The 56,155-nt window shown below is 60.1% G+C and carries 57 protein-coding genes and 1 tRNA gene (1 of these 58 only partly in view); 38 read left to right on the forward strand and 20 right to left on the reverse strand.

The annotated features are described in order from the left end of the window. On the forward strand, positions 1–355 hold the 3' portion of the coding sequence (gene ald / locus ACZ0AJ_RS19840; RefSeq protein WP_499456128.1) for an alanine dehydrogenase. 761 nt of this gene lie to the left of the window's left edge; only the last 355 of its 1,116 coding nucleotides appear in the window; its start codon lies off the left edge, out of view; the stop codon is at positions 353–355. On the opposite strand, the gene ACZ0AJ_RS19845 is transcribed toward ald, so the two are convergent. After that, a complete protein-coding gene (locus ACZ0AJ_RS19845; RefSeq protein WP_499456130.1) occupies positions 352–1,161 on the reverse strand; it encodes a 5'-methylthioadenosine/adenosylhomocysteine nucleosidase in 810 nt (269 codons plus the stop codon). The genes ald and ACZ0AJ_RS19845 overlap by 4 nt on opposite strands. Before the next feature lie 1,068 nt (positions 1,162–2,229). On the opposite strand from ACZ0AJ_RS19845, the gene ACZ0AJ_RS19850 reads away from it, so the two are divergent. From ACZ0AJ_RS19850 to ACZ0AJ_RS19955, 22 genes are all read left to right on the forward strand, one after another. After that, a complete protein-coding gene (locus tag ACZ0AJ_RS19850; protein ID WP_499456131.1) occupies positions 2,230–3,057 on the forward strand; it encodes an alpha/beta fold hydrolase in 828 nt (275 codons plus the stop codon). Positions 3,058–3,123: 66 nt separating this feature from the next. Further along, positions 3,124–3,894, forward strand: coding sequence for a sulfite exporter TauE/SafE family protein (locus tag ACZ0AJ_RS19855; protein ID WP_499456133.1), 771 nt, complete (start codon positions 3,124–3,126; stop codon positions 3,892–3,894). 202 nt (positions 3,895–4,096) lie between these two features. Then, positions 4,097–6,028 (forward strand): tRNA uridine-5-carboxymethylaminomethyl(34) synthesis enzyme MnmG, encoded by a 1,932-nt coding sequence (gene mnmG, locus ACZ0AJ_RS19860; RefSeq protein ID WP_499456135.1) that lies wholly within the window; start codon positions 4,097–4,099, stop codon positions 6,026–6,028. Further along, on the forward strand, positions 6,025–6,675 hold the full coding sequence (gene rsmG / locus ACZ0AJ_RS19865) for a 16S rRNA (guanine(527)-N(7))-methyltransferase RsmG (protein WP_499456136.1): 651 nt from the start codon (positions 6,025–6,027) through the stop codon (positions 6,673–6,675). The genes mnmG and rsmG overlap by 4 nt, the downstream gene beginning before the upstream one ends. Before the next feature lie 165 nt (positions 6,676–6,840). Beyond that, positions 6,841–7,611: a ParA family protein gene (locus ACZ0AJ_RS19870; protein ID WP_499456138.1), complete on the forward strand. Its 771-nt coding sequence runs from the start codon at positions 6,841–6,843 to the stop codon at positions 7,609–7,611. Positions 7,612–7,634: 23 nt separating this feature from the next. After that, entirely contained in the window at positions 7,635–8,513 is an 879-nt protein-coding gene (locus ACZ0AJ_RS19875) for a ParB/RepB/Spo0J family partition protein (protein WP_499456139.1), read from the forward strand. 262 nt (positions 8,514–8,775) lie between these two features. Then, positions 8,776–9,111, forward strand: a complete 336-nt coding sequence (locus tag ACZ0AJ_RS19880; RefSeq protein ID WP_183554861.1) for an ATP synthase subunit I — start codon at positions 8,776–8,778, stop codon at positions 9,109–9,111. 1 nt (position 9,112) lies between these two features. Beyond that, positions 9,113–9,949: a F0F1 ATP synthase subunit A gene (gene atpB, locus ACZ0AJ_RS19885; protein WP_499456140.1), complete on the forward strand. Its 837-nt coding sequence runs from the start codon at positions 9,113–9,115 to the stop codon at positions 9,947–9,949. Between the two features lie 87 nt (positions 9,950–10,036). Then, positions 10,037–10,282: a F0F1 ATP synthase subunit C gene (atpE, locus tag ACZ0AJ_RS19890; RefSeq protein WP_183554857.1), complete on the forward strand. Its 246-nt coding sequence runs from the start codon at positions 10,037–10,039 to the stop codon at positions 10,280–10,282. A 76-nt stretch (positions 10,283–10,358) separates the two neighbouring features. Continuing rightward, positions 10,359–10,829, forward strand: coding sequence for a F0F1 ATP synthase subunit B (locus ACZ0AJ_RS19895; RefSeq protein ID WP_183554855.1), 471 nt, complete (start codon positions 10,359–10,361; stop codon positions 10,827–10,829). A gap of 2 nt (positions 10,830–10,831) precedes the next feature. Next, positions 10,832–11,365 carry a F0F1 ATP synthase subunit delta gene (locus tag ACZ0AJ_RS19900; protein WP_183554853.1) on the forward strand — a complete coding sequence of 178 codons (534 nt, stop codon included), beginning with the start codon at positions 10,832–10,834 and terminating at the stop codon, positions 11,363–11,365. Between the two features lie 68 nt (positions 11,366–11,433). Next, on the forward strand, positions 11,434–12,975 hold the full coding sequence (gene atpA, locus ACZ0AJ_RS19905) for a F0F1 ATP synthase subunit alpha (RefSeq protein ID WP_183554851.1): 1,542 nt from the start codon (positions 11,434–11,436) through the stop codon (positions 12,973–12,975). Positions 12,976–13,031: 56 nt separating this feature from the next. Further along, a complete protein-coding gene (atpG, locus tag ACZ0AJ_RS19910; RefSeq protein WP_183554849.1) occupies positions 13,032–13,907 on the forward strand; it encodes a F0F1 ATP synthase subunit gamma in 876 nt (291 codons plus the stop codon). A 103-nt stretch (positions 13,908–14,010) separates the two neighbouring features. Beyond that, positions 14,011–15,417: a F0F1 ATP synthase subunit beta gene (gene atpD / locus ACZ0AJ_RS19915; RefSeq protein WP_183554847.1), complete on the forward strand. Its 1,407-nt coding sequence runs from the start codon at positions 14,011–14,013 to the stop codon at positions 15,415–15,417. A 27-nt stretch (positions 15,418–15,444) separates the two neighbouring features. Continuing rightward, positions 15,445–15,867, forward strand: coding sequence for a F0F1 ATP synthase subunit epsilon (locus ACZ0AJ_RS19920; protein ID WP_183554845.1), 423 nt, complete (start codon positions 15,445–15,447; stop codon positions 15,865–15,867). A gap of 200 nt (positions 15,868–16,067) precedes the next feature. Then, on the forward strand, positions 16,068–17,165 hold the full coding sequence (locus ACZ0AJ_RS19925; protein ID WP_499456141.1) for a DNA cytosine methyltransferase: 1,098 nt from the start codon (positions 16,068–16,070) through the stop codon (positions 17,163–17,165). A 12-nt stretch (positions 17,166–17,177) separates the two neighbouring features. Next, entirely contained in the window at positions 17,178–20,150 is a 2,973-nt protein-coding gene (locus tag ACZ0AJ_RS19930; protein WP_499456143.1) for an ATP-binding protein, read from the forward strand. Then, positions 20,143–21,957 (forward strand): response regulator receiver domain, encoded by a 1,815-nt coding sequence (locus ACZ0AJ_RS19935; protein WP_499456144.1) that lies wholly within the window; start codon positions 20,143–20,145, stop codon positions 21,955–21,957. Before ACZ0AJ_RS19930 ends, ACZ0AJ_RS19935 begins: the two co-directional genes overlap by 8 nt. 300 nt (positions 21,958–22,257) lie before the next feature. Next, a complete protein-coding gene (locus tag ACZ0AJ_RS19940; protein ID WP_183554845.1) occupies positions 22,258–22,680 on the forward strand; it encodes a F0F1 ATP synthase subunit epsilon in 423 nt (140 codons plus the stop codon). 275 nt (positions 22,681–22,955) lie between these two features. Beyond that, positions 22,956–23,384: a CoA-binding protein gene (locus tag ACZ0AJ_RS19945; protein ID WP_499456146.1), complete on the forward strand. Its 429-nt coding sequence runs from the start codon at positions 22,956–22,958 to the stop codon at positions 23,382–23,384. Between the two features lie 67 nt (positions 23,385–23,451). Then, complete coding sequence (locus ACZ0AJ_RS19950) at positions 23,452–24,045, forward strand: glutathione peroxidase (protein ID WP_499456147.1); 594 nt, start codon at positions 23,452–23,454, stop codon at positions 24,043–24,045. 105 nt (positions 24,046–24,150) lie between these two features. Continuing rightward, positions 24,151–24,762 carry an OmpW/AlkL family protein gene (locus ACZ0AJ_RS19955; protein WP_499456149.1) on the forward strand — a complete coding sequence of 204 codons (612 nt, stop codon included), beginning with the start codon at positions 24,151–24,153 and terminating at the stop codon, positions 24,760–24,762. Here the strand turns inward: ACZ0AJ_RS19955 and ACZ0AJ_RS19960 are convergent. From ACZ0AJ_RS19960 to argB, 5 genes are all read right to left on the reverse strand, one after another. Then, on the reverse strand, positions 24,750–26,576 hold the full coding sequence (locus tag ACZ0AJ_RS19960; RefSeq protein ID WP_499456151.1) for a chorismate-binding protein: 1,827 nt from the start codon (positions 26,574–26,576) through the stop codon (positions 24,750–24,752). The genes ACZ0AJ_RS19955 and ACZ0AJ_RS19960 overlap by 13 nt on opposite strands. Positions 26,577–26,585: 9 nt before the next feature. Beyond that, positions 26,586–27,164 (reverse strand): nucleoid occlusion factor SlmA, encoded by a 579-nt coding sequence (slmA, locus tag ACZ0AJ_RS19965; protein ID WP_499456152.1) that lies wholly within the window; start codon positions 27,162–27,164, stop codon positions 26,586–26,588. Between the two features lie 25 nt (positions 27,165–27,189). Then, positions 27,190–27,918: a pyrimidine 5'-nucleotidase gene (locus tag ACZ0AJ_RS19970; RefSeq protein WP_499456154.1), complete on the reverse strand. Its 729-nt coding sequence runs from the start codon at positions 27,916–27,918 to the stop codon at positions 27,190–27,192. Positions 27,919–27,957: 39 nt separating this feature from the next. After that, positions 27,958–28,032: transfer RNA gene (locus ACZ0AJ_RS19975), tRNA-Thr, on the reverse strand. Between the two features lie 42 nt (positions 28,033–28,074). Further along, on the reverse strand, positions 28,075–29,004 hold the full coding sequence (argB, locus tag ACZ0AJ_RS19980) for an acetylglutamate kinase (protein WP_183554827.1): 930 nt from the start codon (positions 29,002–29,004) through the stop codon (positions 28,075–28,077). Positions 29,005–29,216: 212 nt separating this feature from the next. On the opposite strand from argB, the gene ACZ0AJ_RS19985 reads away from it, so the two are divergent. Then, a complete protein-coding gene (locus tag ACZ0AJ_RS19985; protein WP_499456820.1) occupies positions 29,217–29,366 on the forward strand; it encodes a cysteine-rich CWC family protein in 150 nt (49 codons plus the stop codon). 4 nt (positions 29,367–29,370) lie between these two features. On the opposite strand, the gene ACZ0AJ_RS19990 is transcribed toward ACZ0AJ_RS19985, so the two are convergent. Both ACZ0AJ_RS19990 and ACZ0AJ_RS19995 read right to left on the reverse strand, forming a co-directional pair. Further along, positions 29,371–30,474: an extracellular catalytic domain type 1 short-chain-length polyhydroxyalkanoate depolymerase gene (locus ACZ0AJ_RS19990; RefSeq protein ID WP_499456155.1), complete on the reverse strand. Its 1,104-nt coding sequence runs from the start codon at positions 30,472–30,474 to the stop codon at positions 29,371–29,373. A 144-nt stretch (positions 30,475–30,618) separates the two neighbouring features. Next, positions 30,619–31,098: a hypothetical protein gene (locus tag ACZ0AJ_RS19995; RefSeq protein WP_499456156.1), complete on the reverse strand. Its 480-nt coding sequence runs from the start codon at positions 31,096–31,098 to the stop codon at positions 30,619–30,621. Between the two features lie 111 nt (positions 31,099–31,209). Here ACZ0AJ_RS19995 and ACZ0AJ_RS20000 point away from each other — a divergent pair, with 111 nt between their 5' ends. Further along, on the forward strand, positions 31,210–31,404 hold the full coding sequence (locus ACZ0AJ_RS20000) for a DUF1289 domain-containing protein (RefSeq protein WP_183554821.1): 195 nt from the start codon (positions 31,210–31,212) through the stop codon (positions 31,402–31,404). Between the two features lie 88 nt (positions 31,405–31,492). Beyond that, on the forward strand, positions 31,493–32,446 hold the full coding sequence (locus ACZ0AJ_RS20005; protein WP_183554819.1) for an NAD(P)H-dependent flavin oxidoreductase: 954 nt from the start codon (positions 31,493–31,495) through the stop codon (positions 32,444–32,446). Between the two features lie 213 nt (positions 32,447–32,659). On the opposite strand, the gene ACZ0AJ_RS20010 is transcribed toward ACZ0AJ_RS20005, so the two are convergent. Further along, positions 32,660–33,256 (reverse strand): hypoxanthine-guanine phosphoribosyltransferase, encoded by a 597-nt coding sequence (locus ACZ0AJ_RS20010; protein ID WP_499456159.1) that lies wholly within the window; start codon positions 33,254–33,256, stop codon positions 32,660–32,662. A 144-nt stretch (positions 33,257–33,400) separates the two neighbouring features. Here ACZ0AJ_RS20010 and ACZ0AJ_RS20015 point away from each other — a divergent pair, with 144 nt between their 5' ends. From ACZ0AJ_RS20015 to ACZ0AJ_RS20055, 9 genes are all read left to right on the forward strand, one after another. After that, positions 33,401–35,254, forward strand: coding sequence for an aminopeptidase P family protein (locus tag ACZ0AJ_RS20015; RefSeq protein WP_499456160.1), 1,854 nt, complete (start codon positions 33,401–33,403; stop codon positions 35,252–35,254). 1 nt (position 35,255) lies between these two features. Further along, a complete protein-coding gene (locus ACZ0AJ_RS20020) occupies positions 35,256–35,522 on the forward strand; it encodes a hypothetical protein (RefSeq protein ID WP_183554813.1) in 267 nt (88 codons plus the stop codon). Positions 35,523–35,554: 32 nt separating this feature from the next. After that, positions 35,555–36,295, forward strand: a complete 741-nt coding sequence (locus tag ACZ0AJ_RS20025) for an MgtC/SapB family protein (RefSeq protein WP_499456161.1) — start codon at positions 35,555–35,557, stop codon at positions 36,293–36,295. Between the two features lie 45 nt (positions 36,296–36,340). Next, a complete protein-coding gene (locus ACZ0AJ_RS20030) occupies positions 36,341–36,919 on the forward strand; it encodes a DUF924 family protein (RefSeq protein ID WP_183554809.1) in 579 nt (192 codons plus the stop codon). 10 nt (positions 36,920–36,929) lie between these two features. Further along, complete coding sequence (locus ACZ0AJ_RS20035) at positions 36,930–37,775, forward strand: Rossmann-like and DUF2520 domain-containing protein (protein WP_499456162.1); 846 nt, start codon at positions 36,930–36,932, stop codon at positions 37,773–37,775. Between the two features lie 42 nt (positions 37,776–37,817). Then, positions 37,818–38,195 (forward strand): MAPEG family protein, encoded by a 378-nt coding sequence (locus ACZ0AJ_RS20040; RefSeq protein WP_499456163.1) that lies wholly within the window; start codon positions 37,818–37,820, stop codon positions 38,193–38,195. Between the two features lie 122 nt (positions 38,196–38,317). Further along, positions 38,318–38,680 (forward strand): hypothetical protein, encoded by a 363-nt coding sequence (locus ACZ0AJ_RS20045; protein ID WP_183554805.1) that lies wholly within the window; start codon positions 38,318–38,320, stop codon positions 38,678–38,680. A 53-nt stretch (positions 38,681–38,733) separates the two neighbouring features. Beyond that, the gene (locus ACZ0AJ_RS20050) at positions 38,734–39,330 is read left to right on the forward strand and encodes an alpha-ketoglutarate-dependent dioxygenase AlkB family protein (RefSeq protein WP_499456164.1); all 597 of its coding nucleotides are present in this window, start codon (positions 38,734–38,736) and stop codon (positions 39,328–39,330) included. A 178-nt stretch (positions 39,331–39,508) separates the two neighbouring features. After that, positions 39,509–40,081, forward strand: a complete 573-nt coding sequence (locus ACZ0AJ_RS20055; RefSeq protein ID WP_499456165.1) for a porin family protein — start codon at positions 39,509–39,511, stop codon at positions 40,079–40,081. A 130-nt stretch (positions 40,082–40,211) separates the two neighbouring features. Here the strand turns inward: ACZ0AJ_RS20055 and ettA are convergent, their stop codons facing one another. After that, positions 40,212–41,879: an energy-dependent translational throttle protein EttA gene (gene ettA / locus ACZ0AJ_RS20060; RefSeq protein ID WP_499456166.1), complete on the reverse strand. Its 1,668-nt coding sequence runs from the start codon at positions 41,877–41,879 to the stop codon at positions 40,212–40,214. Between the two features lie 105 nt (positions 41,880–41,984). After that, positions 41,985–42,866 carry an EamA family transporter RarD gene (rarD, locus tag ACZ0AJ_RS20065; protein ID WP_499456167.1) on the reverse strand — a complete coding sequence of 294 codons (882 nt, stop codon included), beginning with the start codon at positions 42,864–42,866 and terminating at the stop codon, positions 41,985–41,987. A 167-nt stretch (positions 42,867–43,033) separates the two neighbouring features. On the opposite strand from rarD, the gene ACZ0AJ_RS20070 reads away from it, so the two are divergent. From ACZ0AJ_RS20070 to ACZ0AJ_RS20080, 3 genes are all read left to right on the forward strand, one after another. Further along, positions 43,034–44,911 (forward strand): potassium transporter Kup, encoded by a 1,878-nt coding sequence (locus tag ACZ0AJ_RS20070; RefSeq protein WP_499456169.1) that lies wholly within the window; start codon positions 43,034–43,036, stop codon positions 44,909–44,911. Between the two features lie 137 nt (positions 44,912–45,048). Further along, entirely contained in the window at positions 45,049–45,480 is a 432-nt protein-coding gene (locus tag ACZ0AJ_RS20075) for an FKBP-type peptidyl-prolyl cis-trans isomerase (RefSeq protein WP_332531799.1), read from the forward strand. Between the two features lie 181 nt (positions 45,481–45,661). Continuing rightward, positions 45,662–45,865, forward strand: coding sequence for a hypothetical protein (locus tag ACZ0AJ_RS20080; protein ID WP_499456171.1), 204 nt, complete (start codon positions 45,662–45,664; stop codon positions 45,863–45,865). Positions 45,866–45,880: 15 nt separating this feature from the next. On the opposite strand, the gene ACZ0AJ_RS20085 is transcribed toward ACZ0AJ_RS20080, so the two are convergent. The 9 genes from ACZ0AJ_RS20085 to ACZ0AJ_RS20125 form a co-directional block, all read right to left on the reverse strand. After that, positions 45,881–46,348 (reverse strand): GNAT family N-acetyltransferase, encoded by a 468-nt coding sequence (locus ACZ0AJ_RS20085; protein WP_499456172.1) that lies wholly within the window; start codon positions 46,346–46,348, stop codon positions 45,881–45,883. A gap of 40 nt (positions 46,349–46,388) precedes the next feature. After that, positions 46,389–47,435 (reverse strand): histone deacetylase family protein, encoded by a 1,047-nt coding sequence (locus ACZ0AJ_RS20090; protein ID WP_499456173.1) that lies wholly within the window; start codon positions 47,433–47,435, stop codon positions 46,389–46,391. A 52-nt stretch (positions 47,436–47,487) separates the two neighbouring features. Then, entirely contained in the window at positions 47,488–49,083 is a 1,596-nt protein-coding gene (gshA, locus tag ACZ0AJ_RS20095) for a glutamate--cysteine ligase (RefSeq protein ID WP_499456174.1), read from the reverse strand. A gap of 78 nt (positions 49,084–49,161) precedes the next feature. Further along, positions 49,162–51,219 carry a DUF885 domain-containing protein gene (locus ACZ0AJ_RS20100; protein ID WP_499456176.1) on the reverse strand — a complete coding sequence of 686 codons (2,058 nt, stop codon included), beginning with the start codon at positions 51,217–51,219 and terminating at the stop codon, positions 49,162–49,164. Between the two features lie 31 nt (positions 51,220–51,250). Beyond that, positions 51,251–52,072 (reverse strand): peptide chain release factor N(5)-glutamine methyltransferase, encoded by an 822-nt coding sequence (gene prmC / locus ACZ0AJ_RS20105; protein WP_499456177.1) that lies wholly within the window; start codon positions 52,070–52,072, stop codon positions 51,251–51,253. Further along, the gene (locus tag ACZ0AJ_RS20110; RefSeq protein ID WP_499456179.1) at positions 52,069–52,551 is read right to left on the reverse strand and encodes a disulfide bond formation protein B; all 483 of its coding nucleotides are present in this window, start codon (positions 52,549–52,551) and stop codon (positions 52,069–52,071) included. Before ACZ0AJ_RS20110 ends, prmC begins: the two co-directional genes overlap by 4 nt. 269 nt (positions 52,552–52,820) lie before the next feature. Further along, entirely contained in the window at positions 52,821–53,897 is a 1,077-nt protein-coding gene (gene prfA, locus ACZ0AJ_RS20115) for a peptide chain release factor 1 (RefSeq protein WP_499456180.1), read from the reverse strand. A gap of 109 nt (positions 53,898–54,006) precedes the next feature. Next, positions 54,007–55,281: a glutamyl-tRNA reductase gene (hemA, locus tag ACZ0AJ_RS20120; protein WP_183554775.1), complete on the reverse strand. Its 1,275-nt coding sequence runs from the start codon at positions 55,279–55,281 to the stop codon at positions 54,007–54,009. A 70-nt stretch (positions 55,282–55,351) separates the two neighbouring features. Further along, entirely contained in the window at positions 55,352–56,041 is a 690-nt protein-coding gene (locus ACZ0AJ_RS20125) for a response regulator transcription factor (protein ID WP_499456182.1), read from the reverse strand. Between the last annotated feature and the right edge of the window lie 114 nt (positions 56,042–56,155).

Below are 56,155 nucleotides of genomic sequence, written 5' to 3' on the forward strand. Positions count from 1 at the left end.
GGTCTCACGCATGAAGAAGGGCGCAGTCATCGTCGATGTGGCGATCGACCAGGGCGGCTGCTTTGAAACGTCCCACGTCACCACCCATGCCGATCCGACCTTCGTCGTCGACGGTGTCGTGCACTACTGCGTTGCGAACATGCCTGGTGCAGTCGCCCGCACATCCACTTTTGCGCTGAACAACGCCACGATCGGGCACGTGCTGGCGCTGGCCGGCAAGGGCTGGCGGCGCGCGCTGGGAGATGATCCCCATCTGCGTCATGGCCTGAATGTTTGTCAGGGCAAGGTCACTTTCGAAGCCGTGGCACACGCACTGGGCTACGACTACATGCCGGCCGAGTCGCTGCTGGACTAGAGCGGCGCTGCCGCCAGATCCCGGCACAGGCGCCGGGTGATGTGGAATGCGTACTGCGCGGCGACTGTCTTCACGAAGCCCATGAAGTCGTGCGCCGCGTGTTCGTTGGCGTTGTCCGAAATCGCGCGGATGACGGCAAACGGCACATTCAGTTCGTGACACACCTGCGCCACTGCAGCGCCTTCCATCTCTACCGCCACCAGGCCCGGCAGCGCTGCATTCATCGCGTCGATCTTCGCAGCTTCATGCACGAACTGGTCGCCGCTGGCAATCAGGCCGCGGTGCACGCGCGGCTGCGTCAAGCCGAATTGTTCACGGTCAGCCTGAGCGATCGCATGCGTCAGGTCTTCGTCCAGGAATGCATGCGCAGCACTGGACACCCGCAGCGACAGCCGGGCGTCCGGCTGAAAATGCGTTTGTCCCGTCAATGGCACCTCGAAACGGGGAAACAGGGGACTGGCATCCATGTCGTGCTGAACGAGCGATTCAGCCACTACGATGTCGCCAACCCGGATCGACGCGTCCCCTGCGCCAGCCACGCCCGTGAACAGGATGTGGGTAACTCCGAACTTCTCCACAAGCGTTGTCGCTGTCATGGCAGCAGCAACCTTCCCAATTCGCGACAGGACGCAGACAGCATCGATTTCCCACAGCTGTCCGAGAAAGTACTCACGCTTGCCGTGGATGAGCGTGGAGGGCCCTTGCAAGGCTTCCACGAGCCCTGCCTGTTCTTCGTGCAACGCGCTGATGATGCCTAAACGCATTTCTTTTACTGGGCCGTTGTGCATAAGCGCCGGATTGTACACAGCATTGTCAGCCGTTGGAGACAAATTTGCTGGCTGTTTTTTCGTTCTGGAAAACGCTTTTTTTTGGCTGCGCTGTTGTTTGCTTATTTAATTAAGAAATCTGTATACAAAATAGTAGTAGTAAGTAAACGCACGATTTTCTGTGGATAAGGTTCGTTTACTCAACAGAATCAGCGCGTTAAGTCCTGTTTTTTACGCGGGACAACACATGCGCGAGTTACGCATGGATCGTGGACAAGAATTTGGCCGTTGCCAAAAGCCTGGGTTTTGCACATCCGATGCTGTGGATATGCAGGCGCTTGTCCACAGGACGTTAGCGCCTGGGAGCTGGTTGTCAGTGATCGATGCTGGTTGGCAATGTCGAATTGCTGCTGGTTTTTGTGCCTACGTTCTTTTTTTTGAAAAACGCTTTTAGAACAACGCTTGGTCGTGCTGCTGGTTGAAAGTATCCAGCGCGCGAGTTATCCAGTTTGTTTACTTAAAAGCTTGTATACAAAATAGTAGTAATAGTAAACGCGGCCGATTGTGTGGATAAGCCTGGATTTTTCCACAACTTCAACGGCTTAGGCGGTTTCAAAGCTGCTGGAGAACCCTGGTGCTGACGGTGCAGCGAAGGTGAACAGATTTGCCGACAGTTGAGAAAAACGCGCTTTTGCACATTCCATCCTGTGGATATGCAGTGGGTTCTCCACAGACCTGAAAGCCTGCTTGCAATGGCCGCGTTGTTGCGATCTGCCACGAACAGAATTTTTTTTTGAAACAGGCATCTCAGGTTTACAACCAATAACTGTATACAACATTGATAGTAATAAGTAAGGGTGGCCACCTTCTGTGGACAACCCGGTTAACGAGAACAAAATCATCGACTTACCGCGCGCATAAGCCAGTGCACTAGTACCTCCGCTTCCTGCTGGCAAATCTGGACAAGATTTTTGCTTGTGTACAAAAGCGGAGTTCTGCACAAACCGTACTTGTGGATATCCATTTGCTTATCCACAGGTGGGGTCTGGACAGGCGTTTACGTTCTGGTAAGCTGTGTTTCATCGAGTCAGCGCCAAGGGGAGCCGCATGGAATTCGAGTTGCATTACGCCATGGTCAATGGCTTAAACATGCACTACGTGACAGCCGGCGAAGGCCCGCCGGTGATCCTGCTCCATGGTTTTCCTGACACGCACCAAATCTGGCGCCGTCAGATTCCGGATCTCGCTGCGGCGGGTCTGCGTGTGATTGCACCTGACCTGCGTGGCTACGGTAAGACCGATATGCCGCAAGACGTCGGCGCGTATGCCGTGTCTTTTTTGGCCGATGATGTATTGCGACTGATGGATGCACTGGGTATCGACAAGGCTGTCGTGGTCGGCCATGACTGGGGCGCGTTGATCGGCTGGCACCTGGCCATGCATGCGCCGGAACGCATCGTGCGCTATGCCGCCCTCTCGGTCGGCCATCCGAAAGCAATTTCCTCTTCAAGCCTCGGCCAGAAACTGCGGTTCTGGTACATGCTTGTTTTCAAAACGCCTGTCGTTGCGGAGGCATTGCTGAAAGCAGGGGACTGGGCGGCGCTCAGAAAAATGAGCCGCAGTCGTGAACAGCAAGAAATCTGGATTGCGGCGCTTGCACCCGAAGGTCGCCTGACGGCAGCACTGAATTATTATCGCGCCAATTTCAAGCCATCATCCGCGCGGGCCTGGCTGCCCGTCAATGTGCCGGTGATGGGCGTCTGGAGTGAACATGATCCAGCATTGGGCGAGCAACAGATGCTCGATTCACGCAAGCAATGTCGTGCAGGTTTTCGCTATGAACGCATCGATGGTATTGGCCACTGGATGCAGCTCTCGGGTGCGGATCGCCTGAATGCATTGTTGCTCGACTTCATAAAGTCGCCGACCGCTTGACGACCAGGTAAGTACGTACGGCATGCCGTAGAATTGCGGCTTCAGCACTCCTCCCGAATCCTTTCCATGATTGATGTTGTTTGGCTCGGCGGCGCCGCGTTCGCCGCCGGCCTGGTCGATGCCGTTGTCGGCGGCGGCGGACTGGTCCAGCTTCCCGCGATGTTCTCCTTGTTGCCGAAAGAAGCGCCGGCAACCATCCTCGGTACCAACAAGCTTGCAGCAATCTTCGGCACCAGTTCGGCTGCTGTGGATTACGCGCGCCGCGTGCGGGTGGCGTGGAGTACGGCCGCGCCGGCAGCTGCCGCCGCATTTCTGTTGTCGTTCGCTGGTGCCTGGACGGTAACCCGCGTGCCAGCCGATTTCGTCCGCGCCTTGTTGCCCGTCATCCTTGTTGCGGTCGCGGTCTATACCTTCATGAAGAAAGACCTTGGGTCCGTGCACGCACCGGTGCACAGCGGTCTGGCCGAGCGGTATTGGGCCATCGGGATTGGCGCGGCGATCGGATTCTACGATGGGTTCTTTGGTCCCGGCACCGGGAGTTTTTTGATCTTCCTGTTCGTGCGCTTTTTCGGCTTTGATTTTCTGAGTGCTTCGGCCGCGGCGAAGATCGTCAACGTGGCATGCAATTTTTCGGCACTGATGTGGTTTGGTTACAGCGGGCATATTCTGTGGCAACTCGGACTGATGATGGCGGGCTGCCAAATCGTTGGTTCGCTGACGGGCACGCGACTCGCAATGAAGTATGGCAGCGGGTTCGTACGCAAGGTCTTTCTGTTTGTCGTCAGCGCCTTGATTGTCAAGACTGCCTACGATTCCTTCACAAAGTTGGGTTGGTAGTCGCCATTGTTCCACGTGAAACATCGCGAAGCCGGGTCAGCCCGGCTTTTTCAATCGCAACGTTCCACGTGAAACAATCGTGATATCCAACTTGTCCAACGTTCCACGTGAAACAAAATTCGTCGTTTTCTGGCGGTCGGAGAATCAGTCAGCACAAAAGAATCTATAATCGCGCATTAGTCTCCTCGCCTCACATCCCATCATGCTATTTCCAACTGAATTCGACGTCATCGTCGTCGGCGGCGGCCATGCCGGCACCGAAGCTGCACTCGCGTCTGCACGCACAGGTCAAAAGACCCTTTTGCTGACGCACAATATTGAAACGCTGGGCGCCATGTCATGCAATCCGTCGATCGGCGGCATTGGCAAAGGACACCTGGTCAAGGAAGTCGATGCCCTCGGCGGCGCCATGGCGATTGCCACCGATGAGGCAGGCATCCAGTTCCGGATCCTGAATTCATCGAAGGGACCGGCGGTACGCGCCACCCGCGCGCAAGCCGACCGCGTCCTCTACAAGGCAGCGATTCGCTCGCGCCTGGAAAACCAGCCGAACCTGTGGCTGTTCCAGCAGGCAGTCGAAGACCTGATCGTCGAGGGCGACCGGGTCGTCGGCGCCGTCACGCAAGTGGGTCTGAGCTTCCGTGCGCGCGCGGTCGTGCTGACCGCCGGTACCTTCTTGGACGGGAAAATCCACGTCGGCCTGCAAAATTATGCTGGCGGCCGCGCGGGCGATCCACCGGCGACGTCATTGTCGGCACGCCTGAAGGAACTCAAGCTGCCGCAAGGCCGCCTGAAAACCGGCACACCGCCACGCATCGACGGCCGCAGCATCGACTTCTCGCTGCTGACCGAGCAACCGGGCGACCTCGACCCGGTGCCCGTTTTCTCGTACATGGGCAACGTGGCGATGCATCCGAAGCAGGTGCCATGCTGGGTAACGCACACCAACGAGCGCACGCATGACATCATCCGGGCCGGCCTGGACCGCAGCCCGATGTACACGGGCGTCATCGAAGGTGTCGGTCCGCGCTATTGCCCGTCGATCGAAGACAAGATCCACCGCTTCGCCAGCAAGGAATCGCACCAGATCTTCCTCGAGCCGGAAGGCTTGACCACCAATGAGTTCTATCCAAACGGGATCTCGACCAGCCTGCCATTCGACGTGCAACTGGCCCTGGTGCGCTCGATGCGCGGCATGGAAAACGCGTTCATCCTGCGGCCCGGCTATGCGATCGAATATGATTACTTCGATCCGCGCGGCTTGAAAGCGTCGCTGGAAACCAAGTCGATCAAGGGTCTGTTCTTCGCCGGCCAGATCAACGGCACCACGGGCTACGAAGAAGCGGCGGCCCAGGGTTTGCTGGCCGGCCTGAACGCGGCGCTGCAAACCCAGGGCAAGGATGCCTGGACGCCGGGTCGTTCGGAAGCGTACCTCGGCGTGCTGGTCGACGACCTGACGACGCAAGGTGTGGCCGAGCCATACCGCATGTTCACCAGCCGCGCCGAATATCGCCTGTCGCTGCGTGAAGACAATGCCGACATGCGCCTGACTGAAATCGGTCGTAGCCTGGGTCTGGTTGACGACGCACGCTGGGCGGCATTCGAGACCAAGCGCGAATCCGTCGCACGCGAACTTGAGCGACTGCGCTCGGTGTGGGTGAATCCCCGCATCCTGGCCGCGGCCGAATCGGAACGCATCGTCGGTCAGCCGCTCGAGCGCGAATACAATCTGGCCGATCTGCTGCACAGACCGGGCGTGAACTACGACGCCCTCATGACGATGAGTGGTCTCGAAGGGCAGAGCCTGGCCGGTCCGGGCGTTGAGGATCCCGCTGTCAAAGAGCAGGTCGAGATTCAACTCAAATATTCCGGCTACATCGATCGCCAGGCGCGCGAAGTCGAGCGTCATGATCACTACGAAAACATGAAGCTGCCCGAGAACCTTAACTACCTGGACATCGAAGCGCTGTCGTTCGAAGTGCGCCAGAAGCTCGACAAGCAGCGACCTGAAACCTTGGGCCAGGCCTCGCGCATTTCGGGCGTGACCCCGGCCGCGATTTCGCTGCTACTGGTGACGCTGAAAAAACGGGGCGCCAAAGGTTTTGCAACCACCGCAGCCGAGGTGGCCGAATGAAATACAACTTCGATCACGATGCACTGGCAGCGGTGCTGGACCAGGGCATCAAGGACATGACGCTGGAGATCTGGCCCGAGCAACAGACCAAGCTGATGGGCTATCTGGCGCTGATGAACAAGTGGAATGCCGTCTACAACCTGACGTCGCTGCGCGATCCACAGCAGATGGTCACGCACCATCTGCTCGACTCACTGGCAGCAGTGCCGGCGTTTGCCGATGCCCGCAATGTGCTGGACGTGGGGGCAGGGGGCGGATTGCCAGGCATCGTCCTCGCCATCGTGCGGCCAGACATGAACGTGGCGTTGATCGATACCGTGCACAAGAAAACAGCATTCCTGAACCAGGTGAAGGCAGAACTGAAGCTGACCAATGTCAGCGTGCACACGATGAAGGTGCAGGATCTGGTCGTGAGCGAACAATTCGACGTGATCACCTCGCGCGCGTTTGCTGACATGTCCGACTTCGTCAACTGGTCGGGCCATCTGCTGGCCGAGGGCGGCAAATTCATCGCGCTGAAAGGCGTGGCGCCAAGCGAGGAACGCGAGCGCCTGCCACAGGACTGGAAAGTCGTGGATCTGCAACCGTTATGGGTGCCAAGACTGCAGGCAGAGCGACACTTGGTATTCATCGAGCGAGCCGAATAAAAGCTACCAATAGTACATACTATATAAATCATACGAACTGTACTAACCGTACTATCTGTATTAACCGTATAAACAGTTTATATCGTTTAACTCATATAAACCAATGAAACGGTTTTATCGTATGAACGATATGATGCCTTGTAGTCGCATCCAGGAAAGGAAAAGATGGCGAAGATTTTTTGCGTTGCGAACCAGAAGGGTGGAGTAGGCAAGACCACCACCAGCGTCAACCTGTCCGCAGGCCTGGCCAAACTGGACCAGCGCGTGCTGCTGGTCGACCTCGACCCGCAGGGCAATGCCACGATGGGCGCCGGCATCAACAAGGCCGAGCTGACCGCGTCGATCTACCAGGTGCTGCTGGGCGAGTCCGATGTGGCCACGGCGCGCGTGCGCTCGGAAGCAGGGCGCTTCGATGTGCTGCCTGCCAACCGAGAGCTGGCCGGCGCCGAAGTCGAGATGGTCGCGCTCGAGAACCGCGAGCGGCGCCTGAAGGAAGCACTGGCCGCAGTGGCCGATGACTATGACTTCATCCTGGTCGACTGTCCGCCTGCGCTGTCGCTGCTGACATTGAACGGTCTGTGCGCCGCCGATGGCGTCATCATCCCGATGCAGTGTGAATACTATGCGCTCGAAGGTTTGTCCGATCTGGTCAACACGATCAAGAAGGTGCACGCCAACCTGAACACCGACCTGAAGATCATCGGTCTGCTGCGCGTCATGTTCGATCCGCGCATGACGCTGTCGCAGCAGGTCTCGGGCCAGCTCGAGCAGCATTTCGGCGACAAGGTCTTCAAGACGATCATCCCGCGCAATGTGCGGCTGGCCGAGGCGCCGTCGTACGGCATACCCGGCGTGACGTTCGATCCGTCCTCGAAAGGCGCGCAGGCGTATATCGCCTTCGGCGCTGAGATGGTCGAGCGCATCAAGAGCATGTAATCAATCACAAAGCTGACAAAGAGATGGCAACCAAAAAACTCAAGGGACTGGGCCGCGGCCTCGACGCCCTGCTCGGCGGCGACCTGGACGCCGCACCGGCCGTGCCGAACACGCCGTCCGTGCTCGCTGTGACCCAGATCCAGGCCGGCAAGTACCAGCCCCGTACGCGCATGGACGAAGTGAGCCTGTCGGAGCTGGCCGCATCGATCAAGACGCAGGGCATCATGCAACCGGTGCTGGTGCGCCCGTTACCGCCGGGCAGCACGACGCCGTACGAGATCATCGCCGGTGAACGGCGCTTCCGCGCGGCGCAGATGGCGGGCCTGGACGAAATCCCGGTGCTGGTGCGCGACGTTGACGACCAGGCTGCGGCAGCGATGGCGCTGATCGAGAACATCCAGCGCGAAGACCTGAACCCGCTTGAAGAAGCGCAGGGCATCAACCGCCTGATTTCGGATTTCAATTTCACGCACGAACAGGCGGCCGGCGCCGTGGGGCGCTCGCGCAGCGCTGTCTCGAACCTGCTGCGCCTGATCAACCTCGCGCAACCGGTGCAGACGATGCTGATGGCCGGCGACATCGACATGGGGCACGCCCGTGCCTTGCTGGCGGTCGACAGCGCGCACCAGATCACGCTGGCCAACCAGGTGATCGCCAAGCGCCTGTCGGTGCGCGAAACGGAAAAACTCGTCACGCGCGCCCTTGACGAACACAACGCACCGGCGCAAGCCGCCCGTGCGAAAGACAAGTCGGGCGACATCGTGCGGCTCGAAGAAGAGCTGTCGGACAAGCTCGCGACCCCGGTCGTGTTCAAGATGGGCCCGAAGGGCAGGGGCCAGATGATCATCGATTTCGCCGACCTTGACATCCTCGACGGCGTGCTGGCACGCCTGCGCGGCTGACCGGCAGCCGGCTGCAAGCAGGGTAGGCGGTGACCGGACTACCCTGCAATGTGACACCCACTGCCTACACCATCTGGCGTTAAGTTGTTGAAAATAATGCCCTATCCACCAGCAACGTGTCACATTTTCGTCATCTTTACAGAGCAGTTATAAGTAGGGAATCGTTTGACTCACATCCGTATAACCACTTATAATTCCGGCGATTCATGTAATTACCACCACGTAGCACGTCCACTGCGCCAGCGCGAAGACCTATAAAAATATGCTGCGCATCGTTTCCCTGCAGTTGATTGCAACAGTTCTCGTCGGCGTCATCGCCGGATTACTGGGGGGATGGCCTGCGGCGTTTTCTGCGGTACTTGGCGGTTTGAGTTGCGTCGTGCCCAACGGAATCATGGCAGTGCGCCTGTTTGCCGCATCAGCAAGTGGCACGGCGAACCCTGCGACATTTTTCATATGGGAATTTATAAAGATTGCATTGACGCTGGCGCTCCTGGGCGCGACGGCGTGGCTGTACCGCGATCTGAACTGGCTGGCATTGGTCGCCGGGATCATCGTGGCGCTGAAAAGTTACATATTCTTATTATTTAGGCAATGACATGGCGACTCCAACCGTAGACGGCGCAGCCCACGCGCCCACCGCATCAGAATATATCCGGCACCACCTCGGCCACCTGTCGACTGGCCATCAAAATGGCCCGGTCGACTTTTCCGTGATCAACCTGGACACCGTGTTCTGGTCGGTGGCCATGGGCATCGTCGGTTCGCTGATCCTGTGGAGCGCTGCGCGCAAGGCCACCGCCGGCGTGCCGGGCCGTTTCCAGGCTGCCGTCGAGATGCTGTTTGAAATGGTCGACGATCAAGCCAAGTCGATCGTGCACGGCGACCGCAGCTTCATCGCGCCAGCCGCACTGACCGTGTTCGTCTGGGTCGCCCTGATGAACTGCCTGGACTTCCTGCCAGTTGACATGTTCTCGTCGGCATTTGCCGCCCTGGGCGTCGAGCATCTGTTCCCGTACCACCGTGTGGTCCCGACCGCCGACATCAACGGCACCATCGGTATCTCGCTGGGCGTGCTGGTCCTGATGATCTACTACGGCATCAAGATCAAGGGCTTTGGCGGCTGGATCCACGAACTGCTGGCAGCACCGTTCGGCATCTGGATGGCGCCGTTCAACCTGCTTCTGAATATCATCGAATACGCAGCAAAAATGGTGTCGCTCGGTATGCGACTGTTCGGCAACATGTTTGCCGGTGAGCTGCTGTTCCTCTTGATCGCACTGCTGGGTGCATCGGCTACCGCATTCGGTGTCGTTGGCCACATCATTGCTGGTTCCATCTGGGCGATCTTCCACATCCTGATCGTATTCCTGCAGGCATTCATCTTCATGATGCTGACGCTGGTATACCTCGGTCAGGCCCACGAAGGCCACTGATCGGCGCCGCAAGCATCGAAACAGATAGTGGTTGTAAAGAAGTTGTAGTTTTTAATCTAGTTTTCAATTTAACTTTTGGAGTTACACATGACTGACCTTTCTTTTGTTGCACTGGCTTGCGGTTTGATCATCGGCCTGGGCGCTATCGGTGCTTGTATCGGTATCGCAATCATGGGCGGTAAGTACCTGGAAGCCAGCGCACGTCAGCCAGAACTGATGAACACCCTGCAGACCAAGATGTTCCTGCTGGCTGGTCTGATCGACGCTGCATTCCTGATCGGTGTTGGTATCGCCATGCTGTTCGCGTTCGCTAACCCGTTCGTTCCAGTCTAAGACGCGCTTCTCGCTGTCTTGAAGGGCCGAACCAGTTCTGGTTCGGCATCCGTGTTTCTGTAAGAAGGAAAAAACCGTGAACATCAACTCAACGTTGTTTGTCCAGTTCGTGGTCTTCTTTATCCTGGCGATGTTCACGATGAAATTCGTGTGGCCGCCACTGATGAAGGCGCTCGATGAGCGCGCCGCGAAGATTGCAAGTGGCCTGGCTGCTGCAGACCGTGGCAAGGCCGATCTGGCTGCTGCTGAAAAGCGTGTCCAGACCGAACTGGCTGGCGCCCGTGACGAAGTCCAGAAACGCATCAACGACGCTGAAAAGCGCGCTGCTGTGATTATCGAAGAAGCCAAGCGTACTGCCGCCGACGAAGGCGCGCGTATCGTTGCCGCCGCCAAGGCTGACGCCGAGCAGCAAGTCAACAGCGCACGCGAAGCACTGCGTGGCCAGGTTGCCGCCCTTGCGGTCGCCGGCGCCGAGCAGATCCTGAAGCGTGAAGTGAACGCAGCGGCCCACGCCGACCTGCTGTCGCAACTGTCGACCGAGCTCTGATCATGGCAGAACTCGCAACCGTCGCCCGCCCCTACGCCGAAGCGCTGTTCCGTGTCGCCCAAACCGGCGACATGAACACGTACTCGGCCATCGCGTCGGAACTGGGCCAGATTGGCGCCAGTGCCGACGTGCAGACCTTCGCCAGCAACCCGATCGTCACGCACGCACAACTGGCGGACACGATTGCGTCCCTGGTCAAGTCGCCGCTGAATGCTGAAGCGAAGAACTTTATCGCGATGCTGGCCCAGAATGGCCGCATCAACCTGCTGCCCGAGATCAGCACCCAGTTTGCGCTCCTGAAAAACGCGAACGAGGGCGCTGCCGATGCGATGATCCATAGCGCGTTCGAGATCTCGGCCGACCAGCTGGCGCAGCTGGTCGCCACGCTGGAAAAGAAATTTGGCCGCAAGCTCAACCCAACGGTAACAGTGGATCCATCGCTGATCGGTGGTGTGCGCGTGGTCGTCGGTGACGAAGTGCTCGATACCTCGGTTCGTGCCAAGCTGCAACGGATGCACGTTGCGCTGGCCAACTAACAACATCGCACCGCCGGCGACTCGCCCTTGCCCTACGCATCAAGAAACTATAATTGGAGTTAGCAAGCATGCAACTTAACCCATCTGAAATCAGCGAACTGATCAAGAGCCGGATCCAGGGCCTCGAAAGTTCGGCTGACGTTCGCAATCAAGGCACGGTGATCTCGGTCGCCGACGGTATCTGCCGCATCCATGGTCTGTCGGACGTGATGCAGGGCGAGATGCTGGAATTCCCAGGCAACACCTTCGGCCTGGCCATGAACCTCGAGCGCGACTCGGTCGGCTCGGTCATCCTGGGTGCTTACGAGCACATCTCGGAAGGCGACATCGTCAAGACCACCGGCCGTATTCTGGAAGTGCCGATCGGTCCTGAACTGTGCGGCCGCGTTGTCAATGCACTGGGCCAGCCGATCGACGGCAAAGGTCCTGTCAATGCCAAGCTGACCTCGCCAATTGAAAAGATCGCGCCAGGCGTTATCGCCCGTGAATCGGTTTCGCAGCCAATGCAGACCGGTATCAAATCGATCGACGCCATGGTGCCGATCGGCCGTGGCCAGCGTGAGCTGATCATTGGTGACCGCCAGACCGGTAAATCGGCTGTTGCAGTCGACGCGATCATCAACCAAAAAGGTCAGGGCGTGACCTGCGTGTACGTCGCGATCGGTCAGAAAGCATCGACCATCAAGAACATCGTGCGCTCGCTGGAAACGCACGGCGCGATGGAGTACACCATCGTTGTTGCTGCATCGGCGTCGGAATCGGCCGCCATGCAATACATCTCGGCCTACTCGGGCTGCGCGATGGGCGAATACTTCCGCGACCGCGGCGAAGACGCACTGATCGTATACGACGATCTGTCGAAGCAGGCAGTTGCCTACCGCCAGATCTCGCTGCTGCTGCGCCGTCCACCAGGCCGCGAAGCGTACCCAGGCGACGTGTTCTACCTCCACAGCCGCCTGCTCGAGCGCGCAGCACGCGTGAACGCCGACTACGTGTCGAAGTTCACCAACGGCGCCGTGACCGGCAAGACCGGTTCGCTGACCGCACTGCCGATCATCGAAACGCAAGCTGGCGACGTCTCGGCATTCGTGCCGACCAACGTGATCTCGATTACTGACGGCCAGATCTTCCTGGAAACGTCGCTGTTCAACGCCGGTGTCCGTCCTGCGATCAACGCCGGTATCTCGGTGTCGCGCGTCGGTGGTGCTGCTCAGACCAAAGTCATCAAGAACCTGTCCGGCGGTATCCGTACCGACCTGGCCCAGTACCGTGAACTGGCTGCGTTCGCGCAGTTTGCATCGGATCTGGACGAATCGACCCGCAAGCAGCTGGACCGCGGTGCGCGCGTGACCGAACTGCTCAAGCAGCCACAGTTCTCGCCACTGTCGACCTCGCTGATGGCCGCATCGCTGTTCGCCGTTAACAAGGGCTACCTGGACGATATCGAAGTCAAGAAAGTGCTGCCATTCGAGCACGGCCTGCACGCCTTCCTGAAGTCGGGCCATGCAGCGCTGCTGGCGAAGATCGACGAAACCAAGCAACTGGACAAAGACGGCGAAGCAGCACTGGCCGCGGCCGTTGCTGATTTTAAGAAATCCGGCGCATATTAATCTGTGGGCCGGCATCGCCCCAAGGCGATGCCGGTGCCTGGAAGGAGTAAGGACTCATGGCAGCAGGCAAAGAGATTCGTGGCAAGATCAAGAGCGTAGAGAATACGAAGAAGATCACCAAGGCGATGGAAATGGTCGCCGCATCGAAAATGCGCAAGGCGCAGGAACGTATGCGCGCCGCCCGTCCCTACAGTGACAAGGTTCGTAACATCACCGCCAATCTGGCCACTGCAAACCCGGAGTACACGCACGCATTCATGGCGCAAGCCAAGGACGTGCAGGCAAAGGCAGTTGGTTTCATCGTCGTCACGACCGACAAGGGTCTGTGCGGCGGCATGAACACCAATATCCTGCGCCAGGTAACCGTCAAGGCGCGCGAACAGGAACAGGCGGGCAACCGCGTTGAGGCAGTTGCCATTGGCAACAAGGGCCTGAGCTTCCTGAACCGTGTCGGCATGAAGCTGGTGTCGCAAGCCACGCAGCTGGGCGATGCACCGCAACTGGACAAGCTGATCGGACCGGTCAAAGTGATGCTGGACGCGTACCAGGAAGGCAAGCTCGATGCTGTCTACCTGTGCTACACCAAGTTCATCAACACGATGAAACAGGAAACCGTGGTCGAGCAACTGCTTCCGCTGTCAGCCAATTCGCTGAAAGCCGATGCAGGCGCCACCAGCTGGGACTACATCTACGAACCGGAAGCACAGGTCGTCATCGACGAACTGCTGGTGCGTTACGTGGAAGCGCTGGTCTACCAGGCAGTGGCAGAAAACCTGGCGTCCGAGCAATCGGCACGCATGGTCGCAATGAAGGCCGCGAGCGATAACGCCGGCAGTGTCATCAGCGACCTCAAGCTGGTCTACAACAAGACCCGCCAGGCGGCGATTACCAAAGAACTCTCCGAGATCGTGTCGGGCGCAGCAGCAGTCTAACAGCGCCGCCCGTGGGGATGGCGTCAAGCGGGTTAGGCCCGCTACGCTGTCCCCGACCGATCAAAGCAAAAAAGAATTTAACTAAATATCTGAAGGAACGAACATGGCTGATGGCAAAATCGTTCAGTGTATCGGCGCAGTGGTTGACGTGGAATTCCCACGTAATGCCATGCCGAAAGTGTACGACGCACTGAAAATGGAAGGCTCGGATCTGACCCTGGAAGTCCAGCAACAGCTGGGCGACGGCGTGGTCCGTACCATTGCTCTGGGCAGCTCGGACGGCATGCGCCGTGGCATGATGATCCAGAACACCGGCAAGCCAATCATGGTCCCGGTCGGCACCCCGACCCTGGGCCGTATCATGGACGTGCTGGGCAACCCGATCGACGAATGCGGTCCGGTCAGCCACGAGCGCATGGCGTCGATCCACCGTGACGCGCCAGCCTACGACGAACTGTCGCCATCGACCGACCTGCTGGAAACCGGCATCAAGGTGATCGATCTGGTCTGCCCGTTCGCCAAAGGCGGTAAAGTCGGCCTGTTCGGCGGCGCCGGCGTCGGCAAGACCGTCAACATGATGGAACTGATCAACAACATCGCCAAGGCACACTCGGGTCTGTCCGTGTTCGCCGGCGTGGGTGAGCGTACCCGTGAAGGTAACGACTTCTACCACGAGATGGCCGATGCCAAGGTCGTCGACCTGGAAAACCCTGCCAACTCGAAAGTGGCAATGGTCTACGGTCAGATGAACGAACCACCAGGCAACCGTCTGCGCGTCGCGCTGACCGGTCTGACCATGGCGGAAGCGTTCCGTGACGAAGGCAAGGACGTTCTGTTCTTCGTCGACAACATCTACCGTTACACCCTGGCCGGTACCGAAGTCTCGGCACTGCTGGGCCGTATGCCATCGGCAGTGGGCTACCAGCCGACGCTGGCCGAAGAGATGGGCCGTCTGCAAGAGCGCATTACCTCGACCAAGACCGGTTCGATCACGTCGATTCAGGCCGTCTACGTCCCTGCGGATGACTTGACCGACCCGTCGCCTGCAACCACCTTTGCTCACCTGGATTCGACCGTCGTTCTGTCGCGTGACATCGCCTCGCTGGGTATCTACCCTGCAGTCGACCCACTCGATTCGACTTCGCGCCAGCTGGACCCGCTCGTCGTCGGTGAAGAGCACTACGCCACCGCGCGCGCTGTGCAGAACACCCTGCAGCGCTACAAGGAACTGCGTGACATCATCGCGATTCTGGGCATGGACGAGCTGGCACCGGAAGACAAACTGGTCGTGGCACGCGCGCGTAAAATGCAGCGTTTCCTGTCGCAGCCATTCCACGTCGCTGAAGTGTTCACCGGCGCGCCGGGCAAGTACGTTTCGCTGAAAGACACGATCAAGGGCTTCAAGATGATCGCATCGGGCGAACTGGATCACCTGCCGGAGCAAGCGTTCTACATGGTCGGCACGATCGAGGAAGCTATCGAGAAAGCCAAGAAACTGGCTGCTGGTTAAGTCGCTTTCTTCCACTGAAAGACACACATGGCAAACACATTTCAAGTCGACGTCGTCTCGGCCGAAGAGCAGATCTTCTCCGGCCAGGCCGAATTCGTCGCGTTGCCGGGTGAAGCGGGTGAGCTGGGTATCTACCCGAAGCACACCCCGTTGATCACGCGCATCCGCCCGGGCGCCGTGCGCATCCAGGTTGCCGGTGGTGGTGAAGAGTTCGTCTTCGTCGCCGGCGGTATCCTCGAAGTGCAGCCGAACGGCGTGACCGTGCTGGCCGACACCGCAATCCGCGGCGCCGACCTGGACGAAGCGAAGGCAACGTCCGCGAAGAAGCAGGCTGAAGACCTGATGCTCAATCAAGAGTCGAAGATCGACTACGCAAAAGCCCAGGCCGAAATGGCCGCGGCAATTGCGCAGTTGGCGGCAATTCAGCGTCTGCGTTCGAAAGGCCGTTGAGCTTAGTACAAGCTCGGCAACAAGAAAGGCAGCCTGCGGGCTGCCTTTTTTGCATCATCCATCACGCATATAGACATTTAGATGAAGTTGCTCTTAAACTTCAATTAATGTGCAAAAATTGGTTTTTCCGATTATTGTCAAAATGAAAAATTTTCTGTAAGCCCGGTTTAAATCGTAGTAACCGAGAATATAAATGCATTATGAGCGATAAAAGTAAAGTTGACCCTGAGCGTGCGAGGTTGAGATGCATTGACTTATTCGCTGGGGCGGGCGGCTTTTCGCTCGCCGCACGAAACGCAAAAATCGAAGTAGTTGTTGCGGTCGAAATGAAGAAGCACGCCTGCAGCACGTATCGTGCAAATCTGATAACCAAGGGCGAAACGTGTCTCTATGAGAGGGACATACTAAATATAGATCCTAATGAAATTGCCGAAACACATTTTTCGGATGGAAACGAATGTGATATTGTTCTTGGTGGCCCCCCCTGTCAAGGTTTCTCGGTGCACCGCATAAATGATAGAGGTGTAGGTGATCCACGCAATGAACTAATTTTGCGATACTTCGAGTTCGTAAAAACCTTACGACCAAAAGTATTTTTAATGGAAAATGTGCCAGGGATTTTGTGGAACAGGCATCGTTCATTCATCGATGCGTTCTATCAGCAGGGTAGAAATTCCGGATATGACGTTTTTCCTCCAGTAACAATTGATGCTAGAGACTACGGAGTTCCTCAGCGTCGGAAACGTGTTTTTATTTTGGGGGTTCGCAGAGATATCGAACTAAACATCTCTTGGCCTCCTGCTGCAACGCATGCTACAGCGTCAAGCGACCCATCACTCCTACCTTGGGAAACGGCAAAAGATGTTTTCGACCTAGCGCTAGCGGTAGATGACGAGAATGCTGTTCACATGAATCATTCACAAGCATTGATTGATGTTTTTAAGTCTACTCCTCAAAATGGTGGGAGTCGTCATCAGTCAAATCGTCTTCTCGCCTGTCATTCGGACCATAACGGACATAAAGATGTATATGGACGAATTGATCCCTCGGTGCCAGGTCCTACCATGACTACAGCATGTATAAATCCTTCTAAAGGACGTTTTGTTCACCCAGTTAAAAATCATGGGATAACTGTGCGACATGCAGCACGCTTTCAGACATTTCCAGAATGGTACGTATTCAAAGGCGGATTGATGGCTGCGGGCGAACAAATTGGTAATGCAGTTCCTGTAAAGTTGGGTGAGGTCTTGCTGAATGAAATAAGATCGGGCTTGGCTGGGCGAAAAACCAATTCATAAAACGAGGAAAAAATGTTAGACGCTGTTGCTTTTCAGACCCGTGCGCGCACAATTGACCATTTGGGTCGGGAACAAATCGCAGACTGTCCTACTGCGATTTCGGAACTATGGAAAAACTCTTACGATGCTTATGCGAGAGAAGTGGGATTGCATCTTTATGATGGTTCTATTCCTATAGCGTCATTGATCGACGATGGTCATGGTATGTCCAAAATTGACTTTATCGAAAAATGGTTAGTGGTGGGAACGGAGTCGAAAGCAACCGGCACTGCAGTACGTGAGGAGGATAGGAATGGACTAGCTAAGCGGTCGAGACAAGGTCAAAAAGGAATTGGTCGGCTATCTGCTGCGGCACTGGGACCATTACTTTTACTGATTTCGAAACGAGAATCTAGCCCGTTTGTAGCTGCTCTTATCGATTGGAGACTTTTTGAAAATCCTTTCTTGTATCTACACGACATAGAAATACCTGTCGTAGAATTTGGAGAGAAAAAAGAGCTTTTCTCACTTCTACCAGAAATGTTTGATCGGTTAATGGGGAATGTCTGGGGGTCAGGAAAAGAAACAGAGCGGGATATTCGAATTATAGACGCTTGGTCACGATTCGATTTAGTGAACAGTCAGGATGGACGTGAAAGTGTAAGAAAATCAATCGAGAAGGTTATTATCGAGACAGCATTCACTGAACGCCACTTTGAGCAGTGGCCTGTTTGGAACGAGAAAAAACAAAGTGGTACTGCACTTTTAATCGGCGATATCGTTTTTGATTTGGAAGTGCATCTAAACAACCGAACTGATGCTGCTGACAATCAAGCGGCTAGTCAAGCTACAAACCGGCTGTTCCAAACGCTATCGAATTTCACTGATCCGTTTGTCCAACCTGATGAGGTTAGCCAAGACTTCGCTTCTGCTGATTTTAAATATTCAGTAGTAGCTTGGGAGGGAATGTTAAGTAGGCCAATAATTTCGCAGGATCGCAGCTTTGGGTATAGAAATTTAGAAGATTTGGAGCATTTACTAGACGGAGTTGTAGATGAATCTGGCGTTTTTAAAGGTCGTGTTAAAGCTTTTGGAAAATGGCTTGATGGTGATGTAGTTGTAATTCCAAAATCCGCAGTACCAAATCGAATCGATACAAAGGTTGGTGCTTTCCAATTAAGACTTGGGACTTTTGAGCAGACCCCGCTAAATTCGTCGCATGCTCCTGAGGTTCACTCTCGTTTGCTAGAGCAGGCCTCAAAGTATGCAGGATTTATGGTGTATAGAAATGGTCTTCGAGTGATGCCTTATGGTCGCGAAGATAACGACTTTTTTGAGATCGAAAAACGACGTAATTTACATGCTGGCCGTGAGTTTTGGTCGTATCGTCGAATATTTGGCCGTGTGGCTTTAACTCGTGAACGAAATCCAAACCTAAAAGATAAAGCTGGACGGGAAGGTATCATCGATAATAAAGCAGCTAAAGTCTTTCGTGATCTAGTTGAAAATATCTTAATGACAACTGCACGCCGGTACTTCGGAACGGATTCTGCGGTACGCCGGGAACTTTTGCCTGACGTAACGGCGATAAGAGAGAAAGAACGAGCTGACGGTGCACAAAAAAAACTAAAAGCTAGAAAAAAACGTGAATTCAGGCAAAATCTAAAAAAATATCTCGAGCCAATCTTAGCGTTACGTACGGAACTTGAAGAGATTGCGGAAAGCGCCCGTGCTAACGAGCTTCCTATCGATGAGGTTCAACTACTTAAGGTTCTAGATCGGCTTGGTGAATTAAAAATTCGTCGCTCAGAGATGTCCCTAGGTACTCCTCCAGCAAACTTAGGGGTACTAGAAGCCGATTATAAGATGTTTCGGACATCATATTCCTATACTAATGAACTCTTAGTGCAACTAACCGAGTCTCTGTCGTCAGCCTTACTGAAAGCCAAACCTCAATCGCAACGTGAAATTGCTTATTCAGAGTTGAGCCGCAACGCAGCTTTTATTCAAAATAAACTTCGGCGTTGGAACGTTGAAGCAAAATCTATTCTAGCCTCTGAATTGGCTAGGCTAACCCAATCTGTGGAAGACAGAAACAAAAAATATCATGCTGCTACTCTACCACTTTTAGACGATCTCGAGAATTCAAGACTTTCTATTAGCCAAGTTTTGAGTCAACTGGAGATTGAAAAAGAGAGAGAGAGTAAAGAAAATTATGAATTCTTTGAGTCTTATATATCGATTCTCCGAAGTTTGGAAGAGAATATAGATCTAGAGAATCTCGTAAATGTAATAGTCGCCGAATCGGAAGACTCCCGCGATCAAATCATGCGACTCAATTCGCTAGCTCAATTGGGAATCACAGTAGAAATAGTGGGGCATGAAATTGAAGGTTTTGACATGTCGATTTCGCGCGGATTGAGAGAAATGCCGCAAAGTGTAAAAGAGACAGCAGCTTACAAGGCTGTGACCAGCGCGCATGAAGCACTTTCAGATCGATTAAGATTTTTATCTCCATTAAAATTGTCAGGAGAGAAACGATATGATTGGTTGAAAGGCCAGGAAATTTATGACTATGCATATTCTTTCTTATCAAAATCGATTGAGGCAAATCATATTAATTTTCAAGCGACGCAGGCGTTTCTAGAATTTAGGATATATGAGATGCCTTCGAGGATCTTACCGGTATTCGTTAACCTGCTTAATAATTCAATCTACTGGGTCAGCCAGTCGCGTGAGAGTGATCGTTGTATAACCTTGGATTTCACCGATGGTGAAGTAGTTATTTCTGATAATGGCCCAGGGGTGGAACCTGAAGATGTATCTCATTTGTTCTCTTTGTTTTTTACTAGAAAAGTTCGAGGAGGACGTGGAGTTGGTTTATATCTTTGCCGCGCTAACTTGGCTGCTGGAGGACATACAATTTCCTATATAACAGATAGCAATAGACAATTGATGTCTGGAGCTAATTTCTCGATCAAGTTTACTGGAGCGGCAAATGAGTGAAGCGGGATCTATTATGAATTATCCGGCGCTATCTGATTTCAATGCTCAGTATTCTGAGTTGGTATCTGAAGTCTACTTAGGACCAATTAGAAGTGTTGTTGTTGTAGACGATGAATTTCCGACACTCGATGCTTTAATTGAGGGGGCGTTGGATAAAACCAACGCTTGGGCAGGAAATCCACGCGACGCTGAAGCAGTAAAAGATATTCTCTCTTTTTGCAGAGGACGCTCTAGGCCTTGGCTTGTAGATGTGCATGATGGCCGAGAAATCGATGTGGCTGGCGAGATTAATATTGCAAAACATCTGCATCATAGCGATTTAATGATATTAGACTATCATTTGCTTGGAGATGACGGCAGCGGAGAGAAGTCTATAAGAATATTGCGTCATTTGGCTGCTAATCCACATTTTAATTTGGTCATCGTGTACACAAAAGGATATTCTGGGGATATTCAGAGGGTATTCTTAGAGATAGCAACTGCCTTAACATTCAATGACACTTGTTTAATTTCTAGTGAAGTTTTTAAGAAAGTTAATGATCAAATTGCCGAGTGGGAAGATACTGAAGATGGAATTTCTGAAAGACTTTTGAGCATGATATCTCATGCGGATTATATTCTTGAGAGATCTAAGCCCGGCACGTTCTTAGCGTCGCCCGGTCGCGCTGGAGTACAGGAAATATTGCGCAGTAGTGAGTATGGAAAAAAATTAAATTTGAGAGAGGTTATATCTTGGATTTTTGAGAATATACATCGACGCTTTAATTCGGCAATGTCGAAAGTCGACTTTGGAAACACATGTAGCTCTTTTCAAAATGATGTAAATTGGATAAAAACAAATAGCTTATTTGTTACTGTTGTTGATAAGAGTATCAAAGCCCATGAGCTTGAAGGAAAATTGGCTGACGCATTGGCAAGCTTTAGTCCGCCGCCGCATCAATTGATTATGGCACGTATGCGTTCACTAATTGATGAGCGTGGCGTTATTGCCGAGGCTGGTGTGCTGAATAATAAATATATGCAAGCAGGGTGGCTTTCCGAAATTTTTAATGATCATGTAGGCAACAAGACCACGGTAATTAAAAATACTGTAGATCGGCATTGGGAAGCATTAGGTGATCAGCTTCGTACCGATGTTGAGGAATTTGCTGTACGGCTCGTTGAAAACATACAACAACAAGGACGAGAGATCGTTCTAAAGAGATATTGTAATGACGTTTATAACGAGTCTGAAACGATACTTGCTCACATTAATTTGTACAATAGTACCAAACCAGTAGATTTTTCTCATCTACGGCCCGGGCATATTTTTGTTTTGGACACTGAAGATTCGCCGGTTATTCAAGAAATTTGGATTTGTCTTTCTCCAGCGTGCGATTTGATTCCTGGTCAAAAAAATGGAGGATGGCGAGGAAAACTTGGCGAAAGAATTCCATTTATTGCTGTCCAGCTCAATCGGATTGGATTAACAACTGCTCTTGATAAGATCCAAGATAATATTAATTTGTTTATTAATATTGATGGTGAAATTAGAAGTTTTTCATACTGTCCCGATGCTAATCCAATGGCTTCGCCCTTATGGGAACAAATGTTTGCCTTGAATAATGGTAAATTTGTAAACGGCAATGGCAATATTCCAATTTCTCGTTTAAGTGATGTTCAGGGAGAAATTATCTCGAAAAATTATGATGTTCAAGTAATTGCCCAACTTCGTAATGAGTATGCAGCTAACTTGCTTCAAAGATTAGGTATTAATCTTTCACGCGTTGGACTTAATTTCCGCTCGAGGTCGTTAAAAAACAGCTGATGATCGCTCAGTTTCAGGTAATCAATCGCGATGAGTGCGATCAAAAAAGAGTTTAGTGTGGACGGCAGGTTTGAAGGAGACTTCAAGGTCAATGGCATCGCTTGCGCTTGTTTGGTCTCGATTTTCTAAATTGCATGCATATTTTTCTTACTTCAATATTCTGCGGCTATTTTTTACACTGTAGCTTATGTTGTGAATATCACTGATGCGACATGGTATGGAATATTTGGAAATAAATTATTTAAGTTGAATGTTAAGAAATTAGCGATACATTTTTGAATATTTTTTCTTTCTGAATTAATGGCAAACACATTTCAAGTCGACGTCGTCTCGGCCGAAGAGCAGATCTTCTCCGGCCAGGCCGAATTCGTCGCGTTGCCGGGTGAAGCGGGTGAGCTGGGTATCTACCCGAAGCACACCCCGTTGATCACGCGCATCCGCCCGGGCGCCGTGCGCATCCAGGTTGCCGGTGGTGGTGAAGAGTTCGTCTTCGTCGCCGGCGGTATCCTCGAAGTGCAGCCGAACGGCGTGACCGTGCTGGCCGACACCGCAATCCGCGGCGCCGACCTGGACGAAGCGAAGGCAACGTCCGCGAAGAAGCAGGCTGAAGACCTGATGCTCAATCAAGAGTCGAAGATCGACTACGCAAAAGCCCAGGCCGAAATGGCCGCGGCAATTGCGCAGTTGGCGGCAATTCAGCGTCTGCGTTCGAAAGGCCGTTGAGCTTAAGTACAAGCTCGGCAACAAGAAAGGCAGCCTGCGGGCTGCCTTTTTTTCGTTGGTGTTCTGGGTTACGGCCCATCCATTTAATTTTGTGACTGGCGTAGGGTGGGCGGGTTTCCCGCCCACGCGTTCAACCAGCATTGATACACCACGGAGCAGGGTTGGTTTGAACGCGTGGACGGCGAAGCCGTCCACCCTACGGCGCTGAGCATGGTTCCTGGGAAATCGGCCAAACCTGCTAAGCTGATCGCCATCCCAACGACCTGCCTGCCACCATGCGCACCATTGCCCAGATCCTCGAAGAAAGCACCACCATCGCCATCGTCGGCCTGTCGACCAAGCCGGACCGCGCCAGCCACGAAGTGGGCGCCTACCTGCAGCAGCACGGCTACCGCATCCTGCCGGTCAATCCCCAGTACGCCGGCGAGACGATCCTCGGCGAACCCGTATTCGCCACGCTGCAAGAGGCTGCCGCCTCGCTGGGAGAGGGCGGCCAGCGCATCGACATCGTCGATTGCTTCCGTAAGTCGGAAGACATCGGCCCGATCGCGCGCGATGCGATCGCCGTGGGGGCAGTGTGCCTGTGGATGCAGCTCGAGATCGAGAACCAGGTTGCCGCCGATCTGGCGCGCGCTGCCGGCCTGGATGTGGTGATGAACCACTGCATCAAGATCGAGCACCGCAGCCTGCAGGCAAGCGCCTGAAAAGCGGCGCGTGGCGTCGCTGCCCGCGCTACAATCGCTGCTACTTCCACCTCGTCAATACCACGCCATGATCAAGACCATTGCCCTGCTGCTCGCCGCCACCGCTGCCGCCAGCGTCATCCCGCCCGCCAGCGCGCAGTCCGCGCCTGCTGCGCCAGCGCCGGCATTGAACAAAACGCCGGCTGCCTGCCCGGCAGTGCTCAAGCACAGCTTCAAGCGCCTGCAAGACGAAGCGCCGCAAGACCTCTGCCAGTACAGCGGCAAGGTGGTCCTGGTGGTCAACACGGCCAGCTACTGCGGCTTTACCAAGCAGTACGAAGGCCTGGAAAAGATCTACGCCAAATATGGCAGCCGCGGCCTGGTGGTGCTGGGCTTCCCGTCGAACGACTTCGGCCAGCAGGAACCCGGCAACGCGAAAGAAATCGCGGACCTCTGCTACAACACCTATGGCGTGAAGTTCCCGATGTTCGCCAAGACGTCGGTCAAGGGACCGGACGCCAACCCGCTGCACGCGCAGCTGATCAAGGCGACGGGCAAGGAACCGAAGTGGAACTTCACCAAGTACCTGATCGGGCGCGACGGTAAAGTGCTCGAGTACTTCCCGAGCAAAGTGACGCCGGAAGACCCGCAATTGGTCGGACAGATCGAGAAAGCGCTGTAACCTTACAGGCAACATGGTCATTTTGATGTGGATCAACGTTTTTTTGGGTCCACATCAATAAGCTTACTTTCGTGGCAGTAATTTAAAAACGAAAGGTAAGAACCAATGACAACGATGTTGAAATCCGTAGTAGTGGCCCTGATTGCCGTGGCATCTGCACAGGCGCTGGCCCAGGAATCGCCATGGCTGGTGCGTGCACGCGCCATCCAGATGGAGCCGGACAACAAATCGAGCCCGGTTGGCGGTGTGGGTGCGGCAGACACGATCAAGGTCAGCAACAAGACCATCCCCGAGCTGGATATCAGCTACTTCTTCACGCCGAACTTCGCGGCGGAACTGATCCTGACCTATCCGCAGAAGCACAATGTGACGCTGGCCGGCACCAGGATCGGCAGCTTCAAGCACTTGCCGCCGACGCTCAGCGCGCAATACCATTTTGCACCGGGCGCCACCTTCAATCCGTACGTGGGCGTGGGCGTGAACTACACGCGTATCTCGAGCGTCAAGCTGCTCAATGGCGCGGCTGACCTCGAGAACGACAGCGTCGGGCTGGCGCTGCAGGCTGGCCTCGACTTCCGCCTGGACGAGCACTGGTCGCTCAACGCCGACATCAAACGTGTGAACATCCGCAGCGACGTGATCGTCGGCGGCGCCAACATCAGCCACCTGAAAGTCGATCCGATGCTGTTCGGCCTGGGCGTCGGTTATCGCTTCTGAAGAAGCACGGCGCGCAGCGGCCCGCGCAGCGCATTGCAGACGACGATGTCGTCGGCCGCTTCAAGCATCGCGCGCGTGATCACGCCTTCGCGCGCATGCCATGCGGGCGCTGCCAGCAGCACGCCCCGCATCACACCCGGCAGCACGCCACAGCGGAGGGGCGGCGTGATCCACGCATCCCCCATGCGCACGAAGATATTGCTGCGCCCACCTTCCGTCAATTCACCGCGCTCGTTGAAGAACAGCGCATCGAACGCGCCGCGCGCTTCGGCCGCCTGCCAGGCCGCGTCGTAGCGGCCGCGCCGGCTCGTCTTGTGACGCAGGAAGATGTCGCTACTGGCCGTCGGCTCGTCGGCCAGCACCACCAGCACCGGCTCCAGCAGCGGCGCCAGCACGCCCGATGTGATGGTCAGCGCGCCAGCCGCATCGATGGCCAGGCGCATGCGGTACGTACTGTCGGTCGGCAGCGCCAGGCAGGCGGCGTCCAGGGCCGCATGCGCGGCGCCGGGGTCAAACGGGACACCGAAATAGGTGCATGAAGCGCGCAAGCGCTCGAGGTGCTGTTCGACGTGCCCGCAACCGTGTTCGCATGAGGCGCGCAGCGTTTCGAAGATCGTGACATCGTTGGCCAGCCCGGTCAAAAAGCCTGCTTTCAACTGGCACTCCGCGAATTCGTCGTGCGCTTCGCTGTCGTGGACGATGCCGGCGCCCACGCCCAGCTCGCCGCGCCTTATGCCGCTCTCTGGCGCCGCCAGCGCCAGCGTGCGGATCGGTACCGATAGGCAGAAGTCGCCGAACGCGCGGCCCTGTGGCGCCGGATCGAACCAGCCAATCGCGCCGGTGTAGACGCCGCGTGCATCGGGTTCGAGCTCGTGGATGATTTCCATCGCGCGGCGTTTGGGCGCGCCCGTGATCGAGCCGCACGGGTACAGCGCGTCAAACACATCCACCAGCGCCGCATCGGGTTTCAGGCGCGCCTGCACCGTGGACGTCATCTGCAGCACGGCGCCGTAGCGCTGCACGTCAAACAGCACGGGCGTTTGCACGCTGCCCGTGACCGCCACGCGGCCCAGGTCATTGCGCAGCAGGTCGACGATCATCAGGTTTTCGGCGCGGTTCTTGGTGTCCTGCGCCAGGTCGCGCGCACGCGCGGCATCGATGGTGGCGTCACCGCTGGCGCGCGCCGTGCCCTTCATTGGCCGCGCCTGCAGCACGCCATCGGCGTGGCGCACGAACAGCTCGGGCGAGAACGACAGCAGCGCGCGGCCATCCGGCAGCGCCACCAGCGCGCCATACGGCACCGGCTGACGCGCGCGCAGGCGCGCATACAGGGCGACGAGCGGGCCGAAGGCGTCAAAGCGCAAGCGATACGTGTAGTTGACCTGGTAGGTGTCGCCCGCTTCAATCAGCGCGCGAATGCGGCCGATGGCGGCGACGAACTGTGCCTCGTCGACATTGGCCGTGACGCCGGCCACGCCGGCAATCTGGTCCGGGCCGGCGCTGCGCGTGGCGAGCCATGATGCGACCTGCTCGCCCGTCAGGTGGTCGCAGTGCGAAAACAGCAGCACCTGCGCCAGCGGTCCGTCGAGGGCGCGCGCCGGCAGGTTCTGCAGATGCGCGCCAAGTTCGTACGTCAGCAGCGGCACCGCATACAAACCCTGTTGCAGCGCGGTTTGCAGGGCCGCCAGAAGCGGCGGCCAGCCGCCGGCATCATCACAGGTCAGCGTGCCGGCATGGCCGCGGTAGAGCCGCGAACGGGCTTCGTGCGTGGCGCGCGCATCGTCGAGCAGTGCAAAGACTTCACCAGTATCCATCCCCGGATTTTACGCTGCCAGCAGCAACGACAGGTGCAGCGCCGTGCCTTCCACGGGACTGACCTTGAAGCCGCTCTTGGCAAAGCGGTGCCAGCGGCCTGTGACGTAATTCATCAACAGGCTTGCGCGACCGGCGACGTCGGCTTCCTGGCCATGCCCCTGCGTGACAGCCACGCGCAACGCCCCCTTGAACGCCAGCTCGACCTTGTCGTAAAACGCATTCATGCGGTGCTGCAGGCGCTCGTCTTCGTTGACCAGCGCGTCGCCGATCAGCACGCGCGTCATGCCCGGATTGTTCGCCGCAAAGCCGAGCAGCATCTGCACGATCGCGCGCGTCTGATCCAGGCCGCCTTCTTCGTGTTCGCTGATCTGGTTGATGACGCCGAATACCGAGGTCTCGATGAACTCGATCAACCCCTCGTACATCTGGGCCTTGCTGGCAAAGTGGCGGTACAGCGCCGCTTCAGAGACGCCCAGGCGCGCGGCCAGGGCGGCAGTGGTGATTTTCTCGCCCTTGGGCTGCTCGAGCATCGCGGCCAGGGCCTGAAGGATTTGCAGCTTGCGCTGGCCGGGCTTCGTGCTTGCCATGGGATCCCTAGGAGTGGTTGATCGTTTAACGCAGCCTCGACAGCCGCGCAGGAAGTTGCCGCACGGATTTTACTTTGACATTGACGTAACCGGGGCATTTCAATGTCCTCGGGAGGGGGGCGGTGCCGATCGGATCGCTCACACGCAGGTATTGAGTGACCCAGACAGTGCGCAGGCCCAGCTGGCGCGCGGTGCGCAGATTGGCCAGCGTGTCTTCGACCAGGATGCAGCGCTGCGCGGCCACACCATGCTTGCGCAAGAGGCGGCGCAGCATCAGCTTGGACGGCTTGGGCCGCAACTGGCGGTGCACATGCATGTGCTCGATGGCCACGTGGTGCGAGAAATGGTTGTGCAGCTTCAGGCGGCGCACGATCTCGGTCGAGTACGAGTTGGGTGCATTGGTCAGCAGGATCTTGCGGCCCGGCAGACGGCGCAGCAGGCGGCTCAGGCCGCGCTCGAAGCGCAGCAGCTCGGCCAGCGGGCCGATATCGTGCGTCTGGCGCAGGAAGTCGGCCGGGCACACCTGATGATGGCGCATCATGCCGAGCAGGGTGGCGCCGTAGCGCTTCCAGTACCCGACGCGCGCGGCATTGATCATCGCTGGCGTGGCAGTTTCGCCGTTCTGGCTCAGCACGCGCGCGATATAGGTGTTCATGTTGGCGCTGATCGCCGGAAAAATCGCATGCGATGCGTCGTGCAGGGTGTTGTCGAGGTCAAATAACCAGACAGGTGCGCGGGGTAGGGAAGTGGCCACTGTGCGAGGCGTTGGTAAAGCAGAGGGGAGGTGAAGCGATGGTGCCCTTTACGTGGATTGAACACGTGGCCTCTCCCTTACCAAGGGAGTGCTCTACCACTGAGCTAAAAGGGCGGTACTGGTTTTTCTGTGGCGATTGTTTCCGCCACAAAAAATTTAATGAGACCGGATCATAGTGCCAAAAGCCTGTTCGGTCAAGACTTCGAGCAGCAATGAGTGTTCGATACGGCCATCGATGATGTGAACCGTGTTCACGCCCGATTTGGCAGCGTCCAGGGCTGATGAAATCTTGGGCAGCATGCCGCCCGAGATCGTGCCGTCGGCGAACATCTCGTCGATCTCGCGCGCCGACAGGTCGGTGACGAGGTTGCCCGATTTATCTTGCACACCGGCGATGTTGGTCATCATGATCAGCTTTTCAGCCTTCAGGATTTCGGCGATCTTGCCGGCGACGACGTCGGCATTGATGTTGTAGGCCTGGCCGTCCTGGCCAAAGCCGATCGGTGAAATGATCGGAATGAACGCATCGTCCTGGAGCGCCTTGACGACGGCCGGGTTGATGGCGTCGATCTCGCCAACGAAGCCGATGTCGAGGAACTCGCCTGGTTTTTCCTTGTCGGGCATCGCCATGCGGCGCGCGCGAATCAGGCCGCCATCCTTGCCGGTCAGGCCCACGGCCTGGCCACCATAGTGGTTGATCAGCATGACGATGTCCTGCTGGACTTCGCCGCCCAGCACCCACTCCACCACTTCCATGGTTTCTTCGTCGGTGATGCGCATGCCCTGCACGAACGTGCCTTGCTTGCCGATTTTCTTCAGCGCGTTGTCGATCTGCGGACCGCCGCCGTGCACCACGACCGGGTTCATGCCCACCAGCTTGAGCAGGATGACATCGCGTGCGAAGCCGTGCTTCAGGCGCTCGTCGGTCATGGCGTTGCCACCGTATTTGATGACGATGGTCTTGCCGTGGAAATTACGGATGTACGGAAGCGCTTCGGCCAGGATCTGCGCCTTGATCGCCGGGGAGACGCCCGCGAGGTCGTTTGGTTGGTCGTCGGTAGTCAGGCTGGTCACTTGAGCGTTCATGGAGAGTCCGAAATAATTGTCGCGAGATTTTACAGCCAAATGCCGTAAAAACAGCGTAAACCTTGTGGGGAGTGGGCGGCGTTTCGTTGTATTTTATAGCAGTACCCACCACTCTACTCCTGCCATGCCATTCCCGCCGTTCGCCATCCATCGTCAAGGCTGTTGAGACCATGAGTCATTGCACGCGCTGCGGCGCCCCGTTCAGCTGCGCCATGGCCGATGGCGACAGCGCGCCGTGCTGGTGTACGGCATTGCCACCGGCGGTGGCGGTGCCGCAGGAAGCGGTCGGCTGCTGGTGTCCGGCCTGTCTGCGCGACCACATTGCCGCGCAGGCTCAGCCCCCAGCTGCCGCACCGCCCTGACGGCTCAGCGCTGGGTACGGAAGAAGCGCATCATTTCGCGGCTGGCGTCAGGCCCCTTGCCGTCGGTATAGCTGCCGTGCGCCTGGCCACCCGACCACGCGTGGCCGGCGCCATGCACCAGCCAGTGTTCTGCCTGCACGGTGCCATCGGTGGCCGGATACAGCGTGCGCGTGTAGGCATGGCCGTCCGGCACGTTGCCCGGTTCGGTCGTGCCCGGCTGCGGCACATGGCGTGCGCCTTGCGCCACCACTTCTTCACCATTGGCCGGGTGCACTGTCGTATCGCGGTCGCCATGGAACACGATGACCGGCAACGGCTGGTTCTCGAGCTGGCTGCGCCGGAAGTCGCCCTTCATCGCCGCCAGGGCCGACGACAGATCGTTGGCCGACGCAAATGGCAAGCCGGAATGCACGCCGACGGCGGCGTACAGGTCGGGATACAGCGTGCCCATGATGGTGGCCATTGCGCCGCCGGCGGACAGGCCAGCCACATACACCTGACTCGCATCGACGCTGTAGGTGTCCATGATCGCCTGCGTCATGCCGGCGATGAGCGACGGCTCGCCTTCATCGCGGCGCTGATCGACGGCGTTGAACCAGTTCCAGCAGCGCGACGGGTTGGCGCTTTTACTTTGCGCCGGATACAGCACCAGGCAGCCGACCTCTTCGGCCAGCACGTTCATTCCGGTGCCGGCGGCGAAGTCATCCGGGTCCTGCGTGCAGCCATGCAGCATCACCACCAGCGGCGCGGGGCCGTCCGTGTAGCTGGCCGGGATGTAGAGCTTGTAGTCACGCGTGCCGGCGGCGTTCGTGTGGCTGCCGGCGATGAAGGTGCCAGTCAGCGGCGCGCTGGCCGTTGCTGCGGGCGCGGCAGCAGGCGTGGCGGCAGCAGCAGGGGCTGGCGCAGATTGCGGCGCGGATTCCGACGCGGATTCCGGTAGCGTCACCGTCAGCGTGAAGTCACGCATCTGTTGTCGGGCGACCCGGTGCAACGCGTTGACGTTGCTCATCGCTTGCCGTACTGCTGCGCCTGGGGTCACCGGACCCGAGCGCCAGAGCGTTCGGGTAGCGCTGCGCATTTGCGCGAGCATGAGTCGGTTGAGTTTCATGGCATTCCTTTTTTGTGCACTGCACCAATTTCAGGCCATGAGCTTACACGAACCTTGCCAGCGTTGCCGAACGGCCCTTATATATGCTGCTGCGTTAGATACGGAACATTGATCTATGTGATCACATCAAGCGCCAACGCATGCTCAACCGCAGGTTTCCACGTACTCCACAGCCGGTTTAAGGCCTGCGCGCATGCGCTGCAGCTTGCCTTTGCTCGCTTCGAAGATCAGCGCCTTGTCCTTGCCCTGTGCGAGCGTCAGGTACTGGCCGTTCTCGTCGTATTTGTGTGGCCCGACCTGCAACGCCGGGCGATGGCGTTGCGCCTCCTTCACCGACATGCGCGCCGTGATGCCGGCGCTGTTGCGCACGATCCGGTTAACGTCCGCGCGCGTGATCACGCCGTTTTCGACCATGAAGCGCACGTCGGGATACCGTTTGAATGCCACCATCGAACAGGCCGGGTCGGCCGGGCGGGGCGCGGCGCGCTGGCCCAGTTGGCGCTCGACGACGCTCAGCCGCTGGCCGAATCCGATCTTGCCGTAGCCGTCGGGAGAGAGTATCTGGCCAAAGGCAGTCGTGGACACGCCGAACAGGCCAGCCAGCAAAACAGAGCGTAATTTCATGGGCACCTCGTGCAAAGTGGCGTTGCCCCAGTATAGTAAAAGACAGGCAACACGCGGCGCTGGACTGCCAGCCGCGCGATAATGCCACTTTATTTTCCACCACTGCGAACGATGGCTCCCGAACTGCAAACCCCCGTACCGTCGCCCTGCATCAATATCTGCCAGATGGTCCCCGAGACGGGCCTGTGCCAGGGCTGCCTGCGCACCATCGATGAAATCGTCGCCTGGGGCACGGCCACCGATGACGCCAAACGCGCGATCTGGGCCGAGATCCGGCGCCGCGAGGGCGAGATCGACTGGCAGTAACGGTCGTTTAGAGGCAGGAATCTAGCACGGTCGTACTTTTTTCAGGGCTATAATCAGGCCCATCCTCCACCCACCACCGAGAGCTTCCATGACGATGCCCGCCGCGCTGCAAAACCTGTCCCTTCCTGTCATCGCTTCGCCGATGTTCATTGCCAGCGGGCCCGCGCTGGTGGCAGCCCAGTGCAAGGCCGGCATCGTCGGCTCGTTCCCGGCACTCAATGCCCGGCCGGCCGAGATGCTCGACGTCTGGCTGACCGACCTGCAGCGCGAACTGGCCGACTACGCCGCGGCCAATCCGGGCAAGAAGGTCGGCCCGATCGCCGTCAACCAGATCGTCCACCAGTCGAACGACCGCCTGGCGCATGACGTCGAAGTCTGCGTCAAGCACCAGATACCGATCATCATTTCGTCACTGCGCGCGCCGCCGCGCGAGATGATGGACGCCGTGCATTCGTACGGCGGCATCGTGCTGCACGATATCGTCTCGATCCGCCACGCCGAGAAAGCGCTGGAAGCGGGCGTCGATGGCCTGATCCTGGTGGCCGCTGGCGCTGGTGGTCATGCAGGCGCGCTGTCGCCGTTCGCGCTGGTGGGCGAAATCCGCAAGATGTTCAAGGGGCCGATCGCGCTGTCCGGCTCGATTGCCACGGGCGACGCAATCCTGGCCGCGCAGGCAATGGGCGCCGACTTTGCCTACATCGGTTCGCGCTGGCTGGCGACGAAAGAATCGAACGTCAGCGACGACTACCGCGATGCGATCGTCGAATCGACGGCCGCCGACGTCGTCTACACGAACCTGTTTACGGGCGTGCACGGCAACTACCTGAAAAAATCGATCGTCGCGGCCGGGCTGGACCCGGACAACCTGCCAGAATCGGACAAGAGCAAGATGAGCTTTGGTTCGGGCAGCGCCAAGGCCTGGCGCGATATCTGGGGCGCAGGGCAGGGCGTCGGCCTGATGGACGACGTGCCGACGGTGGCCGACATGGTCGCGCGCTTGACCGCCGAATACATGGCGGCGCGCGCGCGCCTCGCGCTCTGAAGACATGGTGGTTCGCGACCACCTCGCTCCGTAAATATATGGTGGTTCGCGACCACCTCATGCGTAGGGTGGACGGGTTCCCCGTCCACGCGTTCAAACCAGGTTGGCGCAGAGGTTTGTCGTAGCGAAGGGAAGCCGTTGGTTGAACGCGTGGAAGGCATAGCCTTCCACCCTACAACACCAACACCGGCACTAACACCGGCGTCGTCCGCCTCAGGCTGCCGGCGCCTCAGGCTGCTTCAAATCCTCGGGCCGGATCGTCCACAGGCCCGGCAGGTTGCGCCAGTAGCCATACACGTCCATTCCGAAGCCGACAACGAACTTGTTCGGCAGGCTCAATCCGACCAGGTCGGCCGTGATCGGCTTGGCGCGGCCCAGGTCCTTGTCGGCAAACACCACGACCATCACTTCGGCCGCGCCCATGTCCAGCAGGCGCTGCTTGACGTGGGCCAGCGTCTCGCCTTCATCGAGGATGTCGTCGACCAGCAAAATCGTGCGGCCCGCCACGTTCTGGCGCGGGATCACTTTCCACACCAGTTCGCCGCCACGGTCATCGTCGCCGTAGCGGCTGACGTGGATGTAGTCGAAGTCGAGCGGGAAGGCCAGTTGCGGCAGCAGGGTGCCGGTGAACACGACCGCGCCACCCATCACGCCCAGTACGAGCGGGAACTCGGTGGCGCCCGGCGCGGCAAAGCGCGCATTGAGCTGGTCGGCGACGCTGGTGACAGCGGCCTGGACTTCAGTGGGCGTGACGATCTGCGTGGCGTTCGCCAACAGCGCGCGGGCGCGCTCATGATGAAAATCGAGCATGGGTCTCTATGTCTGGTGGATGCCGCGCCATTATGCGTGATCCCCGGGCTGGAGGGTGTTCCGGTTGGGGTGCCCCGCGTATGTCGGCGGCGCCAAATGGGGCGTATCATACGCAGCTTGGAAAACAAATCGACGCCTCCGCCCATGTCCGACGCCACCGAACAAGCCCGCACTTCCACTGACTCTTCCGCCGACTCGCAGGCCCTCCGCGCCGACCGGCTCGCGCAACTGCGCGCAGCCATGGCGCGCCACGGCATCGACGCCGTCATCGTGCCGTCGAGCGACCCGCACCTGTCGGAATACCTGCCCGGTCACTGGAAGGGCCGCGAATGGCTGTCCGGCTTCACGGGCTCGGTCGGCACCTTCATCGCCACCGCGAAATTTGCCGGCGTCTGGACCGATGGCCGCTACTTCACGCAGGCCGAAACCGAACTGGCCGGCACCGACATCGCGCTGATGAAGATCCCGGGCGTGGCCAGCCAGCTGCACGTCGACTGGCTCGCCGCCAACCTGGCCGCCGGCCAGACTGCCGCCGTCGATGCGCGCGTGCTGGGCCTGGCCGGCGCACGCCTGCTGGCCGACGCGCTGCAGGCCAAAGGTGTCGTGCTGCGCACCGATCTCGACCTGCTGGACGATGTCTGGCAAGAGCGCCCGGCGCTGCCGGCCGACGCCGTGTTCGAGCACCTGCCGCCGTTTGCCACCGCCACCCGCGCCGACAAGCTGCAGGCCACGCGCGCGGCGATGGAAGCGCATGGCGCCGGTTTCCATTTTGTCTCGACGCTCGACGACATCGCCTACCTGTTCAACCTGCGCGGCGCCGACGTCAGCTTCAATCCCGTGTTCCTGGCCCACGCGTTGATCGGCCGTGGCGACGCCACGCTGTTCGTCGGCGACGGCAAGGTGCCGGCTGACGTACGTGCGCGCCTGGAAGCGGACGACGTGCACCTGGCGCCGTACGAAAACGCCGTGCATGCGCTCGAAGCGCTGCCCGAAGGCGCGACGCTGCTGCTCGATCCGCGCCGCGTCACGGCCGGCATGCGCGCGAGCGTCGCCAGCGGCGTGAACGTGGTCGAGGCGATCAACCCCACCACGTTCGCCAAGTCGCGCAAGCTCGATAGCGAGGCCGTCAACGTGCGCGCCACGATGGAACAGGATGGCGCGGCGCTGTGCGAATTCTTTGCCGCGCTCGAGCCGCTGCTGGCGGACGCAAACCGCAGTGCAATCAACGAAGTCGACATCGACACGCGCATCACCGCCGCCCGCGCGCGCCGCCCGAACTTCGTCAGCGCGAGTTTCTCGACCATCGCGGGCTTCAACAGCAATGGCGCGATCATGCATTACCGCGCTGAAGCGGCAACCTGCGCCACGATCGAAGGCGACGGCCTGCTGCTGATCGACTCGGGCGGCCAGTACCTGGGCGGCACCACCGACATCACACGTGTGATCCCGGTCGGCACGCCAAGCGCCGACCAACGGCGCGACTACACGCTGGTGCTGAAAGGGCTGATCGCGCTGTCGAGCGCCCACTTCCCGCGCGGCACCCGCGCACCGCTGCTCGACGCGATCGCACGCGCCCCGATCTGGGCTGCCGGCATCGACTACGGCCATGGCACCGGCCACGGCGTCGGCTACTTCCTGAACGTGCACGAAGGCCCGCAGACGATTTCGCCGGCCGTGCCGCCGGACCCGCATACCGCGATGGAGCCGGGCATGATCACGTCGATCGAGCCGGGCATCTATCGCCCGGGCCGCTGGGGCATCCGCATCGAAAACCTGGTGCTCAATGTCGCCGCGAACAAGACCGAATTCGGCGAATACCTGGCCTTCGAGACGCTCACCCTGTGCCCGATCGACACCCGCTGCCTCGATCGTTCGCTGCTGCGGCCTGACGAAATCGTCTGGCTCAACGACTACCACGCCACCGTGCGTGCGCGCCTGACGCCCCACGTCGAAGGCGCCGCGTTCGAGTGGCTCATGCTGCGCACGGAGGCAATCTGACATGGCAAGTTCCCGTTCCACACGCGCCAGCAGCGCGGTCGACCGTCTCAAGCAGCGCACCGGTAATCCGCTGTATTCAATGGCGCGCACCGGCGATGGCCACTTCTATCTGTCCGAAGCGCCCGGCAGCCCGCCGCTGTGCGCACCGATGGAGCTCGACGACTTCGTCACCTTCGTCAAGGGCCTGGGGCCGCAGGAGCAGCCGCGCATGAGCAAGAACGACATCGCGTTCGAAAAGCAGCTGGTGCGCAAGAAGCCGCCGGCCTGAGCGCGCCCGCTCACTGACACGCTGACACGCGCATGACGGAACGCGACCTGCTCTCGGCCTACTGGTCCGGCCGGGAATTGTTCACCAATGGCCTGATCCTGCTGCACCTGCTCGGCGCCCTGGTGCTCGGGCTCCTGGTCGGCTACGAGCGCGCCTACCATGGGCGCGCGGCCGGCATGCGCACCTATGGCCTCGTGTGCATGGCGTCGGCGGCGCTGACGATCCTCGCGGGCTACCCCGAGATCTGGTACGGCGGCCATGCGGGCATGGTCGCCGTCGATCCGACCCGGATCATCCAGGGCGTGGTGACCGGCATCGGCTTTCTCGGCGCCGGCGTCATCATGCGCGAAGGCTTCAATATCAGCGGGCTGACGACGGCGGCATCGATCTGGACCTCGTCGGTCATCGGCATCCTGGTCGGCATCGGCTTTTATCTGGCCGCGATGGGGCTGGCCTTTCTGGCGTCGATGATCATGATTTACCTGAACCGCCTGGAGACGCTGCTGCCGTCGCGCCACGCGGTGGCGGTGCGGATGCGCTTTCGGCCCGAGTTTCTGCCGCGCGAAGCGGCGATCCGCGAACTGGCGCTGTCGCGCGGCTATGAAATCGCCGGCAGTTCGCTCACCATCAGCAGCGACGATGGCCGCCAGGAGTGGCGCTTCGTCGCGCTGGCGCTGTCGCGCAAGACCGGCGCGCCGTTGTCGGAACTGGCGCGCGAACTGGGCGCCACCGAGGGCGTCGAAGCGTTCCAGCTGTCGCACGCACGCAACTAATCAATATCTGCTGCATCACCATAACAATACCAACGGGGTTTATTCATGGACGCACAAGAAGTTCTCGATTTCTGGTTCCTGCCAGCTTCCCATCCTGACCATGGCAAGGCGCGCGCCGAGTGGTACCGCAAGGATCCCGCGTTCGACGCCGTGATCCGCGAACGCTTCGGCACAACGATCACGCACGCGATCGCGGGCGGCCTGCGCGAGTGGGACGAGCAGGGCGCGCGCGGCGTGCTGGCGCGCATCCTGGTGCTCGACCAGTTCACGCGCAATGTGTATCGCGGCGCGCCGGAATCGTTTGCCGGCGATGTGCTGGCATTGAGCGCGGCGCGCCAGATGGTCGACGCCGGCGAGCACATGGCGCTGGCACCCATCGAGCGCCAGTTCGTCTACATGCCGTTCGAGCACGCCGAAGACGCCGGCATGCAGCAGCTCGCGGTCGACCAGTTCACCGCGCTGGCCGCCGACCACGAGGGCTTCGACGAAGTGCTCGACTACGCGCACCGCCACCGCGGCGTGATCGCGCGCTTCGGCCGCTTCCCGCACCGCAATCCGATTCTGGGCCGTGCCTCGACGCCCGAAGAACTCGACTACCTGAGCCAGCCCGGCGCCGGTTTCTGACGTGATATCGATGCTGACCCCGACGCTGACCCCGACGCTGAATCTGGTCGGCGCAGGCCATGTCGGCCGCGTGCTGGGGCGCCTGTTCGCCGCCAGCGGCGCGTTCGCGCTGCAGGATGTGCTGACCCGTTCGCCCGCCAGCGCGCAGGCGGCGGTGGCGTTCATCGGCGCTGGCCAAGCCTGCACCGACGCTGCGCAGCTGCGCCCGGCGCAAGTCTGGTTGCTGGCGGTGAGTGACGATCAGATCGAGCCGGTTGCCGCGCAGCTGGCGCAGACGCACGACCTGACCGGCGCGGTGGTGTTCCACTGCAGCGGCGCGAAAACGTCGGCTGCGCTGCAGGCGGCGCGTGCAGGCGGCGCACTGGTGGCCAGCGTGCACCCGATCCGCAGCTTTGCCGACCCGCAGCAGGTGGCGCGCGAATTCGCCGGCACCTTCTGCGGCGTCGAGGGTGACGCGGCGGCGCTGGCGCTGCTGGGCCCCGCATTCGAAACCATCGGCGCGCGCCTCGTGCCGATCGACGGCGCGGCCAAGACGGTCTATCACGCGGCGGCCGTGTTCGCGTCGAACTACCTGACCACGGTGCTCGACGCGGCGCTGCGCGCCTACCAGGCCGCCGGGATTCCCGAAGCGGTGGCGCGCGAACTGGCGCAACCGCTGGCCACCGAGACGCTGGCCAATGTGTTTCGCCTCGGGCCTGCTGCAGCGCTCAGCGGCCCTGTCGCGCGTGGCGACCTTGCTACCGTGGCGCGGCAAGAACAGGCATTGCTGGACTGGGACGACGCCACGGGCCGCCTGTACGGCGCGCTGGTGCCGCCCACGACCGACCTGGCGCGGCGCAAGCATGGTGGCAACTGAGCCGCCAAGACCTTTTCATTCACGCCAATCACAAGGAACACCATGTTATTTACCGCCTGGGCCACGCTCGCCGTTCTCGGTGTCTATTTCTGGACCTGGGGCAATGCTGCACGCGCCCGCATCCAGTTCAAGGTGCCGGCCCCATCGATGGACGGTCCCGAAGGCTTTTTGCGCGCCCACCGTGTTCAGATGAATACGCTAGAAATGCTGCCGCTGGTGCTCGTACCCCTGTGGCTGTGCGCCATGTTCCTGGGTGACAGGTGGGCGACTGCCGGGGGCCTGCTGTGGTGCGTGGGCCGGATTTTGTATGCGCTGGGTTACTACCGCGATCCGGCCAAGCGCGAAATCGGCTTCATCGTGAGCATGCTGGCCAGCGCCGCGTTGATTGGCGCCACAGTTTTCGGCCTGGTGATGCGGTAAACCGGATAAAGCGAAAACTTCGGTCGACAAAGTTCCCATATGGAAATATGCTGGCAGACTGATTAACTGAAAAGCGATCTGCGAACTATCTCGCGGGTCACTAGCGCGCCAGGAGCACCGTGATGCTGTTTTTGAAAAGTACGACCGCCACCAAGGCGCCTGGGATCTACGAAGTGGATGTCGCGGCCAAGCCGCCGGGCAAGACCTTCGGTGTGTTCCTGGCCACCGATCCGGACAATCCGCCACACACCGTGCTTGCCGGCCTGGCCGAGCTGGGTTTCCAGAACGTCCATCAGCAAAATTACATTCACCGCGACAGGGGCAAGGTGCTGGAGCTGCATTTCCAGAAAGATGGCACCGACCTGTTCAAGGGCTGGAAAACGGACGAGTGCAGCGCCAATCTGGCGGCGCTCGATGCCTTGTTTGGCAATGTCGGCATCAAGATCGAGCCACGCGTCATGAGCCTGGCGGAAGCCTACGCATAAGCCATGCGAGAATGACGCCGTGGTGGCCTTCACCATGCCTGGCGTGATTGTCGATGGATTTATTTGCACCGCAAGCGGGCCTGCTCCCGCTGCCGCTCGAAGATGGTGAACTGGGCTGGATGGCCCAGTTGCCACTACCCTGCTCCAATGCCGACGTCTTCGCGCGCCTGTTGGCCGACACCGACTGGCGCGAAGAAACCGTGGTTGTGTACGGCAAGCGGCACCTCCAGCCCCGGCTGAGTGCCTGGTATGGCGACAAAGCCTATGCCTATTCCGGCCTGCGCCTGCAGGCGACGCCATTCACACCATTGCTCACGATGTTGCGCGAGGCCGTCGAAGCTGCGACAGGGCACACCTTCAACAGCGTCCTGCTGAATTATTACCGCAACGAGCGTGACAGCATGGGCATGCACAGCGACGATGAGCCCGAATTGGGCCCGCGACCGGCGATCGCATCACTCAGTTTTGGCGAGGAACGCACCTTTATTCTGAAGCACAAACATAAGAAACAAACGGTCCGGGTTGCGCTGAGCGATGGCAGCCTGCTGCTGATGGCGGGCGACACGCAACAATATTGGTTGCATGGGATCAATAAGATGACAAAATTGTTACAACCCAGAATTAATCTAACTTTCCGGAACATCGTCTAAGTTCACGGTAATATCGCTTAAAGGATGGCAAATATTACTTACTAATGGGTCATTTAGTTACACTTTCTTACAGTTCTTACGGAATCGCGACGGACTTGATCTTTCGACAGTGTTATCTTGACCCTATCGCGATTCATTGTGAATCACGAACTAGATGAACAAAAAGAGGAATTTAGAGATGAAAAAGCTGATCGTCGCCCTGCTCGCCACCACCGCCGCTGTGTCGGCTGTCCAGGCCCAAGAATTCACCCCGCGCGCCTACGTCGGCGCCGGTGCAGTCGCTACCGACTATGAGTCGCGCGTTCCAGGCGCAACCCGCGCTGACATCGACACCATCAAGGCGTCGGCCAAGCTGTTCGGCGGTTACGAGTTCACCCCGAACTGGGCAGTTGAAGTCGGTCACACCGATTTCCGCAGCGCCGACATCTACTACAGCCTGGGCGCCATCAACGCCAGTGGCCAGGTCGATGGCCGTTCGACCTACGTCGCAGCAAAATTCAGCTCGCCGCTGACCGAAAAGCTGGTCGGTTACGCCAAGCTGGGCGTGTCGCATGACGTGAACGAACTGTCGGCGATCAATTCGTCGCTGAGCCGTCGCGACAGCGACAACAACGCCTACGGCGCCCTGGGTGTGCAGTACAACATCAACCAGGACGTGGCTGTGATCGCTGAATACGAGCGTTTCGGCGGCACCCGTGACTTCGGCGTGCGTCCAAACGCACTGACCATCGGTGCGAAATACTCGTTCTAAGCAGAACGTAGTTTGAAAAAAAAGGCCCTTCGGGGCCTTTTTTCATGGGTGCTGGTAGCTCAACTTGAACCCGCCAATAAAAAGCCCGCCGATTGGCGGGCTTTTTGCGTTTGTATCGTCAGCGCTGCGATCAGGTCGTGAGCGGCTTGTAGCGAATCCGCTTCGGCTTGGCGCCTTCTTCACCCAGGCGCTTCTTCTTGTCGGCTTCGTATTCCTGATAGTTACCGTCAAAGAAGGTCACTTGGGAATCACCCTCGAACGCCAGGATGTGGGTCGCGATGCGATCCAGGAACCAGCGATCGTGGGAAATGACCATCACGCTACCAGCGAACTCGAGCAGGGCGTCTTCCAGCGCGCGCAGGGTTTCAACGTCCAGATCGTTTGACGGTTCATCGAGCAGCAGCACGTTGCCGCCTTGCAGCAGCGTCTTGGCCAGGTGCAGGCGACCGCGCTCACCACCGGACAGGTTGCCAACGATCTTTTGCTGGTCCGAGCCCTTGAAGTTGAAACGGCCCAGGTACGCACGTGACGGCATTTCGAAGCGGCCGACGCTGAGCATGTCGGCGCCGCCCGAGACGTCCTCGAACACGGTCTTGGCATTGGCCAGTTCGTCGCGGTGCTGGTCGACGATCGACACGCGCGCGGTCTGGCCGATCTTGACTTCACCGCTGTCCGGCTGCTCTTTGCCGGTGATCATCTTGAACAGTGTCGACTTACCGGCGCCGTTCGGGCCGATGATGCCGACGATCGCGCCTGGCGGCACGGTGAACGACAGGTTGTCGATCAGGAGGCGGTCGCCAAAGGCTTTCGAAACGTTCTTGAATTCGATGACTTCATTGCCCAGGCGCTCGGCCACGGGAATGAAGATCTCCTGCGTCTCGTTGCGCTGCTGGTATTCGTACTCGGACAGTTCGTTGAAGCGCGCGAGGCGGGCTTTCGACTTGGCCTGGCGTGCCTTTGGATTCTGGCGCGACCATTCGAGTTCTTTCGCCAGGGCTTTCTGACGGGCCGACTCGGTCGATTCTTCCTGCTTCAGGCGCGCCTGCTTCTGGTCCAGCCACGACGAGTAATTGCCCTTCCATGGAATGCCGCTGCCGCGGTCCAGTTCCAGGATCCATTCAGCAGCATTATCGAGGAAGTAGCGATCGTGGGTGATACCGACCACAGTGCCCGGGAAGCGCAGCAGGAATTGCTCGAGCCACTCGACCGATTCCGCGTCCAGATGGTTGGTCGGTTCGTCGAGCAGCAGCATGTCGGGCTTCGAGAGCAGCAGCTTGCACAGCGCCACGCGGCGCTTTTCACCACCCGACAGCACAGCGATCCTGGCATCCCACGGCGGCAGGCGCAGCGCGTCGGCGGCCATTTCCAGCTGCAGGTTCAGGTTGCCGCCATCGGACGACGAGATGATCGCTTCCAGGCGTTCCTGCTCCTTGGCCAGCGCATCGAAATCGGCGTCCTCTTCGGCGTAGGCCGCGTACACCGCTTCGAGCTTGGCTTGCGCTTCGAACGCTTCGCCCAGGCCCGATTCCACCTCCTGGCGGACGGTTTTTTCGGGGTCGAGCTGCGGTTCCTGCGGCAGGTAGCCGATGTTCAGGCCCGGCATCGGACGGGCTTCGCCCTGGATGTCGGTGTCGATGCCGGCCATGATTTTCAGCAGGGTCGATTTGCCCGAGCCGTTCAGGCCCAGCACGCCGATTTTGGCGCCCGGGAAGAAGGACAGGGAAATGTCCTTCAGAATCTGGCGTTTCGGTGGGACGATTTTGCCCACGCGGTTCATGGTATAGACGTAATTGGCCATGCTTGTACTCTGGTGTTGTTCGAGGTGCACAGGATACGACAGAACCCGCAGCCGACACAGTCTTTCTTGGCGAATCTGCCCCGCATGCGCCCCAGATACGCCCCTTCAAGCCTTGGCGACAACGGGCTGCCGGCGCAGCAATCCTTCCCCGGCAAACAGCGCCAGCGCGCTCCAGATCAGCACGAAGCCGACGAGGCGATCGGCCGAGAACGCTTCCTTGAACAACCATACCCCGAGCAAAAATTGCAGCGTCGGCGACAGGTATTGCAGCAGGCCCAGGATCGACAGCGGGATCTTGCGCGCACCGGTGGCAAACAGCAGCAGCGGGATCGCCGTGAGCGGGCCGGCCATGATCAACAGCCAGCGCGTGGTGTCCGACGCCGTGTTGATGAACACGTTCTGGCCGTGCACCGTCAGCCAGATCACGTAGCCGGCCGCCAGTGGAAACAGCACGATGGTCTCGAACGACAATCCCTCGAGCGGACCGAGCGCAGCCGTCTTGCGCAGCAAGCCATAGCCACCGAACGACAGCGCCAGGAACAGCGCGATCCACGGTACCGTGCCGGCTTGCCAGGTCAGCCAGGCCACGCCCAGCGCGGCCACGCCGATGGCAGCCCACTGCAGCGGGCGCATGCGTTCCTTCAGGATCAGGTAACCCAGCACGATATTGACCAGCGGATTGATGAAATAGCCGAGGCTCGCCTCGATCACATGGTGGTTCATCACCGACCAGATATACACGAGCCAATTGGCACTGAGCAGCAGGGCGGACAGCACGAAACTGAAGAACACGCGCGGTTGGCGCACGACCTGCAGCCATTTCCAGTCGCGCCGCAGCAACAGCAGCACCAGCAGGAAGGCAAGTGACCACAGCATGCGGTGCGCCAGGATCTGCAGCGGCGGCACCTCGCCCAGGGCGTGGAAATAAATGGGGAACAGGCCCCAGCAGAAGAAGGCCAGGGCCGCGTAAATGATGCCGGAACGCATGGGGAGGGGAGGCGAGGTTGCAGGGCCGACATTATCACTGAATACCTGGCACGCTGCTGGCGCGCCACCGGTTTTACACAGGTGTATGATGCACAACCGATTCTTCTTGCAATTCCAACCACTTCATTTTTTGGTGCGCCGCACCAATACAACAGCGATGGTGACTCTTGACCTCAGATAACAAGAAAAGCAGCCTGGCGGCCCTTACCCTGGCAGCGGTCGGGATCGTCTATGGCGACATTGGCACGAGCCCCCTGTACACGCTGCGTGCGGTGTTCGACGAAGACCACGGCCTGCCGCTCAATACGCCGAATATCCTCGGCATCATTTCGCTGATTTTCTGGGCACTGACGCTGATTGTCTCGCTCAAGTACGTGATCCTGGTGCTGCGCGCGCACAATCGCGGCGAGGGCGGCATCATGGCCCTGATGGCGCTGGCCACCAGTTCGATACCGCGTACGTCCAAGTGGAGTTTCCCGCTGCTGGCCATTGGCGTCATCGGCGCCACGATGTTCTATGGCGACAGCGTGATCACGCCGGCGATCTCGGTGCTGGGCGCCATCGAAGGGATCGAGGTGGCCGCGCCCGGCATGTCGCAATACGTCGTGCCGCTGGCGGTGGTGGTGCTGGTGGCCCTGTACAGCGTGCAGCGTCATGGCACGGCCGGCATCGGCCGCTTCTTCGGCCCGGTGATGGCGGTCTGGTTCCTGGTGCTGGCCGCAATGGGCATCGTCAATATCATCGAAGCACCGGTGATTTTGAATGCGCTCAATCCGTGGCATGCACTGCGCTTCATGCTGGAAAATAAAATGCTGGCATTTATTGCGCTGGGCGCGGTGGTGCTGGCCATCACCGGCGCCGAGGCACTGTATGCCGACATGGGCCACTTCGGCGCCAAGCCGATCCGCTGGGCCTGGTTCCTGATCGCGTATCCGGCGCTGACCCTGAACTACCTGGGCCAGGGCGGCCTGTTGATCATGCAGCCGGCCGCGGTGGAAAACCCGTTCTATTACCAGCTCGGCGCGTGGAGCGTGATTCCGCTGGTGATCCTGTCGACGATGGCTGCCGTGATCGCTTCGCAGGCAACGATCTCGGGCACCTATTCGATGACCAAGCAAGCCATTGCGCTGGGGCTGTTGCCGCGCATGCGCATCATGCACACGTCGGAAAGCGAGATCGGCCAGATCTATATTCCGGCCGTCAACTGGCTGCAACTGGTGGTCGTGCTGATCGCCGTGATCGGCTTTGGTTCATCCGACGAACTGGCCGGCGCCTACGGCATCGCGGTAACCGCCACCATGATGGCCACGACGATCCTGACGTTCTTCGTCACGCGCTACCGCTGGCACTTGCCGCTGTGGATGTGCTTGATGGCGACCGGCTTCTTCCTGACGATCGACATCATGCTGTTCGCCGCCACTACGACCAAACTGTTCCACGGCGGCTGGTTCCCGCTGCTGATGGGCGCCGTGCTGCTGACCCTGATGCTGACCTGGAAACGGGGCCGCGAGCTGGTGTTCGCGAACCTGCAGAAGCACGCGATCCCGCTGGAAGCGTTCATGGAGTCGCTGTTCGTGGCCCCGCCGACGCGCGTGCCCGGCACGGCCATCTTCCTGCGCGGCGAGAGCGATGGCGTGCCGCACGCGATGCTGCACAACCTGTCGCACAACAAGGTGCTGCACGAGCGCGTCGTGTTCCTCACCGTGCACATGCGCGAAGAGCCGTGGGTGCCGGCGGACGAACAGATCGTCATCAATGACCTGGGCCACAATTGCTACCAGCTCAACATCCATTACGGCTTCAAGGACGAGGCCGATATTCCGGACATCCTGCAGCGCAGCGCCGCACTGGGTCTGGAATTCGAAATGATGGAAACGTCGTTCTTCATCGCGCGCCAGACCGTGATCTCGGCCCCGGGCGGCGGCATGGCGCCATGGCGCGAGCACCTGTACGTGGCGATGTCGCGCAACGCCCGCAGCGCGGCCGACTACTATCAGATCCGGACCAACCGCGTGATCGAGCTGGGCACGCAAATTGAAATTTGATAGACGGAAATTTGCTTAACTACAATTTTCAGACAAAGTCGGGACAGTTTCATGTGGCTGATTCGATAAGGTACGAGGTTTCGTAATACCCGGTTCCTCGTACCTACTTCGTGTAATTTTTCAGTCAAGGATGTCCCATGATGAAGCTCCCCCTGATCGCCGCCTTTGCCGCCATGCTCGCCCTGAGCGCCTGCGGCGGTGGCAGCGATGATTCGCCCGCCCAGCCGGCCGTGAGCAGCCCTGCTGCCCTGACCAAGACTGACAACGTCGTTGGCACCGGCGCCGAAGCCGTCGCCGGCAAGCGCGCCACCGTTGCCTATACGCTGTGGTTGTACAGCGCGACCGCGAGCGACTTCAAGGGCACGCGCCAGGAAGCCAGCGAATTTGCGTTCACCGTGGGCAGCCGCGATACGATCACCGGCTTCGACCAGGGCGTAACGGGCATGAAGGTCGGCGGCAAGCGCACGCTCCTGATCCCGGCGGCACTGGCCTACGGCGCGGCCGGCCGCGGACCGATCCCGTCGAATGCGGGCCTGGTGTTTGAAGTGACGCTGAACAAGGTCGAGTAAGCCACGCAGGTTGAACGCGTGGACGGCAAACCCGTCCACCCTACCTGGTTTGTTGGCTGGCCGTGCCCTGGTCATCGTCTGTGTGGCATCCACACCAGCGGCGGCGCGCACGGCTGATCCGACGCACGGGTCAGCGTTTGTCCATCGGCGATGCTCGGGACTTTGCCGCCACGAGCCCGCCATGCCGCCTTTCCTGCCGATCCTCGGCGCGTTACCATTCCTTGTTCTGCCCTCATCTGGCGCCGCCATGCCCGCACCGGCCCTGGTGGCGTCTGCCTGCTTGGTTGCCACCACCAAGCCCATGGGACACCACGAACCACCCGCCTGGCTGCTGCTGGCCGGCGCGGTCATCCTGCTTGGCGCCGGCCGGGTGGCGGCATCCTGACACGTATAAAAGCACCTAGCGCAGCATGTCGATGTGCATGATCCCGTCTTCGTCGTACGGCGCCGACACCGTCTGGAAGCCGAAGCTCGCATAGAAGCGCTCCAGGTATTGCTGGGCGCCGATACGGATGCGGTGGCCCGGGTGCAGCGCTTCGGCATGGGCGATGCCTTGGTCGAGCAGCGCGCGGCCGGCGCCGCTGCCACGTGCGGCCGGCGTGGTGATGACGCGGCCAATCGACATCTCGTCGTATTTCGCGCCCGGCGCCAGCACGCGCAGGTAGGCGGCCAGCTGGCGCTTGCCCTCCACGTCGCGCCAGCCGAGCAGGTGATGTGCCTCGAGGTCATAGCCGTCGATGTCCGGATACAGGCACGTCTGCTCCAGGATGAAGACGTTCTGGCGCGCGGCCAGCACGTCATACAGGTCGAACGGGGTCAGGTCGGCGAAGCGGGAGAAGTGCCAGTCGATGGTGCTGGGGGAGGTCATGGGCAGATACGGGTCAATGAAAAAATGGGACGGGAGTGTGCTATTCAGCGGCGGTCTCGAAGCCTTCGAGCACGTTGACGGTATGGATGCCCAGCTCCGGACTGATGGCGCCGCCTTCGAAAATGAACACGGTTGGCAAACCCAGGTGCGCGATGCGCTCGCCGATGCGCAGGAAGTCGCCGCCCTGCAGGTTGAAGCGCGGCTCGTTGCCATGGGCGAAGGTGTCGACGCCCAGCGAGACCACGAGCGCCTGCGGACGCGTCATCGCGATCTTCACGCACGCCGTTTCGAGCGCCGCGAACCAGGTGGCGCTGCTGCTGCCCGGTGCGAGCGGCAGGTTCATCGTGTAGCCCGTGCCTGCGCCGCTGCCGGTTTCGTCGGCGTGGCCCAGGTAGAACGGGTACGTGACGCGCGGATCGGCGTGGATCGAGATGAACAGCACATCGCTGCGGCCATAGAAGATGCTCTGGGTGCCGTTGCCGTGGTGGTAATCAAGGTCGAGGATGGCGACGCGCTCGCGCCCGTCGTCCAGCAGATGCTGGGCCGCCAGCGCCGCGTTGTTCAGAAAGCACGAACCACCAAAGAAATCGCTGCCGGCGTGGTGACCGGGCGGGCGCGTCAGCGCAAAGGTGCCGCGCTCGCCGCGTTGCAAGGCGTGGGCGGCATTGACGGCGCAGTCGGCACCCGTCTTGGCCGCGATCCAGGTGCCGGCGGTGAGCGGCGTGCCGCAATCCATCGAGTACAGGCCCAGGCGGGCGCAGAAGTTCTCGGGTTCGATGTCGCTGCGCAGCGTGCGCACCGGCCACACGGCCGGAAAGGCATCCTTGCCGGCGTTGGCTGGATCGAGCGCGAGCCACTCGCTCCAGGCCGTGCGCAAAAAGTGCAGGTAGCGCGGGCTGTGCACGCGCTCGAGCGTCATCAGGGGCACGCCGTGCGGCGTGACGATGGCGCCCAGGCCGCGCCGCTCGCACTCTTTCAACACCATCGCCACACGCTCGGGTTTTTCAGAACACGGCGCCAGCTCGCCGCGCCCGATTGCGGCGCGGCCATCATGCTGGGCATGGTGTTCGTTATAAAACGTGAGCAAGTGGTCCTCGTGCGTTGGTGCAGGTGAGGCAGGTGAGGCGGGCGCTGCTGCCTCAGTTATTGCCGCACAGTGTACTGCTGTTGTACGCCGCGACGAAGGCGTCGAAGTCGCCGGTATCGGTTTGCTCGATGATCATCTGGTCGGCGATCGAGACGGCGGCCATTTCATCGAACAGCATTTCTTCGGCCGGCATCAACGGGCTGTCGCGGAACGACGCTGCGTGCAGCGTGCTTTGCTGCACGCCGAATGCCGCGGCCGAGCCGAGCGCGCGGATCTCGTCCAGTACGCGCGCCGACGGCGTCAGCGCCGGATCTTCGATCTTGGCTTTCTGACGGCCCAGTGAGGCGGTGTGCACGTCGCCTTCGTTGTGCCCGTCGTCCAGCAATGCCGCCACGGGCCGGATGCGCTCGATCAGCTCGAGCGCCCAGGTCGCAAGCGGTACTTCCAGGCCATCGCGCGTGAGCGTCAGGCCGGGCCGGCGGCCTTCCTTGACCGTGCGCGCGAAATTGCGGGCGTGCATGGCGCTGTCATGGTCGCTGATCATAGGGCTTTCTTCGAGGGCGCAGAACAGCAGGAACGCGTCCAGGAAGCGGCCTGTTTCGAGCGAGATGCCGACCGGCTCGTACGGATCGACGTCCATGCAGCGCACCTCGATGTACTGCACGCCGCGGTTGCACAGGGCCTGCACCGGACGCTCGCCGGTGCGGATCACGCGCTTGGGGCGAATCGTCGAGTAGTACTCGTTCTCGATCTGCAGCACATTGGTCGACAGCTGGATCCACTCGCCGTCTTTCTTGGTGCCCAGTTCCTGGTACGGCGGATAGGGGCGATTGACCGCGTCCATCAGGCTGGTGACGTAGCTTTCCAGGCTGTTTTCGTGCGGGCGCAGGCCCGACTGCGCATCGTTCTGGTAACCGAGGTCGCTCATGCGCAGGCTGGTCGCGTACGGCAGGTACAGCGTGTCATCGGACAGCGTTTCGAGCGCGTGCGGGCGGCCGCGCAGGAAGCTCGTGGTCAGCGCCGGCGTGGCGCCGAACAGGTACATCAGCAGCCACGAATAGCGGCGGAAGTTGCGCACCATCGCGATATAGCTCTCGGACTGGAAATCGCGCAGCGCATGACGGCGTTCTTCGACGATGCCTTCGTCCTGGGCAAACACCTGCCACAGCTTTTCCGGCAGCGAGTAATTGTAGTGAATGCCTGCGATGCACTGCATCGCCTTGCCATAGCGCAGCGCCAGGCCGCGCCGGTACACGTGCTTCAGTTGGCCGATATTCGAGGTGCCGTAGTAGGCGATCTCGATCTCTTCTTCGGGCGGCAGTTCGCCCGGCATCGACATGCCCCACAGCATGTCGTCGCCCAGCTTGGTGTAGGCATGGCGGTGGATCGCATCGAGACGGTGCAGCGCCAGCGAGATATCGTGCTCGACCGGGGTGATGAATTCCATCAGTGCTTCGGCGTAGTCGGTGGTGATGCTGGGGTGCGTCAGTGCCGAACCGAGGGCAGGCGGATGCGGGGTGCGCGCGAGCTGGCCGGCAGCGTCCACGCGCAGCGTTTCGCGCTCGATGCCGCGCAGGCCCTGGCCCAGCAAGGCGCGGTGTTCGTCGTCGCCCAGCAGGGCCAGACGGCGGTTGAATTGGTTCGACACGGTGTTTCCTTTCTTATACTGCCTGTTTCGGCTGGTGCAGAGATTAACCGAAAATCGGACTCCACGTTCGAGCGCTCATCATTCGCGCCAGGGCGGCGCCCGGTACGACGGCGCGGCGGGTGGTGGCGCCGGTCTGGCAGGCGGTACGAAATCGGGCGCCGGGCCGGGTTCGAGACCGGGCGGGACTTCGCCGTCGAACGTGAAGTCGAATTCGAACACCGGTTCAAGCACCGGGACAACCGATTCGAATTCGGCATTGAACGCGTCGTCCGGCGCAGTTTCCAGCGTGGGCGCTGAGACTGGCGTGTCCGGGGCCGCGATCCAGCGCTCGACCTGGCGTTCCAGTTCGTTCAATGGCAGCGCACCGTTGCCCAGCACCGCATCATGAAAACGCCGCGCATCGAACCTGGCGCCCAGCGCCGCGCGCGCCTTGTTGCGCAGCGCCAGGATGCGCAGCTGGCCGATCTTGTAGCTCAGCGCCTGCGCCGGGCGGGCGATATAGCGATCGACCTCCGCCTCGTTGTCCGCCGGCGGATTGGCCGTATTCGCGGTCAGGTAATCGATCGCCTGCTGGCGTGACCAGCCCAGCGTGTGGATACCGGTATCGACCACCAGCCGCGCAGCGCGGAACATCTCTTCGTTCAGGTGCCCGAACAGCGAGAACGGGTCCTTGAACAGGCCCAGCTCCGGACCCAGGCCTTCGGCGTAGGTGGCCCAGCCTTCGCCGAACGCGTCGTACCAGCCGTAACGGCGAAACGCCGGCAGCGCCAGTTCCTGCGCGCGCGCCACCTGCAGGTGGTGGCCGGGCACCGCTTCGTGCAGCGCGATGGTGTCGACCTGCCACATCGGCCGCGCGTCCAGGCGCACATTGTCGACCACCAGCGCGGCGCTGCGCTGCGCGCTGCCGGCTTCGTAATACGCCGCCGGCTGGCCGCTGCTGTTTGCGCCCATCGGCTTGACGACGATGCCGGCCGCCGGCACGCTGCTGACTACGCGGCCCAGGCGCGCCTGGGCCAGCGCCAACGTGCGCCGGTAGCGGTCGAGCAGGGCGTTCGGGTCCGTGAAATACAGGCGCCGGTCGCTCCGCGCGAACACGATGAATTCCGCAAAGCCGCCGCGAAAACCGGTGCGCGGAATCACGGCCTCGATCGCGGCGCGCAGGCGCGCGACTTCCTGCCGGCCCAGCGCATGCACCTGGGCCGGCGTGAGCGCTGTACTGGTGCTGGTGCGTACCAGCTGGGCGTACCAGTCGGCGCCACCCGCTTGCTGGCTTGCGCCGATCGTTGCGCGCGCGCCCGGCAGATAATCCTCGCGCAGGAATGTTTCGAGCGTGCGGAGGCTGGGCGCCACGGTATTGGCCAGCGCAGCCGCGCCGGCGGCGCGCAATGCGTCGCGGCTCTCGGGCGCGATCGATGCGGGGATGCGCTTGAACGGCGCGCCCAGCGGGCCATCCTGCAAGCCTTCGCGCAGCGCGCGCAAGGCATCCGGCACCGGTGCCAGCGCCGCCTTTGGCGTGGTCCAGCCGGCCTGGCGACCGGCGCGCAGCTGCTCGATCAGACCGTCGACGTGGGCCGGCAGTGCCTGCAGGCGCGCCAGATACGTTTGGTAGTCGGCGTCGGTCATGAACGGCATCTGCGCCACGAGGCGCGGCAGTTGCACGTGCAGGCCGTCGTAGGCGGTGAGCGGTTGCGGATCGAACGGCATCAAGGCGGCGCCGGCCAGCATGCGCTCCTTGTCGGCGCTGAACAGGTCGAGCGACAGCTTGTCCTGGCCCGACAGTGCGCTGCGATCGATCGCGCGCGCCGCAGCCAGCATGGCGCGCTCGTGCTCGATCGCCTGCGTGCGCGCAGCCAGCGAGGTGTCGGTCAGATAGGCGTTGTAGCGGTGCTCACCCAGGGCCGTGGCGCGTTCGGGCGCGCGGCGCAGTTGCCACTGCCAGTCGCGCTCGAACAGCTGGGCCGCTTGCGCTGCCGGTGTTTCGGTCGGGGTGGCCGGCTGCACGGCGATGGGAGCAGCGACGAGAGCAGCGACGGGAGGAACAGCAGGCGCGGCCGCGACGGCGCAGACCGGCGGCACCAGCAAAGCAAGTGAGGTAAACAGGATGCGCATGCGCTCTCCGTTGACGGGACTGGTCATTTTAACAAGTCCATCTGCGGGCGGGCGCGCCTTACGCGCCGCGCCGGCCACCGCTGACGCGTTCGATGCCGGCCAGGTCGCGCCAGCTTTGCACGTCGCCGTAGCCGCGCGCCGTCAGCAGTGCGCGCACGGCGCCGGCCTGGTCGTAGCCGTGTTCGAGCAGCAGCCAGCCGCCGGCGTCCAGATGCGCGCCGGCGCCATCGACGATCTGGCGCAGGTCGGACAGGCCGTCGGCATGGTCGGTCAGTGCATCCACCGGTTCGAAGCGCAGATCGCCTTCGCTCAGATGCGCGTCGCCGGCCACGATGTAAGGGGGATTCGAGGCAATTAAATCGAAACGCGCATCGCCCAGCCCTGCAAACCAGTCACTGCGCACGAAGTGCACGCGCGCGCCGTTGGCAGCGGCGTTCATGCGCGCAATGGCGAGCGCGTCGTCGCTGACGTCCAGGGCGGTGACGGCCAGGTCGGGCCGGGTGTGGGCAGCCGCGACCGCAATGGCGCCGCTGCCGGTGCCCATGTCGAGCAGGCGCTGCTGCGGCGCCAGGCGCTCGAGGGCGAGTTCGACCAGCAGTTCGGTGTCGGGCCGGGGGATCAGCACGGCCGGTGTGACCTTGAACGGCAGGCCGAAGAATTCGCGCTCGCCGACGATATAGGCGATCGGTTCGCCAGCCAGGCGGCGTTCGACGAGGCCATTGAGCCGCACTGCTTCTTCAAGGGTCAGCTCGCGCTCGGATTGCGTGATCAGCGCCACGCGCGGCAGGTGCAATGCATGGCACAGGAGGATGCGGTTTTCAAGCGCATCGAGCGGCAGCGCCAGGCGCGCCTGGGCCAGGGTGACGCCAGCCTCGATCATGCGTTGGCGCGGCGCTGGCGCAACAGCACCCAGCCCAGCAGCACGGTGAGGATCACGAACCAGACAGCCGACCATTGCGGAATGGCCAGGCCCAGCACCTTGTCGGTCGCACCTTCGCACAGGCCATCGGCGCGGAACAGCCACGGCAGGTATTCGGCCGTCGGGATCTTGTTGAGCATGGTTTCCATCGGATCGATGCCGCACGAGAAACCGGGGTTGGCGATCACATACAGGTGCTTGCCGACCGTGATCAGGCCGCCGACGGCAGCCAGGAGCGCGACCATGACGCTGCCGCTGATCTTGCCGGTGAAGGCGCCGACGAGCGCGGCCAGGCCGATGCCCAGGAAGAAATACCGCTGGATCACGCACAGCGGGCAAGGCCGCATTTCCAGGCTGTGTTGCAGATAGAGGGCAAAGCCGACCAGTGCAAAACTGATGAAGGAGATGATGAACAGGGCCTGGCGGTTGGTAGGTTGCATGATCGGTGGTTTTCTCGGCGTGGTAGCACGGTTGCTGCCATTAACTCGTCAGCGGATGAACGTCGTTCCCGCACAGGCGGGAACCCAAGTATGCATGCCTGGCCACTGCCGTTGTTCCCAGTGGCGGCTCAACCGACTTGGATTCCCGCCTTCGCGGGAACGACGTGCCAGAGCTGACCATGGAATGGCGTGGGCACGGTAGCGGCCATTTTCTCACAAACCTTCTGGCCAGCCGCCAGCCATTTTCAATCAGGCAACTTAACGGGCCTTTAATCGCCCAGCGCCGCCAGTTGCTCGGCCTGGTGCTCCGACGCCAGTGCATTGGTCAGATCGGTCAAGTCGCCATCCATGATGAAGTCGAGCTTGTACAGCGTCAGGTTGATGCGGTGGTCGGTCAGCCGACCCTGCGGGAAGTTATAAGTGCGGATGCGTTCGCTGCGGTCGCCCGAACCGATCAGGCTCTTGCGCGTGGCCGCTTCCTTCGATTGCTGCTCGCGCAGTTGGGCGTCCTTCAGGCGCGCGGCCAGCACCTTCATGGCCTGCGCCTTGTTCTTGTGCTGGCTGCGGTCATCCTGGCATTCCACCACCAGACCGGTCGGCAGGTGGGTGATGCGCACGGCCGAATCGGTCTTGTTGATGTGCTGACCGCCGGCGCCCGAGGCGCGGTAGGTGTCGATGCGCAGGTCGGCCGGGTTGATGTCGATGTCTTCGACTTCGTCGGCCTCGGGCATCACCGCCACCGTGCAGGCCGACGTGTGGATGCGGCCCTGCGTCTCGGTGGCCGGCACGCGCTGCACGCGGTGCCCGCCCGACTCGAACTTCAGCTTCGAATAGGCGCCGTTGCCGACGATGCGCACGATCACCTCGCGGTAGCCGCCCAGGTCCGAGGTCGACTCGGACACCATCTCGACCTGCCAGCGATTGCGTTCGGCAAAGCGCGTGTACATGCGGAGCAAATCGCCCGCGAACAGCGCCGATTCGTCGCCACCCGTGCCGGCGCGGATTTCGAGGAAGATATTGCGTTCGTCGTTGGCGTCCTTCGGCAGCAGCATCTTTTGCAGTTCCTGCTCCAGCGCCGCCATGCGCACCTTGGCCGCTTCGATTTCTTCCTGCGCGAACTCCTTCATTTCCGGGTCCTGCAGCATCTCTTGCGCTTCGGCGGTATTGGCCAGCGCGCTTTCGTACTGGCGGTATACGGCCACCAGCGGCGAGAGCTCGGCGTGCTCGCGCGTCATCTTGCGGTAGTTGTCCATATCGGCGGTGACGCCTTCGGTCATCAACAGTTCGTCCAGCTCGACCAGGCGGTTGGCAAGTTGGTCCAGCTTGGAAAGCATGGAAGGTTTCATGGGCGGTATCAGGGATCTAAGGAATCGGGCAGGCCGCGGATTGCGACCGGGTTGCAGCAGGAGGCGCCAGGCACGGCGCGGGCGGGCAGGCCGCCAGAGAACTGGAGCGCTAACGGCGACCGCGGAACAGCTGCGGCAGCAGGCTGGCCAGGCGCGCGCGTTCGTCGCCCTGGGCATGGTGCAGGGCCTGTTGCGGGCCATGCAGGAACTTGGCGGTCAGGCCCCGGGACAGGGCTTCGAGCACGGCATCGGCATCGTCGCCGCGCGCCAGCATGCGACGTGCGCGTTCGAGTTCGGCCAGGCGCAGCACCTCGCTCGACTCGTGCAGGTCGCGGATCACCGGCACCACGGCGCGGTCTCCCACCCAGTGCATGAACGATTCGACGCGCGTTTCGATGATGGCTTCGGCCTGGCGCACGGCGGCCTGGCGGCTTTCCATGCCGGTCTGCACCACCTGCGCCAGGTCGTCGACCGTGTACAGGAACACGTCGTCCAGGCGCGCGACTTCGGGTTCGATATCGCGCGGCACGGCCAGGTCGACCATGAACATCGGGCGATGGCGGCGCGCCTTGACGGCCCGCTCGACCATGCCCAGTCCGATCAGCGGCAGCGTCGAGGCAGTGCACGAAATCACGATGTCAAATTGGTGCAGGCAGTCGGGCAGCTCGGCCAGGCCGATCGCACGCCCGTTGTAGCGGCTGGCGAGCAGCGCGCCGCGCTCCATGCTGCGGTTGGCGATGGTGACCGATTTCGGGTTCTGCGCCGAGAAGTGCGCCGCGCACAGTTCGATCATCTCGCCGGCACCGATGAACAGCACGTGCTGGTCGGCGATGCGGTCGAAGATGCGGTGCGCCAGGCGCACGGCGGCGGCGGCCATCGACACGCTGTGCGCGCCGATCTCGGTACTCGAACGCACTTCCTTGGCCACGGCGAAGGTGCGCTGGAACATCTGGTGCAGATACGTGCCCAGGCCGCCGGCTTCGTCGGCGGTGCGCACGGCATCCTTCATCTGGCCCAGGATCTGCGGCTCGCCCAGCACCATCGAATCGAGCCCCGAGGCGACGCGAAACGCGTGGCGTACGGCGTCGTCCTGCGGCAGCAGGTACAGGTGGGGGCGCAGCTCGGCGTAGTTCAGCGCGTGGTAATGGGCCAGAAATTGCGCCGACGCGTCGAGCGGGTCGGGCAGGCTGGTGGCCGCATACAGTTCGCTGCGGTTGCAGGTCGACAGGATTGCCGCTTCTTCATTGCCCGTAGAACCATTGCGCGCGAACCAGCCGCGCGCCGACTGCACCGCCGTGCCGATCTGATCGGGGGCGAGCGCCAGCTGCTCGCGCAGCGAGACCGGTGCGGTCGTATGGTTCAGGCCAACGGCGAGGAGTTGCATTCTGGGGAGGGTAGAGGGTGAATGACTGCGGTCATTATACCCTCATGGGGAAGCGGCTTCAGAAGCCGGGTCAGGCGCCCAGTTTTTCCAGGCGGTAACCATAGCTGTAGACCGGCACCAGCCGAAAGCCATTCTCGGGGCGCAGATGCAGTTTATTGCGCACCCGTGACACGTGCGTGTCCATCGTGCGCGACGGCACGTCATTCTCGCGGACCCAGACTGACTCGTGGATGTAGGCACGCGACAGCGGCCGACCGATGTTACGGAAGAACAGCAGCGCCAGCGAAAATTCCTTCTGCGTCACGTCGATGACGGAACCATCCTTGAGCAGGCGGCCCGGGCGGGTTTCGAAGGTGTACGGGCCGAACTGCAGCTGTTCGGCACTGTTTTGCGATGGGTAGGCGCGGCGCAGCAGGGCCGACACACGCGAGACCAGTTCGCCGCGGCGCAGCGGCTTGATCAGGTAATCGTCGGCGCCAGCGTTGACGCCGGCAATGATGTCGTCTTCTGCGTTGTTGCCGACCAAGAACATCGCCGGCGCCTGTGACGCCAGCTTTTCCTTGGCGCGGCGCAGCACTTCGGCGCCATCCATATCCGGAACGTTCCAGTCCATCACGAGCATGTCGGCGCTATCCTTGCGCAGTTGCGCGAGCAGATCGCGGGCGCTGTCAAACGATTGGCAGTTGTGGCCGGCAGCACTGAGGACCTGGCAAATCAGGTCGGCTTGCGGGCGGTCTTGCTCCAGAACAGCGATCTTCATGATGGGACAATGTGAAAGTTTGCACTGTAGGAAGACTCCTACAAAGTTAAAAACGAATATAGCAGACTTTGACAAAATAGTGCTAAAGGTAAATATCGTTTTTTCGCTTCTTGT

This window comes from Telluria sp. AC161, from assembly GCF_979258535.1.

Bases quoted from the DNA above. Each gene is read 5' to 3' on its own strand.
- ACZ0AJ_RS19850 (WP_499456131.1), top strand. From the start codon at position 2,230: ATGGAATTCGAGTTGCATTACGCCATGGTCAATGGCTTAAACATGCAC.
- ACZ0AJ_RS19855 (WP_499456133.1), top strand. From the start codon at position 3,124: ATGATTGATGTTGTTTGGCTCGGCGGCGCCGCGTTCGCCGCCGGCCTG.
- mnmG (WP_499456135.1), top strand. From the start codon at position 4,097: ATGCTATTTCCAACTGAATTCGACGTCATCGTCGTCGGCGGCGGCCAT.
- rsmG (WP_499456136.1), top strand. From the start codon at position 6,025: ATGAAATACAACTTCGATCACGATGCACTGGCAGCGGTGCTGGACCAG.
- ACZ0AJ_RS19870 (WP_499456138.1), top strand. From the start codon at position 6,841: ATGGCGAAGATTTTTTGCGTTGCGAACCAGAAGGGTGGAGTAGGCAAG.
- ACZ0AJ_RS19875 (WP_499456139.1), top strand. From the start codon at position 7,635: ATGGCAACCAAAAAACTCAAGGGACTGGGCCGCGGCCTCGACGCCCTG.
- ACZ0AJ_RS19880 (WP_183554861.1), top strand. From the start codon at position 8,776: ATGCTGCGCATCGTTTCCCTGCAGTTGATTGCAACAGTTCTCGTCGGC.
- atpB (WP_499456140.1), top strand. From the start codon at position 9,113: ATGGCGACTCCAACCGTAGACGGCGCAGCCCACGCGCCCACCGCATCA.
- atpE (WP_183554857.1), top strand. From the start codon at position 10,037: ATGACTGACCTTTCTTTTGTTGCACTGGCTTGCGGTTTGATCATCGGC.
- ACZ0AJ_RS19900 (WP_183554853.1), top strand. From the start codon at position 10,832: ATGGCAGAACTCGCAACCGTCGCCCGCCCCTACGCCGAAGCGCTGTTC.
- atpA (WP_183554851.1), top strand. From the start codon at position 11,434: ATGCAACTTAACCCATCTGAAATCAGCGAACTGATCAAGAGCCGGATC.
- atpG (WP_183554849.1), top strand. From the start codon at position 13,032: ATGGCAGCAGGCAAAGAGATTCGTGGCAAGATCAAGAGCGTAGAGAAT.
- atpD (WP_183554847.1), top strand. From the start codon at position 14,011: ATGGCTGATGGCAAAATCGTTCAGTGTATCGGCGCAGTGGTTGACGTG.
- ACZ0AJ_RS19920 (WP_183554845.1), top strand. From the start codon at position 15,445: ATGGCAAACACATTTCAAGTCGACGTCGTCTCGGCCGAAGAGCAGATC.
- ACZ0AJ_RS19925 (WP_499456141.1), top strand. From the start codon at position 16,068: ATGAGCGATAAAAGTAAAGTTGACCCTGAGCGTGCGAGGTTGAGATGC.
- ACZ0AJ_RS19930 (WP_499456143.1), top strand. From the start codon at position 17,178: ATGTTAGACGCTGTTGCTTTTCAGACCCGTGCGCGCACAATTGACCAT.
- ACZ0AJ_RS19935 (WP_499456144.1), top strand. From the start codon at position 20,143: ATGAGTGAAGCGGGATCTATTATGAATTATCCGGCGCTATCTGATTTC.
- ACZ0AJ_RS19940 (WP_183554845.1), top strand. From the start codon at position 22,258: ATGGCAAACACATTTCAAGTCGACGTCGTCTCGGCCGAAGAGCAGATC.
- ACZ0AJ_RS19945 (WP_499456146.1), top strand. From the start codon at position 22,956: ATGCGCACCATTGCCCAGATCCTCGAAGAAAGCACCACCATCGCCATC.
- ACZ0AJ_RS19950 (WP_499456147.1), top strand. From the start codon at position 23,452: ATGATCAAGACCATTGCCCTGCTGCTCGCCGCCACCGCTGCCGCCAGC.
- ACZ0AJ_RS19955 (WP_499456149.1), top strand. From the start codon at position 24,151: ATGACAACGATGTTGAAATCCGTAGTAGTGGCCCTGATTGCCGTGGCA.
- ACZ0AJ_RS19960 (WP_499456151.1), bottom strand. From the start codon at position 26,576: ATGGATACTGGTGAAGTCTTTGCACTGCTCGACGATGCGCGCGCCACG.
- slmA (WP_499456152.1), bottom strand. From the start codon at position 27,164: ATGGCAAGCACGAAGCCCGGCCAGCGCAAGCTGCAAATCCTTCAGGCC.
- argB (WP_183554827.1), bottom strand. From the start codon at position 29,004: ATGAACGCTCAAGTGACCAGCCTGACTACCGACGACCAACCAAACGAC.
- ACZ0AJ_RS19985 (WP_499456820.1), top strand. From the start codon at position 29,217: ATGGCCGATGGCGACAGCGCGCCGTGCTGGTGTACGGCATTGCCACCG.
- ACZ0AJ_RS19990 (WP_499456155.1), bottom strand. From the start codon at position 30,474: ATGAAACTCAACCGACTCATGCTCGCGCAAATGCGCAGCGCTACCCGA.
- ACZ0AJ_RS19995 (WP_499456156.1), bottom strand. From the start codon at position 31,098: ATGAAATTACGCTCTGTTTTGCTGGCTGGCCTGTTCGGCGTGTCCACG.
- ACZ0AJ_RS20000 (WP_183554821.1), top strand. From the start codon at position 31,210: ATGGCTCCCGAACTGCAAACCCCCGTACCGTCGCCCTGCATCAATATC.
- ACZ0AJ_RS20005 (WP_183554819.1), top strand. From the start codon at position 31,493: ATGACGATGCCCGCCGCGCTGCAAAACCTGTCCCTTCCTGTCATCGCT.
- ACZ0AJ_RS20010 (WP_499456159.1), bottom strand. From the start codon at position 33,256: ATGCTCGATTTTCATCATGAGCGCGCCCGCGCGCTGTTGGCGAACGCC.
- ACZ0AJ_RS20015 (WP_499456160.1), top strand. From the start codon at position 33,401: ATGTCCGACGCCACCGAACAAGCCCGCACTTCCACTGACTCTTCCGCC.
- ACZ0AJ_RS20020 (WP_183554813.1), top strand. From the start codon at position 35,256: ATGGCAAGTTCCCGTTCCACACGCGCCAGCAGCGCGGTCGACCGTCTC.
- ACZ0AJ_RS20025 (WP_499456161.1), top strand. From the start codon at position 35,555: ATGACGGAACGCGACCTGCTCTCGGCCTACTGGTCCGGCCGGGAATTG.
- ACZ0AJ_RS20030 (WP_183554809.1), top strand. From the start codon at position 36,341: ATGGACGCACAAGAAGTTCTCGATTTCTGGTTCCTGCCAGCTTCCCAT.
- ACZ0AJ_RS20035 (WP_499456162.1), top strand. From the start codon at position 36,930: ATGCTGACCCCGACGCTGACCCCGACGCTGAATCTGGTCGGCGCAGGC.
- ACZ0AJ_RS20040 (WP_499456163.1), top strand. From the start codon at position 37,818: ATGTTATTTACCGCCTGGGCCACGCTCGCCGTTCTCGGTGTCTATTTC.
- ACZ0AJ_RS20045 (WP_183554805.1), top strand. From the start codon at position 38,318: ATGCTGTTTTTGAAAAGTACGACCGCCACCAAGGCGCCTGGGATCTAC.
- ACZ0AJ_RS20050 (WP_499456164.1), top strand. From the start codon at position 38,734: ATGGATTTATTTGCACCGCAAGCGGGCCTGCTCCCGCTGCCGCTCGAA.
- ACZ0AJ_RS20055 (WP_499456165.1), top strand. From the start codon at position 39,509: ATGAAAAAGCTGATCGTCGCCCTGCTCGCCACCACCGCCGCTGTGTCG.
- ettA (WP_499456166.1), bottom strand. From the start codon at position 41,879: ATGGCCAATTACGTCTATACCATGAACCGCGTGGGCAAAATCGTCCCA.
- rarD (WP_499456167.1), bottom strand. From the start codon at position 42,866: ATGCGTTCCGGCATCATTTACGCGGCCCTGGCCTTCTTCTGCTGGGGC.
- ACZ0AJ_RS20075 (WP_332531799.1), top strand. From the start codon at position 45,049: ATGATGAAGCTCCCCCTGATCGCCGCCTTTGCCGCCATGCTCGCCCTG.
- ACZ0AJ_RS20080 (WP_499456171.1), top strand. From the start codon at position 45,662: ATGCCGCCTTTCCTGCCGATCCTCGGCGCGTTACCATTCCTTGTTCTG.
- ACZ0AJ_RS20085 (WP_499456172.1), bottom strand. From the start codon at position 46,348: ATGACCTCCCCCAGCACCATCGACTGGCACTTCTCCCGCTTCGCCGAC.
- ACZ0AJ_RS20100 (WP_499456176.1), bottom strand. From the start codon at position 51,219: ATGACCAGTCCCGTCAACGGAGAGCGCATGCGCATCCTGTTTACCTCA.
- prmC (WP_499456177.1), bottom strand. From the start codon at position 52,072: ATGATCGAGGCTGGCGTCACCCTGGCCCAGGCGCGCCTGGCGCTGCCG.
- ACZ0AJ_RS20110 (WP_499456179.1), bottom strand. From the start codon at position 52,551: ATGCAACCTACCAACCGCCAGGCCCTGTTCATCATCTCCTTCATCAGT.
- prfA (WP_499456180.1), bottom strand. From the start codon at position 53,897: ATGAAACCTTCCATGCTTTCCAAGCTGGACCAACTTGCCAACCGCCTG.
- hemA (WP_183554775.1), bottom strand. From the start codon at position 55,281: ATGCAACTCCTCGCCGTTGGCCTGAACCATACGACCGCACCGGTCTCG.
- ACZ0AJ_RS20125 (WP_499456182.1), bottom strand. From the start codon at position 56,041: ATGAAGATCGCTGTTCTGGAGCAAGACCGCCCGCAAGCCGACCTGATT.